Here is a 56,620-nt window from a genome sequence, read left to right on the forward strand (position 1 = left end):
CGCGCCTTCGCGCAAGCCGACCGGGTCATCGAGGCGGAATACGCGTTTCCGTATGTCGCGCACGCGCCAATGGAACCGCTCTGCGGTTATCTGTTCTGGGACGGCCGCCGTGTCAGGGCGCGTTACGGCTGCCAGATGACGACCTTCGACCAGCAGCAGCTCGCACGGCTATTCGGGCTGCCGCCCGAGTGCATCGAGATCGAGACGACATACGCGGGCGGCAGCTTCGGCCGGCGCATCGATCTGGGCAACGACGTGCTCGGCCCTGACTTCGCAGCCGACATGGCCGCGGCTGCGAAGGCCATCGGACCGGGCCGCGGCGTCAAGGTCGTATCGACGCGCGAGGACGATATCCGCGGCGGCTGGTATCGCCCGATGATCCTCCACCGGATGAGGGCGGCGCTCGTGAACGGCCGTGTCGCCGCGTGGCACAACACGATCGCCGGCCACTCGTTCGGCGTCGATAGTGTGCTGAATTCAAGAATGCCCGGTGGCGCAGACGCGTTGATGGTGGAGGGTGCGGCGAACATGCTCTACGACGTTTCCCACTTTCTCTGCGACGCGCACATCGTGCAGGACCGCATCCCGACGTCGTCGCTGCGTTCGGTCGGCAGCACGCACACCGCCTTTGCGGTCGAACGGTTTATCGATGAGATCCTCGACAGCCTTGGACAGGATGCGGTGCAAGGACGTCTTGCGCTGCTTCGGAACGCTCCGAAGGAAGCCGCGGTGCTGCGCGAGGTTGCGCGTGCCGCGAACTGGCGCGGCGGCGCGCGCAACCAGGACGGCCGGGCGATGGGCGTCGCCGTGGGCCGCGCATTCCACACGAGCGTCGCGCAGATCGCAGAAGTATCGATCGGTCAAGACGCCGTGCCGCGTGTGCACAAGGTCTGGTGCGCCATCGACTGCGGGATGGCCGTCAACCCCGACGTGATCCGCGCGCAGATCGAAGGCGGTACCGGCTACGGTCTCGGCGTCGCGCTCTTCGGACAGATCGCGCTGCGCGACGGCCGTGTCGTGCAGTCGAACTTCCACGACTACCGCGTACTGAGGCACGACGAGATGCCGGAAGTCGAGGTGATCGTGATGCCGTCGCAGGAGCGGCCAACCGGGGTCGGCGAACTCGGCGTGCCGATGATTGCTCCCGCCGTCGCGGGCGCGCTCGCGCGCCTTGGGCGACCGCGCCCGACGCTCCGGCTTCCGCTCGGCATCGCGCCGCCGGCACCGGTTTCGACGACTTGATGGTCAAAGACACGCCATGGAACCCGTCAACGCAATCACCGATACGCTCGAGTTCGAGGTCAACCGGACGCCCACACGTTTCACCGGCGACTCGCAGATGCCGCTGCTCTGGTTTCTGCGGGACGACCTCGGCCTGAGCGGAACGAAGTTCGGCTGCGGCATGGCGATGTGCGGCGCGTGCACCGTTCATCTCGACGGCATCGCGGTGCGCTCGTGCCAGTTGCCGCTCGCGCGCGTGGCCGGAAAATCGGTGACGACGATCGAAGGCGTCGCCGGCACACGCACCGGTCAGGCCGTGCAGCAGGCGTGGGTGCAATTGAACGTCGCGCAATGCGGCTACTGCCAGTCCGGCCAGATCATGACGGCGACCGCCCTGCTGCACGAGAACCCCGCTCCCACCGACACCGATATCGACGCGGCGATGAACGGCAATATCTGCCGCTGCGCGACATACCGGAGAATCAAGGCGGCAATTCATCATGCGGCGCATGCGCTGCTCGCTGCGCAGCCACGCGAATGACGAGGCGGATCAGACGGCCTTCGCGCACCGTCGCCCGCGTGGCGCTCGCATGCATGGCGCTCGTGCTTGCGTGGGGCGCCGCGCTCGCGCTGTGGCCGCCCGGCAACGAACCGGCGGCGCCGGTGTCGGGCGCGCCGGCGGCGATGCGCGACCTGGTCGCGCGCGGCGCGTATCTCGCGCGCGCGGCCAACTGCATTGCCTGCCACAGTGCGCCCTCCGGGAAGCCGCTCGCCGGCGGCGTGCCATTCAGGCTTCCGTTCGGCACCTTGTACTCGGCGAACATCACGCCCGACAAACAAACGGGTATCGGCAACTGGTCCGATGACGACTTTGTTCGCGCGGTGCGAGAAGGCGTATCGCCGCAGCACACGCTCTATCCCGCGATGCCATACACGTCGTTCACGGCGCTCGGCCGCGACGATGTGCTTGCCATCAAGGCCTATCTGTTCAGCCGGCAACCGGTGCGCCAACCGAATACGCCAAACGCGCTCGCGTTTCCGTTCAACCAGCGCTGGACGCTGCCGCTCTGGAAGCTCGCGCTTTTCCGCAACCGGCGCATGGAAATCGACGATGCGGCCAGTGTCGAGCACAATCGCGGCGCTTATCTCGCCACCGCGCTCGGTCATTGTGGCGAGTGCCATACGCCGAGGAATGCAGGCTACGGACTGCAACATGCACGGGCGCTGAGCGGCGAGACGCTGCAGGGATGGCGGGCCGGCAACATCACGTCCGACCCGCAGACGGGCATTGGCCGCTGGACCGACGCGCAGCTCACCGCTTATCTCTCGGCTGGACACGCGCCGGGTCGCAGTTCGGCTTCGGGCCCGATGGCCGAAGTCGTCGAACACAGCCTGCAATATTTGAGCGCAGGCGATATTCACGCGCTCGTCGTGTATCTGCGCAGCGTCGCACCCGTGCAGACCGATCCTCGCGCAACGGTGGAATTCAATCCGCACGGCGCGCGGAATTCCACTAACCTCGTGCCGGTTCGTGGCACCGACCTGCGCACCGATCCCGGCGCGAAACTTTTTTCCAGCGATTGCGCGGGCTGCCACACATGGAACGGCAATGGACGGCAAACGCCCTATGCGTCGCTGACCGGCGGCTCGGCCGTCAACGATATCGATGGCCGCAACGTCGTGCAGGTCATCCTGCACGGCACCCGCATTCGCGTCGGCGAAGCGGGCGCGACCATGCCCGGTTTTGCCAACCGTTACTCCGACGCGGAGGTCGTCGCGCTTACCCGTTTCGTGCTCGAGCATTTTGGCGGCAAGCAGGGCGTAGTCAGCGAAAACGATGTTCGACGCCAACGCCACGACGAGTGAAAAAACCACGCGCGTCGCCGGATGGCCCTCGTGCGGGCCGATCGGAGATACGCTCGTGGAGTCGGCGCAATAGCGGGTTGTCCCCTTGACCGGTGCGCGAAGCGATACCGACGCCGGTCAGTCGGAGCCCGCTTTTGGCCTTGAATACGCGGGCTGTCGGGTGTCCTGCCATTTGCCGTCTTGCATCGACGCGTCGGTCGTGAGCAACGCCGCGATACTGGCGATACAACCCGCGGTCGAAACGAAAAGCCCGACCCACGGCAGTCCGCCACGCGCGAGCAATAGCTCCGCGGCGTACGGCGTAAGCGACGCGCCCAGCACGCCGCCCAGGTGGTAGGCCGCGGATGCGCCGGTATACCGGACGTCGACAGGGAACAACCCCGCGAGCACCGCCCCCATCGGACCGAACGTCATCCCCATCGTGCCGAATGCGATGACTAGAAAGAGCAGCGCGCGCGCCGTCGTGCCCGCGCCGAGCAGCGGCGCGAGCACGAGGCCGCACACGATACACAGCATGGAGCCGGCGAACAGAATGCGCCGGCTGCCGAAGCGCTGCGCCAGCGCGGCGGACAGTATCGTCGTTGCGGCCGCCGCGAAGATTGCGATGCACAAAAGCTCGACGAACCGCATCCGCGGGATGTGGCTGACGCGCACGCCGAAGTCGAGCGCGAACACCGACGCAATCGAGAAGCATGCGTAGCTGGGCACGATCGCGAGCGCGCCGACGATCAGTTGCCTGCCATGCCGCTGCACGAGTTCGGCGAACGGGATACGCCGCTGCGCGCCGGACAGGCTCAAGCGCACGAATGCGGGCGTTTCGGCGAGTTTGAGTCGCACGTACAACCCCATCAGCAACAAGACCGCGCTCGCGATAAACGGGACGCGCCAGCCCCAGTCGTGGAATTGCGCATCGGACAGTACGCTGAAAAGCAGAAAGAACATGCCGTTCGCGAGCAGGAAGCCGATGGACGGCCCGAGCTGCGGAAACATGCCGAACCATACGCGTCGATGCCGCGGCGCGTATTCGGTGGCAAAGAGCGCCGCGCCGCCCCACTCCCCACCGATACCCAGCCCCTGCCCGAAGCGCACGAGGCACAACAGCAGCGGTGCAATCATGCCGGCTCTTTGATAACCGGGCAGCACGCCGATTGCGATGGTCGACAGGCCCATCGTCAGCAGCGTTGCGGTCAGCGTCGATTTGCGCCCGACGCGGTCGCCGAAGTGGCCGAACAGCACTGCGCCCAACGGCCTCGCAAAGAATGCGAGCGCGAACGTCGATGCAGCCGCCAACGATTGCACCGACGATGCGCCCGGCGGAAAGAACAGCTGGCCGAAAACGAGCGCCGTTGCCGTGCCGTAGATAAAGAAGTCGTAGTACTCGATCGAGGTGCCGATGACAGTCGCGATAAACAAATGAAACATGGTGGCGAAATCCTCTGTTGACGTTCGTTGCACGCGTTCACTGCGGTGGCGCTGCATCACGCAGGCTCGCGTGACCTTGCCGCCGGCAGCCCGGCCCGCGCCCGGCGGGCTTGCCTCGCCCAGGGTCGTCAGACCGACGCGTTCAATATCGATCCCGGGCTGCGCCACAAGCTGCATTGCTGACGCACGACTTCTTCGAGCGACTGGCTTTCGCTGTGAATTTCTCGCATCCATGCGACCGCGCTCGTGCGCGCAAGTCCATCCATCAGATACGCGAGCGCGGGCTGTGCGCCCAACGACACCGCGTGCGGCATGAGACTTTCCAGGGTCATGAGAATCTCATCGCGAATCGTGCTGCGCCGGCCGGTCCGCAAGTCGATCGCCATCCCGTCGAGGCCGTGGCGGCACGCCGAAAAGCGATTTACCGCGTAAATCTCGTAGTTCGATTCCGCAAGCGGCACGGCGGCCTCGTTGAAGAAAAGCGACGCGAGACATTGGATATACGCGCCGATGCTGGCAGCCAGCTCAATGGTGAGCGGCGTGTCCATCACGCGTACTTCGACCGTGCCGTAGCCAGGGCTTGGACGAATATCCCAGTAGAAGTCTTTCAGCGTCGCGGCCATGCCCGTCGCCTTCATGCGCTTCATGTAATCGCAGAACTCGCGCCATGTGAGACAAAACGGCGCATGCCCCGAGAGCGGAAACGGCGCGACGTTATTCAGACGCGAACATGCATAGCCCGTGTCGTGCTCCTGCGAAAACGGCGAACTCGCGGCCAGCGCGATAAAGTGGTGCACATAGGCCGACAGCGAATGCAGCAGCCGCAATGCCGTATCGCCGTCCGGGCACCCGATATGCACGTGCTGCCCGAAGATCGTGAATTGCTGGTAGAGGTACTCATAAACGCCCATCAGGTAGGCGGAACGTTCGCTGCCATTCGGGCGTTCGTCGAACCAGTAGTGGAACGGGTTGGTCCCCCCACCGCAGACCGCTATCCCGAGGAAATCGGCCGCATCGACCAGTTCGTCGCGCAAGTCCATCAGTTGGGCGGACGCCTGCGCGTAGTTGCCGCAAACGCCCGTACACAGCTCGATCATGCTGCGTCCCGTCTCGGGCTTGATTGCGCCGACCCTGCGGCTCCCATCCGTCTGCCGCAGCAGATCCTGCGCTTGCGGAGACAACGCGAAGTTGTGCGTGCTGACGACCTGCACCTCGAGTTCGATGCCGATCGTCAGCGGCGTTGAAGAAATAAAGTCTTCTTGCATAGGGCAATTGCATCCGACAAACCGCATCGACGACGCGGCGGGTTGAGCAACGGCGAAACGCGACTACGAAGAAACGGCCCGCACGATCGCTGCATCGCGCCTTGCGTCATCGATACGATCGGGCATCGCTTCGACCACCGCCGTCATGCGGCGCATCGCACCGCCGCGATGACTCGCCTGTATTTGCCGTCCAGCACACCTGTCATTCATATCCGGCTCAATGATTGAACTATTTCGAATCTTCGGCACGTTTAGCACGATTATTCGTTCATCGAACTGTGTGCGCCACTTCATTTAATACAAATTCTAAAGACGATTCTTTTTTCATGTATTAAACATTGCCTCGATCAATCAAAAAAATCGCTTTAAAGCGGCAAAAAAATAATTACTTGCAAGGAAGCCGATTAAAAGATGCCGCGATCTTCGCCAGGCGCGCTGATTCTTCTGAATTCCCGTTACCGAACGGGTCGGCGCCCTCAATATCGACGGCGCAGTTGAATACACGAAACGAATCCAGTCGCGAATCACAATCGGCCAACGGCACGATCTGCCTTCGCACTGTGAAGCTTCACCGTCTTTTCAATTCGATGACCCGCCACCTGGAGATAGACATGAAAAAGCACATTGCCGATGCAGCATCGCAGGTGCCGTCCGTCGCGCGCGAACATCGCGACGGACGCGATGCAAAGCGCCTGAAGCTACACCGTACGCTGTCGTACGCCGTCTCCGTCGCCTTGCTCGCCAGCGCGGCGCAAGCGCGCGCGGTCCCTACCGATATCAGCGGCACCTATAGCTGCGTCGGTCACGATGAAAACCTCGGAGACTTTCGCGAGACCCACGAATTCAGACCGAACCGCCACCACGGCACGAATACGCGCGGCTTTAGCGAAGCGGCTTACCTCGGCGACCAGCTCGCGTATACGGGGGAAGCGATTGTCGACGGAGATACGATTGCGCTCAATTTCCAGTCCGCATCGGACAAGAACGACCATGGTGTGCTGCTCGGCAAGATCGATCAGAAGACGCCGATCCGCTTCAAAGGCGAGTACTTCGAGTCGAAATTCAAAGACGGCGATACCGGCACGGCAACCTGCACCCGTAGCGGCAACTGAACTGCGCGAACCGCGTACGGTCGGCCGCACAGCCCGTGCATGACGTGAGACGGGTTTGACTATCGCGTGCGAAAGCGCCAGATCGTCACCTCATGCAGCGGTGCTGCGGGCGTGAGCAGCGTATTCGGAAACGCCGGGCGGTGCGGCGAGTCGGGAAAATGCTCAGGCTCGAGCGCAAACCCATCCGTCTGCCTGTAAAGCACGCCACCCTTGCCCGGCACGCGTCCCTGCAGCGCATTGCCCGTATAGAACTGCAAGCCCGGCTGCGTGCTATCGATTTCAAGCACGCGGCCCGATTTCGGGTCGTACGCGCGCGCCGCAAACACAGGCGTTGGCCGGCCGCCGTTGTCTAGCACATAGTTGATGTCGTAACCGCGGCCGTATCCGAGTTGCTTCGCGGCAGAGCGAATACGCGCGCCGATCGCCACCGGCTGGCGCAGATCCATCACGGTGCCGGCCACGCTCGCGATCTCGCCGGTCGGAATCAGCTGAGCATCTATCGGCGTGTAATGCGACGCCGCGATCTCGACGGTTTGCGGCTCGACACTGCCGCTGCCTTGTCCATCGAGATTGAAGTACGTATGGTTGGTCAGATTCACGACGGTATCGCGATCCGTTTTCGCGCGATAGTCGATGCGCACCTCGTTGCGAGCCGTCAGCGTATAGGTCACATCGACTGTCAGCTCGCCCGGAAAGCCGTTCTCGCCGTCCTTGCTCACGTACTCGAACGTAACGCTTGCGCCATGCGCGTCGCTGCGGGTGTCCTTCGCCATCCATACCTTCGTATCGAAACCATGCGGGCCACCATGCACCGTGTTTTCGCCTTCGTTGGCGGGCAATCGATACTCGCGGCCGTCGATCGGCACACGGTCACCGCCGATCCGGTTCGCGTAGCGGCCAACCAGTGCGCCGAAATAGAGCTTGTCGTTGCGTTGCTCGTAATCGGCGAGCGAGTCGAAGCCCAATACGATGTCCCGCGATCTGCCGTTCCGGTCCGGTACATCGAGCGCGGTCACGATGCCGCCATAGGTCATCACCTTCAACACCATGCCATGGCGGTTCGCGAATGTGTATTGGTCGACGGCCTCGCCGCCTTTCGTCACACCGTATGCGGACTTTGTCACTGTCACCGGTACCGCCGCGTGACCGGGCCCACACGCTGCGCTCGCGCCGGTCGCGGCGGCTACGTAGGCGGCCAACATCCACACAAGCGCGCGAAGCGCCCGCCAATCTGCTCGAACCATGATTCACCTTTTGTCGAACCTGAGGCAATCCATCGCGGCGAACGAGCCGCGCCTGGCGCGCAGCGATTGCGCGCCCCCGTTCCGGAACGCTACTGCGCGACCTTCAGCACAGTCAGCGCGTGATCGCGGTTGAGCGTCACATTGACTGCGCGACCCGGCGCCGCGGACACGTAGTCCATGTTGGAAACGATCAGGCGGTCGCCGATCAGCAGCAGCGCGCACGGCATGTCGAGCTTGCCCGTGGTGCTGTCGGCGTCGCCGTTCCTTTGCAGTGTCGTCACGTTGCCGTCCATATCGACTGCATGCACCGCGTTGCCGAGAAAGTCGGCGACATACAGCCGTTGCCGGCTCGCGTCGAATGCCATGCCGTCCGTCGATAGCAGATCGGGCGCGCGCGCGAACAGAACGGGCTTGCCTGCGGGCCGCCCGTTCGCATCCAGGGTGATCCGGAAAATCGTCCCCTCTTCATTGACACCGATGTAAAGGTTGCCCGCATCGTCGAACACGATACCGTCCGCGCCGGTCTTCGCTTTGCCGTTCGAGACGAAAGTCGCGATCAGATGCGGGTCATGCGCGCCCTCCCGGGCCGGGTCCCGCTTGATTCGCACAGGACCATGCTGCAGTTCGTCGAGCGTGAACATGAACACGCCGCTCACCGTGTTCCTCGTGTCGGAGCCCGGCCGGATGGCCGCATCGGTCACGTAGAGACGGTTGCGCTGCCACGCAAGGTCGTTGGTGCCGATACCGCCCTCGACAACGACCTCGTTGCGCACGGGCATGCCATCGTGCACGACGATGCGGCCGATACGGCTATAGGCGCCGCTTCGGTACGGTGTTTGGCGGTCCACGTAGTACAGGTTGCCGTCCGGACCGAATGCGACGCCCATCGGCGCGACCTTGCCGGTGGCAGGGCTCAGGTCTTCGGGCCGGAATCGATACCAGTCCTGCACGGTCTTGCGTATCGGGTCGACGATAGCGAGCCGCGCCGGCGCTTCTTCCGACGCACGGCCCTGCTCGCGCAACGTCAGATTGTTATAGTTCGGCACCGCGAGGATGATCCGGCCGTCGGGCATACGCGCCATGCTGTCGGAGGTGTTGTACGCACGCGGCAACGTGAGGAAAGGCTCGCCGCTGCCGGCGAGCGAAGCGGTCTGCTCCGCCCTCGCCGTCTGAGCGGCCGCTACCGCATGAACGCCCGCAACAATGAACAGCGCGAATGAAGATCGAAGGAAAAAGCGCATGATTCGTGCACTCACTAATCAAAATTGAAGAGGACCGCGACAGGCCGCGCGGCCGACGCAAACAGGCAAGCACTGCCGCGCGGCCGGCACGGCGGCGGTTCGCGCGGCGATCGTCCGATCTCGCCTGTTACGACGCACGCGTCCGGCGCGCCGCATGGTCCGTTACGCGGGGAGCCGTTCAGGCCGGCGTGGTGGCGGATGACTCGATCAGTCCGGAGGACCTCAATTCCTGCCAGAACTCGGCCGGCACTTTCGCCTGCATCGAGTTGTAGTCTTCGAGTATCTGCTGGTGGCTGCTCGCGCCCACCACCAAGGCGACCGCCACATCGGCCGCCGACGAGAACTGCAGCGCCGCCGTGCGCAGGTCGACGCCGTGCTTCGCCGCAACCGCGCGCAGACGTTCCCGCTTGTCGATGTACGCGGGCGGAATTCTGTAATTGTCATGGCCGTAGTTGTACCGCGGACTGCCCGAGATAAACCCCGCGTTCAACGACGAACCGATCACGAGCGAAACGTTGTGCTCACGCACCGCCGGGAAAACCTGTCGCACCGCGTTCGAGTGATCGATGAGCGAATACTGCGATGCGCACAGGCAAACGTCCGGGTCCGCAACACGAAGCACGCGCAGAATGGGCTCCGGTCGGTTCACGCCGATGCCCCACGCCTTGATGATGCCCTCCTCGCGCATGCGCGACAAAGCCGGGAACGCACCGCGCTGCGCGATCGCGAACTGCTCTTCCCATGACGTGGGGAAGTACGGGAAATCGGGCGAAATGTCGTGCACAAACACCACGTCGATACTGTCCACGCCAAGCCGCTGCAAGCTGTCTTCGATCGAACGGCGCACGCCATCGGCCGAGTAGTCATAGACCACGTCGTTCGGCGAGTCCGATAGCGGAAACAGCTTCTGATGCTGGTTGTGCTTCGACGCTTTGAGCAGCTTGCCCACCTTCGTCGACAGCAGATACTCGTTGCGGTTCCTGTTATGCAGGAAATGGCCGAACCGTCGCTCGGCGAGGCCGAGCCCGTACCACGGCGCCATGTCGAAGTAACGCACTCCCGCATTCCACGCGGCCTCTATCGTGGCCTGTGCGTCGTCGTCGGTTACTTTGTTGAATTCGTTGCCAAGCGGTACGCCACCGAGGCCGAAACGAAATTCGGGCTTATAGATCTGGCGTGCACGGTTGCTTTGACTCATCGACGTTTCTCCTTGCGAATTAGCGGGGGATGCCGCGCTTGCCAGCGCGGGAGCCGCGAGCACGCTTGCAGCGGCCGTGGCCTTGACAAGAAATTCCCTGCGTTGATGGTTTGCCAGGTCTGGCATCGGCTTGCTCCTTTTCATGCGTTGAAGGTTCGACGGCAGGCATTCGGACTTCAGCGGCGCTGAAAGGCTCTTCACTAGCGACGCGTGCTGGCCTGTGACGATCGTCCCAAGTGCATGCGTCGTGCCTGTCGCAAGCCAATCGAGGCACGCATACCGTAAAGCGGAGATTTGAACGATCGATAGAAAAAGCTGAACGATGGCGCATTCAACGCAACCTCCTTGCGCGCTAAAATGCATAGGGACGCTTTCTACGCAGCCGATTGGCTCAATCGGAAACCACCGTATCAGGCAAAAAAATTTCCACTGCTAACGACTTCCGATAATGATCAAGCAGTCGGTCTTTAACCCGATGCGAAGCGAGCGTGTCGTCTCGCGAAGCGAATTGTGTGATCTACTTGCTTTTCGTTTACCTGGTTGAGATAGTCTCGCCCGTTAAAGTTCGAATTACGTATTACCTTTCCATTCATGGAATTCGATCCGCTTTCCGATTTTCTCAAGTTGATTGAAGCAAGGCTTACCGTATCGGGTGGATTCTCCGCAGGCGGAGCATGGGCCATTCGATTTCCGAAGCCCGATCATCTGAAGTTCTTCGCCCTGACGAAAGGCACTTGCTGGCTTCACATCGACGGCGACGAGAAGCCGCTCGAAGTGCTGGAAGGCGACGTGTTCCTGATTTCCAGACCGCGTTCTTTCATGTTGGGCAATGATTCGCGCGCAACGCCGATCGATGCCAGCACTGCATTCTCGGGCAGCCCCGGTAACCGGACTGCAGTAATAGGCAAAGGCGGCGAGTGCGTTCAGGTGGGTGGCCACGTGCGTGTGGACCGCACCTGTAGCGACCTGATCTGCCACCTGCTGCCGCCATTGATTCACATCCGTGCGGACTCCCGATACGCGGCGAAGCTTCGTTGGCTGCTCGATCAGATCGTGCAGGAGCGCACCGACTGGCGACCAGGCGTCACGCTGATCTCCAATCAGCTCGCGCAGTTGCTGTTCATGCAGACGTTGCGAACGTGGCTGGAAGCAACCGACCCGGCACCCTGCGGATGGCTGCGCGCCGCAGGCGACAAGCGCCTCGCGGCCGCGGTTGCACTGATGCACGGCACCCCCGGCAGACAATGGAAGCTGCACGAACTCGCGAAGGCGGCGGGCATGTCGAGGACGGGCTTTGCACTCCATTTCAAAGCCGTCTCCGGTGTACCCGTTCTGGCCTATCTGACGCAGTGGCGCATGCTGCTCGCGCAGCACGCGCTGCGAAACAGCGACGCGACCTTGTCGGCACTCGCTGGCCAGCTCGGCTACGGCTCCGAAAGTGCATTCAGCAATGCATTCAAGCGGGTGATCGGCATATCGCCCGCGCATTACCGCGTCTCTGCCCGTTAGCTGACGCTTCGCCGCTCCGGCGACACGTCAAAACAGTTGCGCGTTCTTTCATGGCTTTGAAAAAAGCACATGACGTTCAATTCATAAAGCCACGCTCCCCGATTGAATCGCGATGACTGACCGCCTCAATCAGTATAGTTTGTGCCTTTCTGAAGATATTTTATATCGACCGCTAATTGTCATTCAGCGGCGTGCTCGATATCCATGGCGTCTTTTTGAGATACTGGACAGTCATTTTCATACCGCCTGTTCTGGATAAAGCGCTGCCGCCGTATTGCTCGCACGAGTCATTGCACGATTCGCTCTGTGACTTGCCTTTTAGTCCAGCGAAGACGCCGTGGCACACCTGCGACCGCTTATCCGGGCCGCCAACCGGTTCTCGTGGCCGCGGCATGGTTGCGCTTCTTGAAGGGCGACCTTCCCGGCCGGTTGCCGCATGCGGCAGTAGATGCGCGGAGCAATCGGAGGCATGGCGCAGGTTGCCGGTGAATTCCACGTTCGCCCGGTTCCGCACAGAGCGATCGGCCGACGACGCTTATCACTCGGCGACTCGGGCATACAAGCTCCAGCCAGAACTCACGTGATAGGCAAGGAAGCGCCCTTCGTGGCGGTGCACCGAGCCTTAGGGCCGGTCATCCTTGATGAGGCCGGCCAGTCTCGCCCGTTCGCGAGCGATGTCCAGAACGCCTCCGTTCGACCAGTCGAGTACCACTCCATCATCGAGCGACTCACGGACAAGCGAGGCATAGTCCGACTTGCTAATCTTCCCCGATTTCATTGCGTCTGCGACATCACGCCTGAGGTTCGGTGGAAAACTCGTATAGGAGGCCGAGAACGACGCGTACTGTCGTGCGTCGATTTCCGCCGCCGTATGGGACTTCATCCAGACAACAACGGCCACGATTGCAACCAGCGGGACGGCGGTGTAACTGAGAACAAATCTAACTGGCGTCATAGCAAAGTTCAAAGAAATCATTCAAAACAGACCCGGATGGCCGACTCCGCACATGGTTCGCTCGACCTTGCCCACCTAACCTTCCGTGTCGCCTGCCAGCGCCCGGATCGCAGTGGTAACGAGCAAGATGATGCAAGAGCCCCAGCCTTCGCTGGTCAAGGCACCGATGTCGTCCGCCTGCTTCGCAGCGCTGTCAGAATGCCTCTGAGCAGGTCGACCGGCGCAGGCGGGCAGCCAGGCACGTAGACGTCGACCGGAAGCAGCTTCGACAGCGATCCGCCTACCGCGTAGCTGTCCCGGAAGAAGCCGCCCGTGCAAGCACAATCGCCTGCGGCCACGACAAGCTTCGGGTCAGGAGTGGCTTCCCAGGCCCGCCAGACGGCTTCCCTCATGTTCAGCGTCAGGGGCCCGGTTACCAGCAGCATGTCCGCATGGCGGGGACTGGCGACAAAACGGATGCCGAGACCTTCGATGTTGTAGTACGGGTTGTTCAGCGCATGGATTTCCAGTTCGCATCCATTGCACGAACCGGCGTCGATCTCGCGTATGCACAGCGCGCGGCCGAGTACGTCGAGGATTTCCTGCTCGATGTGGCGGCGCTCGGCCTGCCATGCGTCATCGGGTTCCGGAATAGCCTCGGCCGGTACGGGCGTTCGGACGTACTGTTTGAGAAGTTGCCACATCAGAGGTCGTGTCCCGCGTAATTGAGGTTGAACGACTTGTTGATCAGCGGGAAATCGGGAACGATGTTGCCGATGATCGCGTGCTCGAGCGCAGGCCAGTTCTGCCACGAAGGATCGTGACAGTGACACCGCCTGATCGCCCCGTCCTCGCCGGTCTCGAGCGCGACGAACACTTCCCCGCGCCAGCCCTCGATCCAGCCGATGCCACGAGCGGGCGCGGCATCGATATCGACGGGCGCGAGAGGGTCGCCTCCCGGCAAGCGGACGAGCAATGCCTCGATCAGGCGCAGCGATTCGTAGACCTCGTTGAAACGCACCGCGACACGCCCCGCGACATCGCCTCGAACATCGCTGACGAGTTGCGCTCGCACGTCGTCGTATGGCGCATGAGGATGGTCGACACGTACGTCCGCGCGCACGCCGCTCGCTCGGGCGGCAAGCCCGCACACGCTGAAATGCGCAGCCACCTTCTCGGTCAGCTTGCCGGTGCCCGCAAAGCGGTCCTGCAGCCCGGACTGCTCATCGTAGACGCGCTGCATCACGCGAACCTCGGCTTCGATCCGCCTGCATTGTTCCCGTACCGCTCCGATCGCATCGCGGTCCACGTCTTGCGCGACGCCGCCCGGTACGATCCGGTCCATCAGATAGCGGTGGCCGAAAATCCGGCCGTTAAGACGCAACCAGTCCTCCTTGAGCCGGGAAAACTGCGCGAGGCCGATTGCGAATCCGGCATCGTTGCCGAGCGCGCCGAGGTCGCCAAGATGATTGGCAATGCGCTCGCGTTCGAGCATCAACGCTCTTAGCCACTGCGCGCGCCGCGGGACGCCGACGCCGAGCGCATTTTCCAGCGCCATGCAGTATGCCCACGCGAACGCGACCGACGTGTCGCCGGCGATGCGTCCGGCGAGGCGATGGCCGTCCAGCAGCGGCGTCGCTTCGAACAGCCGCTCGATGCCGCGGTGCGCGTAGCCCAGCCGCTCTTCGAGGCGCAACACCTTTTCGCCGACGACCGAGAAGCGAAAGTGCCCCGGCTCGATGATGCCTGCGTGAATCGGACCGACCGCGATCTCGTGCACACCGTCACCTGCAACCCGCACGAACGGGTAATCGGCCTCGTGAGACGCGAAGCGTTCATGTCCCGACGACTGCTTCTGCAGCGGGAAATAGTCGGCCGGCCAGTTGCCATGATTGAGCCACGGCCTTGCATCCGCGGCGCCGATCGCGCGCACGCCGAGCAGGTCGAAAACCGCCCGCTGCATCCGCGACGCACATGGGAAGATGACGGACAGATCGGGATAGCCGTCTGCGCCGCGAGACGCATCGGCGTCGGCATCGGCATCGGCAGCGGCAGCGGCATCGGCATCGGCATCGGCATCGGCATCGGCATCGGCATCGGCATCGGCAGCGGCAGCGGCCGGCAATTGCAGCCACAGCAAACCGTCCTCGAGCGCGTAGGCCGCGCGGATCGAGAACGTGCCTGCCGGCTCTTGCGCGCCCCACAGCGAAATCAGCCGTCCACCTTGCTCACGGATCGCGATGGCCGTGCGTACCCACGCCGTGGCATCGACATGCGCGAGAAACGCCGTCGCCGTCCCGGCAATGCGAGGCAGCCGTTCGATCGTGTCAAGCCCGAGTGCATCGATGCGCATGTGTCACCCCGCTATCAGCGCCGCCGCTTGCCGGTACCACGTGGCGAGATACGGCGGAATATAGAGTCCCAGCATCAGTCCAAGCGCCAGATGCACGAACACCGGCAGCAGCGCCGGCGAATGTTCGAGCACCGCCGCGGTGGTGCTGCCGAAAACCATATGCTGCACGCGCGAGAAGATCGTCGCGAACGCGACAGCCAGCGCGAGCAGCAGAAAAGGCGTCGTCCACGGCAGTTCCCTCATGGCATTCGTCACGATCAGAAACTCGCTGGCGAAAACGCCGAACGGCGGCATGCCGACAATGGCGAGCGCGCCGAGCATCATGCCCCATCCGACCGTCGGGCTCACCGCGAGCAGCCCTCGGATATCGTCGATCAGTTGCGTGCGAACCTTCTGTGCCGCATGGCCCACCGCAAAGAAAATGGCCGATTTCACAAGCGAATGAACGGTCATGTGCAGCAGGCCGGCGAAGGTTGCCGCGGGGCCGCCGATTCCGAACGCGAATGTCATGAGCCCCATGTGCTCGATCGACGAATACGAGAACAGACGCTTGACGTCTTTCTGCCGCAATAGCGAAAACGTCGCGACGATCACCGACACCAGCCCGAAGCCGACCAGCAGACGCCCGGGCAAGCCGTTTTGCAGCGCACCGTCGGCGAGCACCTTGCAACGCAGCACCGCATAGAGCGCGACGTTGAGCAGCAGGCCGGACAGCACGGCCGAAATCGGCGTCGGCCCTTCGGCATGCGCGTCGGGCAGCCAGTTGTGCATCGGCACAAGGCCGACCTTCGTGCCGTAGCCGATCAGCAGGAATACGAAGGCGAGCGATACGATGGTCGGATCAAGCGCGCCCTTCAGCGCGTTCAGATTGGTCCAGAGCAGCGCGTCGCCGCCGCCCAGTTCGCGGCTTGCCGCCAGATAGAGCAGGATCGTGCCGAACAGAGCCTGCGCGATGCCGACGCCGCAGAGGATGAAATACTTCCACGCGGCTTCGAGGCTCGCAGCGGTGCGATACACGCCCACGAGCAGCACGGTCGCGAGCGTCGCGGCCTCCATCGCGACCCACAGGATGCCCATGTTGTTCGTGAGCAGCGCAAGCAGCATCGCGAACACGAACAGTTGATACATGCTGTGATACAGGCGCATGCGCGCGCCGGTCATCTTGCCGCGGTCGCGTTCGATGCGCATGTAGGGCCGGGAGAAAACGGACGTGGTCCAGCCGACGAACGCAGTCAGCGCGACGAGGAACACGTTCAGCGGATCGACGAAGAAGAGCTTGCCAAACGCGAATGCTGGCCCGAGTTCGACCGTTCGCGCGGCCAGCAAGACGGCTGCAACGAGCGTCAGGAAACTGAACGCGATGTTCAGCTCCGGCGCGAGACGGTGCTGTCCGACGAGCGCGAGGCATCCGCCGGCCACGAGCGGAATGACGAAAACCAGCGGCAGCAGCCAGACCTCAGTCATCTTTGAGCTTCTCGAGGTGGTGAATGTCCAGGCTGTCGAATTGCTCGCGGATCTGGAACATGAAGATGCCGAGAATCAGGATGCCCACCAGCACGTCGAGCCCGATGCCGAGTTCGACGATCATCGGCATACCGTTGGTCGCCGTCGCGGCGGCAAAGAAAAGGCCGTTTTCCATCGACAGGAAGCCGATGACCTGTGGAATCGCCTTGGCCCGCGTAATCATCATCATGAACGACAGCAGCACGCATGCGAGCGCAATGCCGAGCGCGCCGCGCGCCACCGACGACGCAAGCTGGCTGATCGGCGTCGCGACGTTGAACGCGACGATGACGAGTCCGATGCCGATCAGCAGCGTCGTCGGAATGTTGATGAGCGGCTCAATATCCGTTTTGACGTTGAGCTGCCGCACGAGGCGGTAGAGAATCCATGGAATCACGCCCACCTTCAGCGCAAGCGTAAGCAAGGCCGACACGTACAGCTGCATATCAGCGGTCACGTAGCCAAGCACGAAGTTCGCAAGCACGAGCGTGACGCCTTGCAGCGTGTAGAGGTGAATCAGCGACAGGATCCGGCGCTGGCTGAGCATCGCGAACGAGAGCATCAGCAGAACCGCGGCGAGCAGGTTGATGATCTGCGTGGCGAGCCCGTGCATCATGCCCCCAGCAGAAAGTGGACGAGCATGCCCATGACGGCGAGCAGGAATGCCGTCGCGAGGAACTCCGGCACGCGGAAAATGCGCATCTTCGCGTTGAGCGCCTCGATGGCCGCGAGCACCGCGCCGCCGACCAGCAGCTTGACGCAAAGCGCCGGAATTGCGAACAGCAGCGCGCCGGGATTGCCTGCTTCGGCGATCCCCCAGGGCACGAACAGCGCCAGTCCGATGCACGAGTACGCAAACAGCTTGAGGCTCGAGGCCCATTCCATCAACGCGAGGTGGCGCCCTGAGTATTCGAGGATCAGCGCCTCGTGAATCATCGTCAGTTCGAGGTGCGTGGCAGGGTTATCGACCGGCAACCGGGCGTTTTCGGCCAGCGATACCATCGTGAACGCAATGCCGGCGAACGCGAGGCTCGGATAGATCGCGAGCTGCTCGTGGCTCAGCTTGCTGACGATTTGCGTGAGCAAGGTCGAATGCGTAATCAGCGATGCGGAAAACAGCACCATCAGCAGCGCCGGCTCGGCGAGAAAACCGACCAGCATTTCCCGGCGCGCGCCCAGCGTGCCGAACGCGGTGCCGATGTCCATCGCGGCAAGCGACAGCGCGACGCGCGCGAGCGCAAACAGGCCGACGAGCGCGATCGCGTCGGCTGCCGGCGACAGCGGCAGATCGGTCGACAAGGTCGGCACGATGGCGGCCGCGAGCGTCATGCAGGCCCACACCACATAGGGCGCGCCGCGGAAGATCGGGCTCGCGTGAACGGCAATGACCGATTCCTTGTTGAACAGCTTATGCAGCGTGCGATACGGCTGCCAGATCGACGGCGCGCGGCGGCTTTGCAGCCACGCACGGCACATGTTGATCCAGCCTGTCAGCAAGGGTGCGGCCGACAGCGCAAGGATGACTTCGAGCGCCTGGGAGAGCAGTCCGGATAGCGTCATCATCGCGTCACCAGCACCAGCAGGACGATGAGCACCAGAAAGCTGTACATCAGGTAAATCGCGATGCGTCCCGTCTGCAGCAGCCCGGCGACCGCGGCGGCACGCCTGACTGCACGCTCGATCGGCGCGTACAGAAGCGTCCAGGTCCGGTCGGTCGCGGCGACGCGATAGCGCGGCTGCGTATCGAACGGCGACGGCAACTCTCGTTCGATTCTGAACAGCGGCGCGAAGATCTCGCGGATCGGCTGGCCGAACCCCTCCGCCGTATCCTGCATCCGCGCGTTGACGAACGGATACCCGCACGCCCATGGAATCGCTCTTCGCAAGCGGCCGTGATAGAAGCGCCGTACCAGTCCCCAGGCGAGCGCACAGCAGCCGAGGAAGAAAAGCAGGAACACGACCGGCATGTAGCTCGCACGCTCGATATTGACAGGCGCGAGCAGCAGCCAGCCGTTGCGCGCGACTGACTGGCCGATTCCCGCGCCGATCAGTGCTTGCGTCACGCGATCGAGCACCGCCGCGAACTGCACCGGTAACAGGCCGAGCAGCACGCACATCGTCGCGAGCCATGCAAAGCCCGCGCGTTCCCACGGACTCGCATCGTGCGCGGCAGCAAGCTTCGCTTCGCGCGGCTGGCCGAGAAAGATGATGCCGAAGAACTTCACCATCGTATAACCGGCGAGCGCGGCAACCAGCGCGATCAGCGCCGCGACCACGGGCACGATCATGTTCAGGAAAGAATCGGGCAACCCGGGCGTGAACAGGAAGCTTTGCAGCAGTAGCCATTCGGACACGAAGCCGGAGAGCGGCGGCAGGCCCGCGCTCGACAGCGCGCCGAGCAGCGCCGCCCACGCGGTCCACGGCATGAACCGGATGAGGCCGCCAAGGCGCCCGAGATTGCGCTCGCCGGTAGCATGCAACACCGTGCCGGTCGCGACGAAAAGCAGGCTCTTGAAGGCGGCGTGGCTCGCGATCTGATACAGCAGCGCGGTCAGCGACAGCGCGGCAAGCGCCGGCATGCCATACGCACGAAAGAGGATCGCGAGCCCCATGCTCACGAACATCAGGCCGATGTTGTCGATCGACGAATACGCGAGCAGCCGTTTCATGTCTGTCTGGATCGCGCTGAACACCGCGCCTGACAGTGCGGTAAAGAGGCCGAGCACGAGCATGACGACGCCCCACCACGCAATCTGCAGGTGCAGCAGGTCGAATACGGTGCGCAGCATGCCGTAGAGCCCGGCCTTCAGCACGAATCCGCTCATCAGCGCCGACACCGGCGACGGCGCCGCAGGATGCGCCTGCGGCAACCACACGTGCAACGGGAAAATCCCCGCTTTTGCGCCGAAGCCGAACAGCGCGAGCAGAAAAGCGAGCGATGCCCAGAACGCGTCCAGGTGCTGCGCACGCATCCCGGAGAACGTGTAGTCGCCGCTTTTCGCCTGCAACAGCCCGAAACACAGCAGCAACGCTAGCGCACCGACGTGCGATATCAGGAAGTACAGATAGGCGGCATGCCGCGTCTCCACGGCGCGATGGTTGCTCATGACGAGGAACGCAGCGGTGAGCGACACCGTTTCCCAGGCAACCATGAACAGATAGGCATCGTCTGCGACGAGAACGGTCGCAAGGCTCGCCATGCATACGTGATATCCGAAGCACAACAGCCCCGGCGGGGTGCCCTCGCCCTTGCGGAAATAGCCCGCCGAAAACGCGCTGACACCGGCGGTGACCATGCCGAGCACCGCAAGGAAATAGGCCGATAACCCGTCGAGCCTGACGTGGAACGGCAACCCGGGAAGCCCGAGCGGCAACACGGCTTGCTCGGGACCGCGGAACACGCCCGCCACACCGAGCAGACAGAGAAGCAGTCCGCACGCCGCGCCTGCCGGAAACAGGATCCTTGCAACGAACCCTGTGCGTCGCAAGACCGCAAGCCCGAGGACTGCAAGCGCAAGCCAGCCTGCAATGACCAGCAAGATCCCCTGGAGTATGGATAGATGTTCCATCGCACCCTGCTCTCTTTCCGACGTCTACCGGTTGCCGGCGCGGCACGCGCTATCGAATGGGGCCGCCATTCATGCGCTGCCGATCCGGAACAGCACTAGCGGATTCATGTTCCGCTGCCAGGCGAGGCCCACGCAGACGAGTTCCCAATTGAGTGCACGTCGCATCCGATGCCTCTTCCGGTCGCCTCGTGGTCGCGAAATCGCCGGGGTCTGCCCGGCAGGATCATAAAATTATCAGATCATGATAATGACGTTATCATCCTAGCAGCTTTATTCGCGGCAATCCATCAAGGGATGACACAGGTCCGGCGGTCGCGAAAGTATCTACCAACCCGAGCGCGAGGCACCCTATGACCGCAATCCCTGCCCGCCTCGCGCCGGTATTCGCGACGCACATATTATGATAATGTCGTTATCATTTCCTACGTTTTAATGGTAACCGGTCGGGAGAACCCGGATGAGGGTAGCGCCGCCACTTGAAAACGGGCATGCCATGCCTCGCCAGAGGGGCGAACATGATTGATATCTCTGTTCCCCTGATGTCGCACAACCACCTGTATCGCCATGTTCGCGACCTGACAGGCGTCCGTGGCCTGGTTGTCGTTGGCATCGGAAAGGCTGGCGAACGCGGTTTCCAGATGCTGTACCGGTTCGCGGATATGTGTGATCGCCTCGAGGCGTGCGGCATCAACGTCATCTTCGTCTACCCGAAGGAATCGGTACGCCATGTTTTCGACGCCACATCGATACGCAGCACGCGATATCGGCAGAAAGAGTGCCTGTTCCTCGACGAGGGCGGCCGCTTCTTCCGCAGACCGCTCCACGCAAAATCGCTGCGTGCGGTGTACCTTGACAATGGGATGCAGCCGACCGCGACGGCCGACGTGGCGTTGCTCGACGAGACGTGGGACGAGCGGTTACGCGCCTTCCTTGTGAAGATTATCGGACGATGCCTGCATTGATCCACGTAGAAGCCTGCCTATGGGACCCACGATGCGGTTGAAGAGCGCGGGTTGCGACCGCGCTGCATGTCACATTCTTTGATGCCAGGGCTGCCAGTCCGTGGCGCCCCGGACCGCCGTGGCAAGTGTGTTTCAGACAGTGTATTATCATTCGATTAACATATCGGGAAGCTGCTGCTGACATGGAAACGAAAACTGCCCGGCTGACGGTGCTGATCGATCCGGTGAAGAAGGAGGCGTTCGAGAAACTGTGTGCGTCACAGGATCTGACACCGTCGCAGGTGGTACGTCAACTGATCCGCGAGTACCTCGAACAACACGGCGTGACTTACCGTACCCGGAGCGCAGTCGGGCCTCACCCTCGCCGTAAGAGCACCTGATAGTTCACGCTGTCTCACATCGGACAAGAATCAGATTAGCTTGAAAAAATCCGGCTTCAAACGGTCGGCAACATCAAACTGGCAACCTGCGATCTCGCACCACGAAGCACAGTTGCTGACGCGCAATGAAGTTCATCCGGACACGTTTGCTTCTCGCTGGGTGAACTCCTCCTCGTGCGATCGGTTTCCCTCCGCTTGACAATGCGATCATATGGCTTCGCCTTCAATCGTCGGCGCTTCCTTTTTCGCGGATTCGCGATGAAGCGAATATTCGCGAGGCGCCGTACCATATCGCGCCTCGAACGTCCGGCTGACATGCGAATGGTTGCTGAAGCCACAGCGTGCAGCAACGTCGTGAATAGGTATCCCCGGTTGACCTTCGGGCATCCGGCAAGCGCGTTCGAGTCGAACTGAATACAGATAGCTGATCGGCATAGACCGTGCCGCCTGCAGGCACGCGCCAGTACACTGTTTGAGGCATGCAACTCGTCGGCGATGCTGCGCCCCGAGCGGCGAATACTGCTTTCTTCCGCGCCGCACCGGTGGTGTGTCCGTGTGTCCATTAATCACTGCACTCCGCGCGCGGAGAAGCGCTCGATACAGGCGGTCGTTCTCGATTGACGGGGTGCATGCGCCCTGCCTTTACTGGCATCATCGCCATATAACCTTCGGGCATGCTCCGTGCAACGTCATTAGCGTTGGCCCGCAGGGCCATGCTTGTTCGCCACTCATCGATATGGACGCCATCGACAACCAAGCACGCTCGACGCCGCCGCCGACCGAGAAGCCCGTCTTTACCGGCTTCGTGCGGGTGCGCGGCGCTCGCGAACATAATCTGAAAAACATCGATGTGCAGATTCCGCGCGATGCGCTGGTCGTTTTCACCGGCGTGTCCGGATCGGGCAAATCGTCGCTGGCATTCGGCACGTTGTACGCCGAAGCGCAGCGGCGCTATTTCGAATCTGTCGCGCCGTATGCCAGGCGCCTGATTGAGCAGGTCGGCGTGCCCAAAGTGGACGCCATCGAAGGCCTGCCGCCCGCGGTCGCGTTGCAGCAGCAGCGCGGCACGCCGAGCGCGCGCTCGTCGGTGGGCAGCGTGACCACGCTGTCGAGTCTCGTGCGCATGCTCTATTCGCGCACGGGCGACTACCCGCCGAAGCAGCCCATGCTGTTCGCCGAGGATTTCTCGCCGAACACGGTGCAAGGCGCCTGTCCGACTTGCCATGGACTTGGCCGCGTGTACGAGGTCACCGAAAAGTCGATGGTGCCTGACGACTCGCTGACCATTCGCGAGCGCGCAATCGCCGCATGGCCGCCCGCGTGGCACGGACAAAACCTGCGCGACATTCTGGTGACCCTCGGCTACGACGTCGATAAACCGTGGCGCGATTTGCCAAAAAAAGACCGCGACTGGATTCTTTTCACCGACGAACAGCCGACCGTGCCCGTCTACGCCGGACTCACGCCGAAAGAAACACGCGCCGCGCTCAAGCGCAAGGACGAACCCAGCTATCAAGGGACATTCACCGGCGCACGCCGCTATGTACTGCACACGTTCGCGAACACGCAAAGCGCGTTGATGAAAAAACGCGTGTCGCAATTCATGATTGGCAGCGTCTGTCCGACCTGTCATGGCAAGCGGCTCAAGAAGGAAGCGCTGTCGGTGAAATTCGCCGGGCTCGATATCGGCGCGTTCGCTCAGTTGCCGCTAGCCAGACTCGCCGAGATGCTCGAACCGATCGCGCGCGGCGAATGGCCCGAGCCGGATGCCGCGCATTCGGGCAAAAACGCCGGCAAAGGCGGCGTGCTCAGCAGGAGCGCCATGCGCGATGCCGTCGATAAACGGATCGCCGCAGGCGGGTCCGCGCATAAAGCCTCGCCCGACGTACGGCGCACACCCAATCTGTCCGAAGAAAAACGCGTCGCCGCGCAGCGCATTGCAGCCGAGTTGCTCGAACGCCTGACAACCCTGGTCGATCTGGGTCTGGGCTACCTCGCGCTGGAGCGCAGTACGCCCACACTGTCATCCGGCGAACTGCAGCGCTTGCGACTCGCCACGCAGTTGTCGTCGCAGTTGTTCGGCGTCGTGTATGTGCTCGACGAGCCATCGGCCGGCCTGCACCCCGCGGATGGCGAAGCGCTCTTCAGCGCGCTGCAGAGCCTGAAGGCCGCCGGCAATTCGCTGTTTGTCGTCGAACACGATCTGCAGATGATGCGGCGCGCCGACTGGCTCGTCGATGTCGGTCCTGCGGCCGGCGAAGCCGGCGGCCATGTCGTCTATAGTGGGCCGCCCGCCGGTCTCGCCAATGTCGAAGCGTCATATACCCGCCGACATCTGTTTGCGCCGCCCACGCCCGTCGCACGCGCGGCGCGCGAACCAGTCGGCTGGCTGCGGCTCGCCGGCATCACGCGCAATAATCTGCATGGTCTGGACGCCGCGTTTCCGCTCGGCTGCCTGACTGCCGTCACGGGCGTGTCGGGCTCGGGCAAATCGAGCCTCGTGAGCCAGGCGTTGCCGGAGCTGGTCGCTAGCCACCTTGGACGCGCCTTTGAAAACCCCGACGACGACGAGCAGGATCCGTTGCTCGCGAGCGCAAGCGCGCCGACCGGCGGCCGCATTGCCGAAGGCATGGACGCGCTGCGCCGCCTCGTGCGCGTCGATCAGAAACCGATCGGCCGCACGCCGCGCTCCAATCTCGCCACCTACACGGGCCTCTTCGACCACGTGCGCAAGCTGTTCGCCGACACGCCACTGGCTCGCAAGCGTCGCTACGGCGCGGGCCGCTTCTCCTTCAACGTGGCGCAAGGCCGTTGCCCGACGTGTGAAGGCGAAGGCTTCGTCAGCGTCGAACTCCTGTTCCTGCCAAGCGTCTATGCGCCCTGCTCGACCTGTGACGGCACGCGCTACAACGCGCAAACGCTGGAAGTCACATGGCGCGATAAGAACATCGCCGAGGTGCTTGGCCTGACCGTCGACGCCGCCTGCGATTTCTTCGCCGATGAAGCCAGCGTGATGCGCGCGCTGAAAGTGCTGCATGACATCGGCCTCGGCTATCTGCGTCTCGGTCAACCCGCCACCGAATTGTCCGGTGGCGAAGCTCAGCGCATCAAGCTCGCCACGGAACTGCAACGCGCACAACGCGGCGACACGCTGTATATCCTCGACGAACCGACCACCGGCCTGCATCCCGCCGACGTCGATCGGCTGATGGTGCAACTCCAGGGACTCGTGGATGCCGGCAACACCGTCGTCATGGTCGAGCACGACATGCGGGTAGCCGCGCAAAGCGACTGGGTTGTCGACGTCGGCCCGGGCGCCGGCGACGCCGGCGGCAAGATCGTGGCGAGCGGCACACCGGCCCAGGTCGTGCGCGCGAAGGAAAGCCTCACCGCCGAGTATCTACGGCAACAGCTCGTAGCGTGAAAGAAGGAGCGTGTCCGCTCGCGAGCGGCGCGCTTTTGGGACCGGCGCCCAGGCAAAGCGCGAGCGGTCCGGATAGCTTCCCGATAGCTTCCCGATAGCTAAGCCCCGAGCAGATTCAGCCGGACGAGGCTCTCGGCAGTCGCAACGATTGCGTCCTCCGCCGAACGCGGCTTCCAGCCAAGACGCTCTTCCGCCTTCGCGCTCGTCGCGTTCATGTTGACTCCTAGCATCGGTGCAATGGCCTTCATCTGAGGGTTCTTCCGTGCGCCGAGTCGAACGAGCCAGTTGGGCAAGACGCGCGTCGAAACCTTGCTGGCCGTCGGCCCCATGCGCCTGCGCAGGATCCTGGCGACGTCGGCCATCCACAGGCTTTCGCCGGCGGACGCGAGAAAGCGCTCCCCATCGGCGCTCCGCGCCAACATGGCACGCACATGCAAGTCGGCAACATCGCGTACATCGACAAAACACGAGTTGAGCTTGGGTACCCCGGGCTGGCCCTCCATCATGTTCTTGATCATTCGAATCGAATGCGAGTAGTCAGCGCCGAGGGCGGGTCCTAAAACCGTTGTGGGATTGACGGCAGCCATCTCCAGGCCGTTGCCCTCCTTCCTCACGAAATCCCAGGCAGCCTGTTCTGCAAGTGTTTTTGACCTTTGATAGGGCGCGAGGTCGCTCTGCAGATTACTCCAATCGTTATCATTGAAAGGCCGGTTAAGCGGTCCGTGACCGCAGCCAACCGCGCCAAACGCAGAGGTCAGAACGAGACGCTTCACACCGGCGTCGCGCGCTGCCCGCAAGACTCGCAGATTGCCTTCGACAGCGGGCTCATTCCAGTCGCCCTGCGTGACGTAGTTGCCCGACGGAGTCGAGGAAGCGCTGTGAATGACATATGTACAGCCGCGGCTTGCCTCGGCCCATCCCATGTCGGAACCGAGGTCTGCCGAGACGAACGACAGAAGATCACCCGGTTCTGCACCGCCCGTCCTCAGGTTCTCCCGGACTTCTGCTTCCCGCGACAAGTTGCGCAGCGTAGTGCGGATCCGATAGCCCTGACCCAGCAAAGCCAGGATGCAATGTTGAGCGATAAACCCCGTTCCGCCCGTGACGAGCACCAGTTCCTGGCCCATTTTTGATCCTTATCTTAGACAAGCAGACGATAAGCCACGCCGACCGTACTGAGAATGCTTGAAAGTACGTTTTGCATGTGCAAGAGTACGAAGATGACGACCGATCCGTTCTCCGACATCCTCAAACTGACGCGGGCTCAGAGTCTCGTCACCGGCGGCTTTACGGCTGGTGGACCATGGGCAGTGCGATTCCCTGCGCCGGACAAGATCAAGTTTTTTGCCGTTGTGAAGGGGAACTGCTGGGTACGGCTCGAGGGCCAACCCGAGCCGGCGCGTTTCGAGACCGGCGATGTCGGCTTGCTCTCTGCCCTGCGCTGGTCGATCCTGTCGAGTGATCTGGAGACCGAGCCGATCGAAGCGATGGATATCTTCTCTCGCGCAGGACGCTCAACTGCGCAGCTAGGAAACGGGAACGAGTTCGCCCACCTCGGAGGACACGTGTTGCTTGACCCCGTCAGCGGCCCCCTGCTGCTGAACGTCTTGCCTCCCTGGATCCATATCAAGGCCGCGTCGCCGCAAGCGGCGGTATTCAGTTGGCTTCTCGACAGACTGGTGGAGGAGCGAGCGGCAGGGCAACCCGGGTCGCAACTCGCTTCGGCGCAACTGTCGCAGTTGCTGTTCATCGAGATTCTGCGCGCGCACCTGGCGACGTCGGGGCCGCTCAACGCTGGATGGCTGCGTGCGTTGAGCGACGCACGCATCGCCCCGGCGCTCCGCTTGATGCACGAGAGCCCCGCAAGGTCGTGGCATCTCGAGGATCTGGCCCAGGCTTGCGCCATGTCGCGAACAACATTCGCTTCCCACTTCAAAGCCGTCGCCGGCGTGGCGCCACTGACTTATCTGACCCATTGGCGCATGCGATTGGCGGAACGCGCACTGGGAGACGATGCCACGCCGGTTTCGGTCGTGGCTCAGACGCTGGGGTATGCGTCTGAGAGCGCGTTCAGCCACGCTTTCAAGCGCATCACGGGGAGATCGCCCAAGGGCTATCGGACTGCATTACGCTCGACGGATCAGCCCACCATTGGCCACGCTCCTGGCCGCGCCCGACCATCCGCGATGGGGGGCTCTATTGATCTCACGCTTCCAGTCGAAACGCTTCCGCCAGGTTGATGCAAGCAAATTCGCGTCTCGTGGTCTACCGATTCAACCAGCGTTAAACGGGTGGTCGAACACGATATTGCCCGTGGCGTCCGTCTATGCGGCTAGCAGACCGCCACGATTCACGGTGGCGCCCGATCGCACGTCAAGTGCGCCATTTCGTTGCGACCGTCCCCCGCATTGTCGAGTGGATCGGCGGCATCGTCGGTCATGACACCAATCGCGACATGGCATGACAACGCATCGGCCCTGCGCACCTCGTCATTTTTTTGTAATGACCGGGTAACCGCGAGGTTCGGACCACGCCCGTAGACTTTCCTCACGATGTTTCAACCACCTGGTTTCCATGAAAATCCTCGTTATCGACGACGAAGCGAAAACTGGCGATTACCTGCGTAACGGATTGACCGACGCAGGCTACCTGGTTGACGTCGCCCTCAATGGCATTGACGGGCTGCGTCTCGCACAGGAAATGCGCTATGACCTCATCGTCCTGGACGTGATGATGCCTCAGATGGATGGCTGGACTGTCATGCAGAAGCTCGACACACGGTTGGATTCACGGGTGCTATTCCTGAGCGCGCGCGGCACGCGCGAAGATCGCCTCAAGGGCCTCGAACTCGGCGCGGACGATTACCTCGTCAAGCCATTCTCGTTTGCCGAACTGCTCGCGCGGGTTCGCCTGATTCTGCGGCGCGATGAGCCCGTCAGGCGACAGCCGGATTTACTCGAGGCAGGCGACCTTCGCGTTGATATCGTCAAGCGGCGCGTGGCACGCGGCGATGCGCGTATCACGCTAACAAACAGGGAATTCACGCTGCTCCGTTTCCTGATGCAGCATCAGGCTCAAGTGCTTCCGCGCGCCCTGATCGCGTCGCGCGTTTGGGACATGAACTTTGACAGCGATAGCAATGTGGTCGACGTGGCCGTGCGCCGGCTCCGTCAAAAAATTGACGACCCGTTTCCACGGCGCCTCATTCATACGATATACGGCGTGGGCTATCGATTCGAGTACGAAGCATGACGTGCCCTTCGCTCACCAGGCGCCGCGCCGCGACGTCTTCAGTCAGCAACGCATGACGTTTTACCCCTGTGACTGCCGCGCCCCGGTCGAGCCAGTCACGCCAGCAGCTCACTTTTACGCTTCAACACCACCGCAGCAACATCAACCAAAAGGAAATCGGCATGAAACGCAGCATGATCGGCGCTACCCTCACCGCGCTCTCTTTGACCTTCGCAGCTCACTCGGCGCTGGCCGAGACGAATGCACCCGCCACCCCCGTTCACAATATCGTGCTTGTGCACGGCTTGTTTGCCGACGGATCCAGTTGGGAAAAGGTCATTCCCCTGTTGCAGGCAAAGGGTTTCCATGTAACCTCGGTTCAGAACCCGACGACCTCGCTGGACGCGGACGTCGATGCGGTCAAGCGCGCACTCGCTCAGCAAGACGGGCCGACACTGCTGGTTGCCCACTCGTATGGGGGCATGGTCATCAGTCAAGCGGGCGACGATCCGAAGGTCACAGGCCTGGTTTATATCGCCGCACGCGCGCCCGAAGCCGGCGAAGACTATCCTGCGCTGACGCGCAAGTTCCCGGCTGCCCCGGCATCGGCGGGACTGCAGTGGTCCGCGGACGGCTATGGCAAGCTCTCCGAAAATGCATTCGTCAAGGACTTCGCAGGCGACTTGCCGACTGCGGAGGCCGAAAAGTACTACGCGGTGCAGCAACCCATCGGCAAGGCCATCACCATGGCCAAAACGACCGTCGCGGCATGGCACGACAAACCGACGTGGTATGCCGTCTCAACCGAAGACCGCACGATCAATTCCGATCTCCAACGTTTTATGGCGAATCGGATGAAGGCGCACACGATCGAGATTCCCTCGTCGCACGTATCGCTGATTTCGCATCCGCAGGAAGTCGCGAATCTTATTCTGGAAGCGGCGGGGCAGCAGGCGAAGTGACGACTGACTGAAGGGCGGCTTTCGCAATGAGGGTGGATATGCTCTTGTTGCGAGGCGCCCTGTTTGGGTACAGGAGCCTCAATTTTCAACGATCTCCTTTCGCCATCCTTCGCGCCTGATGACAGTAGCAGGCGGTGCTACGATGCGTCGCCATCCTCTTTTTGAGGAATCAACGGCTGAGGTTGCACACCGGACACGGCGCAGTAACACGCGAAGTAACACGCGAAGTAACACGCGACGAACGCCGAGAGCATTTCACGCAAATCCTTGCTATGCACCCCGCAGGAACCCGAACGTCTCAGCGTCCCGTCGGGCGCGGGGTCAGGTCCTGGCGAGATAACCGAAGACGGCCGCGCGCAGGCGTTTTTCGAGACCGTCGAAGTCGGTTTCGCCGCGCTCGCCCGCGGAATCGACCATTCCGCGAATAATGGCGATGACGTCCGCCGCGGCGACATCGAGACGTTTATGTTCCGGTGCGGCGCGCCGCAGCACTTCGAGGAACAAGTCCTCAAGCTCGTCTTTTTCCACTTCGCCGCGTAACGTCGGCCGCGCTTCCTCAATATCGAGCAGACGCGCAAGCGTCGGACGCTGCAATTGCTGACGCACCGCCGCGGCAAGCAAATATTCCAGCGCCGCTTTGCCGCTGCGCTTCGTGAGCGCGACAACCGCGTCGTCATAAAACCGCCTGTTCTCGCGATTGATGAGCGCGACCGTCAGCGCGTCCTTGCCCGGAAAATACTGATACAGCGATCCGATGCTCACGCCCGCACGACGTGCGACGGCGTTCGTGTTGAAGCCTGCAAAACCTTCCTTTTCGAGAATTTGCGCCGCTGCTTCGATAATCGATGCAACCGTTTCCTCGGCGCGCCCCTGCAGCGGCACTCTGCGAGGGCGCGTGGGCTTGTGCGTTGGACGGTTTTTCAAGCTTGCCCCGCCGATGCTGCATCGATCATTGGCGTCCCTCCGCGATCAAGCCGGTTGTGCGAACGAACCGCACTCAGTCCTCGAACGTCGTGCGATATTCGGGCGCTGCATCAGCGCGCGTGTTGAGTTCGAACATCACGCCACCTGGTGCCCGGCAGAAGAAACGTGAGCCGCGTCCGTTATTGAAAATGCCTGTTTCCATGTCAACACCTTCCGTGACGAATCGCTCATAAAGGGCGTTGAGATCTTCTGGCGTCGGCAATTCAAAGCCTGCGTGAAACGCGCGCGGATAGGTGGGCACGTGATCGGTAACACTGTCGATCACCACGTCAAAGCCTGGTCGCTTCAGAATGACCGAGCCCTCCCATGTGCTGGACACGGTGAACCCGAGATAGCGTTCAAAAAATCCGGCGGTCGCAGGAACGTCGGCGGAAGGAAAGCTCAGGTGGTTGAGCCTCATGCTTTTAATTGTTTCAGTCATCGAGAATATCTCCGTCATTCAGGCCGGGCAGCGGGATGCAAGGCCAGTGACGGTAATAATATAAGCAAAAGCTCACATCCTGAACTCGCTTTAGCGAAGTGCGAGACCTGCCACACGGCATGGGCTTTTGCGCCCCGCCGGGTTCTTCTCCGAGCCATGCCTGCTCACATTCGCGCCGTCAATCGATGGCTGGAAGGCCTCTTTGCGCCGGCGCCGCGCGACATCACGGAACTGCGATGCCCGTGCAAGGGCGCATGAAAGGCGAGCGCCTGGCAGTACGATTGTCGACCATTGACGGTGTGAACTGGCTGTCAGTTTATGGCCGATCCGCGCCTCGCTATGCCTGCCCGACAACAGCTTCCGTGTTTTGCGTAAGCAGTGTTGCTCGATCTTCTCGCCCTAACCTCATCCCGCTCCAGGCATTCCTAACGGAAATAACGGGACGTCCTGTCGCTGTCCGGCTAAAGACTTCCGTCGCTCCTGTGCAAGAGTTCGACGATTACGACATCGGTATCGTCACGCGCCGTCAACGCAACACACGTTTCATCGCGGATGGCGGCTCCATCGCGTGGTGCCAGCATGACATGTCCCACATCGAGCCGCCCCTGATCCGCGACCAGATACGCCGAACCCGGCATCGGCAAAACGTGCTGCACCGTCGTGCCTTCGCGCAAGGTCGCGATACGCACGCGCGCGTCGGCATGAATGGGCAGCGCGCCCGCGCGCACGTCGTCCGGGTCGCCGCTCGCCAGCGTGACGAAGCGGTTCTCGCGACATTCGCGCGAGCAGCCGCGCGTCGCCCAGCGCGGCGTGCCTCCAGGCGTGCGCGGCCGCAGCCGGATATGGAATAGCCGCGCGGGCACATTTTCCAGGTTGCGCTCGGCCTGATGGAGCGCGGCGCCCGCGCTCATGACCTGCACGGAATCGGCGACGAGCCGTGCGCGATTGCCCGCATCGTCTTCATGCGTGATCGCGCCCGAGCGCACCCACGTGACGATTTCGACGTCGCGGTGGGCATGCAGACCGAAGCCCGCGTGCGGCGCGCATTCGTCGTCGTTCCACACGTGGAGCGCGCCCAGCGGCGTATGCTCCGCGCGCCCGGATGCGCCGACGCGAAAATGCAGTCGAGCATGGAGCCAGTCCCGCCGGATAGCGCCGAGCGAAACAAAAGGACGATGTTCGATCATGACGAAGGTCCGTTCCATCGTGCCGGGCGGGCGAAGCGCGATCGTATCCAGCGCGCTGCGCATGCGCCGGAACCACGCTCAGATCTGCTGTTGACCGCCGTCGACGAACAGTTCGATGCCGTTCACGAAGCTCGCATCGTCGGAGGCGAGAAACAGCGCGGCGCTGGCGATTTCGTTGGGGTCGCCGAGACGCCCCATCGGGATTTGCGCGGCCAGGTAGTCGGCAAGACCCTGGCGCTGGGCGGCGTCGTTACCGGCGAGGTCGAGCAGGCCGGGCGTGCGCGTCGCGCCGGGGCTGATCGTGTTCACGCGGATCTGGCGATCCTTGAGGTCGAGAATCCAGTTGCGTGCGAACGAGCGCACCGCGGCCTTCGAAGCCGAATACGCGCTGAATGCCGCCGTGCCCGCGCTGCCTGCCGTCGAACCCGTGAGAATCACTGACGCCCCGCTGGCGAGCAGCGGCAGCGCCTTTTGCACCGTGAACAGCACGCCCTTCACGTTGCGATTGAAGGTGTCGTCGAAGTGCGCTTCAGTGATGCTGCCGAACGGCAGCATCCAACCGCCACCGGCGTTGGCTAACAGCACGTCAAGACGGCCCTGTTCTTCCTGGATCTGCGCATACAGCGCGTCGAGTTCGTTCAGTTTCGTGGAATCGACGCGCACGCCGGTTGCCTTGCCGCCCGCTTCGCGAATGCTCTTCACGGCAGCGTCGAGTTCGGCCTGACGGCGGCCCGTCAGGTAGACATGCGCACCTTCGGCGGCGAAACGTTGGGCGGTGGCGAGACCGATGCCGCTGGTTGCGCCGGTGACGAGTGCGATCTTGTTGTCGAGTTTGCGTGCCATGGTACGGGCTCCTCTCGTTTGATTCAGTGGATGTTGGGTTCGGTGTGGCGTGCTGCGATGTGAGGAGAATATCGACGGCCCCGTCTTTTCGAAATAGAATTGATTGCAATCAAACGTTGCAAAAATGAAAAGATTCGAGGGTAAATGGCGAGGCTGCCTGATTTCGAAGGACTCGCGATGTTCGCGAAGGTCGCCGAGGAAGGATCGTTCGCGGCTGCGGCGCGCGCGATGGGCGTGTCGGTGGCGACGGTTTCGCGCGGCGTGGCCCGCCTGGAGGACCGGCTGGGCGCCCGGCTTTTCAACCGCACGTCGCGCCAGCTGGCGCTCACCGAATTCGGCCGCACCATCTGCGAGAAGGCCGGCGAGATCTACCGGCAGGCTGAGGAGGCGGAAAGCGCCGCGCGCGAGATGTCGGTGCAGCCGCGCGGATTAGTGCGTCTGGCCGTGCCGATGTCGTTCGGGCTGCGCTGGGTCGCGCCGTTGCTGCCGGGATTCTTCCGCGCGTATCCGGAAGTGTCGATCGACCTGCATCTGTCGGATGCGTCGGTCGATCTGGTCGGCGATGGCTTCGACGCCGCGCTGCGTATCGCCGCGCTGCCCGATTCGTCGCTGGTGGCGCGGCGGTTGTGCGCGGTCACGCAATTCGTCGTGGCGTCGCCGGCCTATCTGGCGCGTGAGGGGCGGCCTGAGCATCCGCGCGAGCTGGTGGATCGCCCGTGCCTCTCGTACGCGTATCGCGCGCGTAGCGATGTGTGGCGCTTCATAAACGACGCCGGCGAAGAGGAGCCGGTCATGCCCACCGAGCCGCTGCGCGTGACGAATGCCGATGCGCTGTTGCCCACCTTGCTCGATGGCCTCGCGATTGCTGAGTTGCCCGAATTCATCGCCGGCGAATATTTGGCCGATGGCCGTCTCGAGGCGATCCTGACCGACTGGTCGCTAACGAAGGGCGGTCTTTACTTCGTCACGCCATCGGCACGCGCGCGGCCCGCGAAGGTGGCGGCGCTGTCCGATTACTTCGCCGAGCACCTCTCCGATCCGACCTGGCGATGGCCGAAGTGACATACAGGGCGATCGACGGGCTAGCGTCCAATCATGATGCTGCCCAGCCACGGCGGCAGCGCGGCGCGGCAATTGACAGGCTTCACGAGATGCGAAAGAACGCCCGTCAACGCGTGCTCACTGCCGTGGCAAGCGCGCCGCCGTCGCCGCCATCAGCGCATGCAGCATGGCGAGCAGCAGAAACGTTGCCTCCCACGCGTTCAGCCCAACAAGCGTGAGGTGCGCGCCGAGCAACTCCGCCAGCACCAGCGCGCAGAGCGTCGTCAAGGTCGGGCCACCGAGCCGCTGCAGGATGTTGAGCGTCGTGGTCGCCATTGGCAGATTACGTTGCCCGACCGACGCGTAGGCCGCTGACACCGCCGGCAGCGCCGTCGCGCCGAGCCCGGCGCCGCGCACGAACAACGTCGGCGCGAGCATGGCGACCTGCAGCGGACGCGAGGCCAGCCACGCCAGCATCAACGTCGCGGCAAAAGACAGTAACGCGCCACCGGTCGCGACCGCCCGGCCGCCGAAGCGCCCCGTCAGAAGACCGAGCGACGGAAACGCGACCATCATCCCCAGACCGAGCGGCGCGAGCAGCCAGCCCATCGCCGCGGGCGAACGGCCGCACGCCTGGATGAGAAAGAGCGGAATCAACATCTGCCCCGCGAACATCACACCGTTCGACAGGAACTGCACAACGGCCGCCACCGCGAACGTGCGGTTGCGAAACTGGCCCAGATCGATCAGAGCCCGCCCGGCCTTGCGCGCTTCCACCCGCAAAAACACGACAAGCAACACGACGCCCGCAACCATCGCAACGATGCCCACATGTTCCCGGATCCGCTCCGCGCCGAACAATATCAATGCGAGTCCAGGCGACAGCAGGACCAGACCAAGCCAATCCAGCTTGCGCGGCTCGCGCGCTTCAGGATCGTCGGGCAGGAACAGCACCGACAGCACCAGCGCCAGCACGCCGATCGGCAGGTTGACGAAAAACAGCCAACGCCACGACGCATGGCGAAGAATGACGCCGGCAATCACCGGACCGAGCAACGGCCCGAGCAGAATCGGCACGGTCGCGTAGCCGGCCACGCGTGTGAACTGATTGCCCGCCGCGCGCCTCATCATTAGCTGCGCCATCGGTGCGAGCAGACCGCCGCTCGCGCCCTGCAACAGGCGCAAGCCGATCAGCGCATCGGCCGACCATGCGAGGCCGCACAGCAGCGAACTGAGCGTGAATGACGAGAAGCACCACAAGTAGAGCGCCTTGCCGCCGACCCGTCCGATCAGCCAGCCATTGAGCGGCAGCACCAGCGCGAGCGCGAGCAGATACCCGCTCGTCACCCATTGAATGGCTGGCAACGTGGCGTGGAGGTCCTGTGCGAGATTCGACAGCGACACGTTGACGATAGTCGCGTCGAGCTGCGCGAGCAGCGAGCCGAGTACGGCGACCGTGGTGATTTTCCAGACCAGCGGATCGAGCTTATCGGGTCGCGCCGCGCTCAAAACAGACCTTCGCGACGCACACGGCCAAAATGAACCGATGTGAAAACACCCATGACCAGCACACCGACGAGCAGCGCGGCGCTATTGACGTTCACGCCGGGCGTGAACGGATGGTGAACCAGCAGCGCAAGACCGATCAGTGCGTTCAGCAGGCCCCACAGGAAATTGACCAGCGGCGACGACGGGCCCTTGCCATGCGGCGTCGAGAACGGGGAAGGAAACACTTCGCCGCGCAGACCCGCGGCGAGATGCGGCATCGCGTTGCACAGGAAGGCACCCGCGAAAAAGATCGCAACGAAGCTCATGATTCGTCCTTTCAAGGAAAGCCGGAGAAGCTGGAAAGCTTAGGGAAGCGTGGAATCGCCGAGCCGCCTGATGAGTGGAATGGCCGCCGCAAGCGTCGCGACGTCCTGCGGGTCGAACTGTTCGAGCTTCGCCAGCAGCCACTCGCGTTTGGCGGCCGTGCGTCGCTTGCGTTCGTTCAGCCCTTTGCGCGTAATCGCGAACAGGATCTGGCGACCGTCAGTGGGATGCGGCTCACGCTCGACGCACGCTTCTTCTTCGAGGCCCGCGAGAATGGTTTTCATAGACTGCGGCTTCATCAATTCAGCGCGCGCGAGATCTGCGGTAGTCATCGGGCCTTCACGTTCCAGCCGGGCGAGCACGCTGGATTGCGACAGGTTCAGGTCGCCGGGATTGGCGCTGCGCAGCCGACGCAATAGCTGGCCGACAGCCAGTGTCAGATCGGAGACGACGCATTCCAGCGGCGGAGTGGATTCACGGGAGCGGGCCATGCGTGAAGCGTAAATCAAGACAGTTTAACTTGCAAGTTAAACTGTCTAGTTGTGGGCGCGCGCTACAACACGTGTATCCACTCGGAAGGTATCCCCGGCTCGTCGGAGCCCGATGCAATTTTCTTGCAGCGCGTGCATTTCGCAGAGCGACAACGGGAGCACGACGACCCGTTCGGGACCTTTCCATTTGCCGATAACGGCCGTTCAAAATCACCGATTGGCGATGTTCATACGTCTCCCTAAAAGCGCAGCTTTTAGCAGGGGTGGCGTTGGCTACAACGGACCTCCGGCCGGACACAGCCTGTCAAGGCTGCTTCCGGACGTGTCGAAATACAGCGCGCCCGCGTCGCGAATATCGTCACCTCGCACGTGGCGCATGCATGCGCCGCCGGTTTATTTTCCTGGCTAGAATCATCGCCGCCGAAGCCGCCGTCACGCCTTCCGAAATGCACTCTGCTTTCATGACGAGTCACTTTCTATTAAAAGGACGATTCGATGCTGAATAAATCGAGCGAACTGGATTTGGGTGATTTCGATGCTTATATGGGAACGCTCGTGCGTGACTGGCATGTGCCGGGCATCGGTGTGAGCATCGTCAAAAATAATGACGTGGTGCTAACGCGTGGATACGGTCATCGCGACGTTGCAAACGCACTTCCGTTTACCTCCAGAACGCTGTTTCCGATTGCGTCGAACACGAAACTGTTCGTCGCAATCGCCGCAGGTTTGCTGGTCGAACGCGGCCTGCTAAGTTTCGATGAACCGATTCGTGACGCAGTACCCAGCCTGCGATTTCACGACCGGTCACTTGATGCGGCGGTTACGTTACGCGACATGCTCGGACATAAAACCGGCGTGCCGCGCTATGACATGATCTGGTACGAGTCGGGGTATTCCACGAAAGAGCTCTTCGAGCGAATCCGCTTCATGAAGCCGATCGCTCCGCTCCGTTCACGAATCATCTACAACAACATGATGTACGAAGCGGTTGGCCATATCATCGAATTGATGAGTGGTAAGCCGTGGCATCAATTCGTTCGCGACGAGATGTTGGAGCCGCTTGGGATGCATCGAACCGCCTTCACGTACGGCGACGCTAAAGCCGATGACCAGGCGGACTACGCGTTACCGTTCTCCGAACGACGCGACAGCGATGAGTTCTGGCAGCCGCCCGCGCCGAATGATGACGAGTGCAGTCCGGCGGGCAGCATCGTCGCGAGCCTCGAAGACATGGCGCGCTGGTCCATCATGTTGATGAATGGCGGGCTGATCGACGGCAGGAAGCTGATTCCTGCGAGCGTCCTTGAAGCGACGCTCGCTCCAGGCTTGCCTTGGCCGAACGGAATGAGCGACGTGCTCGGCTTCGAAGCCGACCTCAATGGCATCTATGGCATGGGGCGCATGACGGCGGCGTTTCGCGGTCATCTGTTGACGAGTCATGGCGGTACTCTGCGCGGGTTTCATTCGCAGGTGTCGTACCTGGTGAAAGAGAAGATCGGCGTCTCGGTGTTCGTGATTGGCGACCATTGCGCGCCGCTAAGCAATGCAATCGGCTTCGACATCTATGGTCGAGCGCTTGGTCTCGAAGCAACGGACTGGACGGCGCGCTTGCGCGACTTTTGCCTGAAGGCGAAAACCACGATGCGCGAAGCGCGTGAACGCTCCGTATCGCGTGGAGTTCCGAACACGCGCCCGTCACATGACCTCGCGGACTACGCCGGCTCATATGAGCATCCGGCGTACGGACGGTTGAATGTCACAATGGACGGGACGCAACTTCAGTTCCGTTTCCGTCATATCAACCTGCCTCTTCACCACTTCCACTACGACCGCTTCGATACCCCTGATGACGAGCAAGACGGCGCATGGTCGGTTTCTTTCCTGACCAGCACGCTCGGCGACATAGACCGCGCAGCGATGTTGCTTGATCAGGTCGAAGCCGTGTTCGTTCGTTTGCCGATAGTCCCCGATTTGAACCTGGTTGCAAAACTGGTTGGCACATACGAGACGCCTCTCGGCAGGAAGATCGGCGTCAAACTGACTCGGGACAACGATGTCGTACTGTCGGATCCGGGCGGGCCCGCCGATGTCCTCAAACCCTTGAAAAATCTGCAATTTCGTAGCACCGAGCTTCCGGATGTCACATTCGAATTTGTCCTCGAGGACGGTCGCGTAACCGCGCTTCGTCACTGGGACGCACATGCGGAGTTCGAGTGGCCGCGTATCGCCGACACCGATGAGGCGGAGCGGGCCGACGACCGCCGGACGCCAACCTCCGAACCCGCGTCATCGGGCACCAACTAGGCCATTGACCCGGTGACGATTGGTTGATAGTAACCGGTAGCTTTCGGGGAGAGAATGCGAACGTCTTCAAATCCGGCGTTCGAGATATGGGCCGCTATCTCGTCAGTCGTGATAGCTCGATAGTGACCGACAAAATGATGCGACTTCCAGTCAGCATCGCCTGTCTGGAGAGTGATGTAGAGGTGAACCGAGTAACGTCGATCATCGTGCCAGTCCCAGACCTGATGGACGATGCGCCGAAGACCGCTGTCCATGAACATTGCAGGTGGTGTCGCCGCGGGTCGTTGAGCCATTAGCGCACCGTAGTCACGCAAACTCACGAAGATGTGCCCGCCCGATCGCAGGGTCTTGCGCATTGCTGCAAACGCTCGAGCCACGTCGTCGTCGCTGTCGAGATGCGGGATTGCGTTGTCGAAAGCGATTACCACCCCATACTTGCCGGCTTCGCAAGTGGCAAGCAGCCGCATATCATCGATACGAAACTGGATGTCGAGCTTTCGCGTTAGCGACTCGCGGGATGCCCGTTCGATCTCCCGTATCGATATATCCGTCCCTTCGATGTCATAGCCCGCGCGTGCAAGGCCTATGGCTTGAGTCCCAATCCCGCAGGCGCAATCAAGAACCACGCCGGCAGTAGAGGGCGGCGGAAGAAGTCGCGCAAGGATTGCCTGTTGACGCTCTATCGCCTGCTCCCAATCACCAAAAATCAAATGATAGAAAGAAGCCATATTGTCGTAAAAGCTATCTGCTGGTGAGTTCATCCGATCCCCGTGCAAGTGAGAGAGAAGTACTTGCGAGAAAATGCTGCGCGGCTGCATCCGCCTTAATGCCTCATAACCGACCAAGCCTCGATAACTATGCCTCGCCTGGATTCGCTCGTGGGGCCCGCTCCCTAACGAATTTGTGCAGGAAGTATCTGCTCATGTCTACCGCCGAAGCCGAACAGGCAAGCCCCAAGAGGTCACGAGTAACATGCGATGCAGCTCGCATGTTTTGCTCCCTGAGATTCTAGCGGTCGGAGCCGACTCAATGGCCGAGCAAACATCCGCATACCGGAATCTTCTGTAATACTTGAAAACACTCATCGAATATATTCGAACTAGAATCGCGTCTGCTTGCGTTGCTTGTGCCGGTCTGGAGCACAAGTCGTCAATTGAGCGGACAGCGCTATATGACAAGAATTCACCCCACAGCCGTTGTCGAGAAAGGCGCCGAACTGGATGACTCCGTCGAAGTCGGTCCCTATTCCGTAATAGGCGCAGATGTCTCGATTGGCTCCGGCACCGTCGTCGGGTCGCATACCGTGATTGAAGGATTGACCACGATCGGACAGGAGAATCGCCTTGGGCACCACGCGGCTATTGGTGGTCGTCCTCAGGACATGAAATACGCGGGCGAAAAAACGCGGCTTGTCATCGGCAATCGAAACACCATTCGTGAATTCACAACCGTACATACAGGAACTGTTCAAGACGCAGGCATCACCACAATCGGTGACGACAACTGGATTATGGCCTACGTACATATCGCTCACGATTGCCGGATTGGTAGCAAAGTGATCATGGCCAACGGCGCACAATTGGCTGGGCATGTGGCGGTCGAGGACAACGCAATTCTCATGGGTGTGTCTGCTGTACACCAGTTCGTGAGGATCGGGGCTCACTGTGTTGTCGGAGGTGCCTCGGCCGTCGTTCAAGACGTGCCGCCGTTTGTCATGGCTGCCGGCAATCGGGCAGAACCTCATGGTATCAATCTCGAAGGATTGCGTCGCCGCGGCTTTTCCGCCAGCACTATCTCGGCGTTGCGGAACACCTATAGGATTCTCTATCGGCAGGGCTTATCTCTTGAGGAAGCGGCTGCGGCGCTAGACGAACTCGAGATTGAAGGCAAGGAAGGTCGCGCCGCAGTAAGCTCAGTCGCTGATTTTATCCGTCGCTCGGACCGAGGTATCATCCGTCCTCGGTCAGGTGAGACAGCATCGCCTGCACTATAGGCCGACGACAGACCGCCCTTAAGGGATCAATCAACGTGTTGGTCGCCTTGTCACGGCGAGATATTTCGAAGTGCGTAGCGCGGCAGTCGTCTCACTTGCAGTCTCAGTGTCCCCTCTCGGTCACTGTCTCTTCCGCCCTGTCGACGATTCACGTTGTGTGTCGACTGTCTGCTCATGGCCCGAGCGTGGCCGTCCGGATTGTATCTTCGGCACTCACCGTGCCGATTGATCAGGTATTCGATACATGACGGACAGGTACTTTGGCGTCTCCTGGCGACCTTCTATAACACCGCCGAGACCTTCGGCAATGCGACGGCTTGGATAGTTTTGCTCGGCCACTGGGTATGCGAAATTCCTGATGCCGAGTGCCGTGCTAGCCCATTTCGCCACCAAGCTCACAGCCTCACGGCCGAAACCTCGCGCGTGTAGATCTTCCCGAATCCAGACGCCCAATTCCGCGCTTGCGATCCGGACATTGTGCACGCCAGTCAATCCAACAAAGCTGCCGTTGTCCCGTTGACGGATCGCAAACGTGAAATCCGTTCCGTCGGCGATCGTCGAGAGCCAACGCCGCCAGATTTGATCAAATACCGATCGATCGGCGGGTGGCTCCCATGACATGAAACGCGTGAGTGAAGGGGTAATGCAGCCAAACGTGTCCTGAGCATCGCCAGCGGCGAACGGCCGAATTAAGAGTCGCGGCGATTCAATATGTATTTCGTCCGAGCGCGGTAGCATGTTTTCCCTCCTGGCGTGCCGTTGTATGTAGGATCGTCGGCGATTTACGTATCTCTGTGTCGAAGGTCCCATGTTGGCCGCGCAGAGTTCGACAGGCTCTTCAGGCCAGTAACGCGATACGGTAGCGAAGCGTCTCGGCGGATCCGTATTCCGCCGTCTTTCTAAAGCGTTCGATCAAGACCCCGTTGCACGTAGAGATAACCTTTTGCGACGCTATATTTCCCGGATCAACCGTTAGCTTGACGTAGGGCATGCCTTGTCGCCGCGCTTCACAAAGCATCAGATTCAGCGCTTGTCTGGCGTAGCCCTTGTCCCGCTTCCAGGGCACGACAGCAAAGCCGATATGTCCGAGTACATAGGGCGGCAATTCGGCAGTTCCGACCTGCCAGCGAAATCCGATCGATCCGCTAAACTCGCCGTCCCAGATCCACCGTACAATGCTTGGCAGGCGAGCGACCGTAGAGCCGTCGGGCAAAGGAATCGGACTGCCTGATGCCGTAGGATCATCCAGCCCGTTGACAAACTCCTCCGCGTTCAGCGCGATCGCGTGCAACTGTTCGCGCGCAGCGACTTCCTTGCGAACATTGTCAGGTGACCATCCCGCCTCAAGGGCCGACGTATAGCTGGGTAGCAAAGCTGTTGTGGGTCTCAACAGTTCGATTGTACTCATCGGTTCGGTATGCGTATGGGAGCGATAATCGTCAACTGTCTAAGGGGTATTGCCGACCGTCTCAAAGTTGCCGTTATGGTCTACCACTTGGTCCCGGTCCCGCACCGACAGTCAATCTCTGTCGATTGTCTCAGGCCAAAATTGAGCCAACCAATGTAACGCCCACGGACAGGACGAGAGGGGTCATGCACCACGCATGCGAGTTGCCTTCTTCCGTATCCCCGGAGGAATGTGTCTGTTCTTGGAGGGGCTCCTGGGTTGAGAAAATCCATCGGATACCGTACCAGGCTGGGGAGATCAAAACAAAAGATTGAAAGACCGAAAGCACCAGCATTACTGCAGGATTCATCTAGAGGAGCAGCAATGCGCGTTTTATTCCCAGGTCTCCCGCCGGCTGAATAAGCGCGGCGAACAGGCGCGCCGACGAGAAACTGCAGCAATGCTTAACGCAACAGCCGGCAGCCGCCGCTGCCGGTCGTGCCCCTTCTCTAGCGGTCCCTCTTAGCCGTTCATTTGCTGAATCCCGGCCAGTCGCCACGTCTGATCGCCGTGCGTGCCCTTCACCAAATTCCAGATCTCCTGGAATGGCTCTGCGGTCTGATTGTCATCCTCCCGGATTTGACCGTGAAAGCGCACGCTTACCAGCGTCTCGTCCACATTGCGTTCGGTGGACAGCACCTCGGCGTCGAGTCGCGTGACGTCCGTTACGCTTCGCTCGCGGCCGCGCGCTTCAAGGTCCTGCTTGAGCCGCATGAACATCTCCGGCGTCGTCAACTCGAACATGTCACCCTGCTCGTTCCGGTCCCATGCGCTCTGAAGACGCATAAACATGTCTTTCGCCGAAACCAGAAACGCGGCCTGATCAGCCTTTGACGAGAGGTCCGCTGCTGTCACCGCTCCCGCAGCTGCAGCCGCCCCTACTGCCGGGCATCCCCAGCCACCAGGATTCGCTTCGGGACGCTGTTGCCCGATCCGATTCAGGAATGGCGAGCCGTTCGTCTGCTGGCGGCCCGCCGCCCCCTGTCCATAAGCGAAATCCGGACGACGCCGGTTGGCGATGAAGCGATACAGCAGCATGCCGCCAAAGATCACCAACCCGATGAGCAGCGCGTTCGACAGCATTTGCGCGAGCTCGTCACCGAGACCAAACGACGACAGCAACGCCGCAATGCCGAGACCGGCGGCAAGACCTGCGAGCGGACCCATCCAGCGGTTGCCCGCCGCTGCGGCAGGCGACTGCGCGGCCTGCTGCGCAGGCTGGGCTTGCTGGCTTCGTTGCGCCTGCCCGGACTGCGGCGCCGCTTGCGTCTGACGCCCGATACTTTGGCTACCGCCTACCCGCTTCGCTTCGGCATCGTTCGAGGCGATCGCGCCGAGAGCAAGCAGGCCTGCCAGACCGAACGCCGCGGTTCCGCGCGCTATCGCACCGGCCGCATGCCGAACCTGATTGATGAATTGCTTGAACATAAGAAGCCTCCTCAGTTGATTCAAGATACTTTCGTCATCACGCGCGTTGCACAGCCACGCGACAACAATTCGGATCGCAAACTTATTGACTGATCGAACGTGACGCCGATCGCGTCTTCCATTCGCTGTGGCCGCCCTGAGAGCCGTCGCCGTGAATGTAGCGCACCAGTTGCTGGATCGTGTGCTCCTGCTCGGCGATCTGGTTCTTGACGAGGTCGCCGATCGACACCATCCCGATCACCTCCCCTGCCATGATCACGGGCAGATAACGTATCCGGTGCTCGGTCATCAGCGCCATGCATTCGTCGGTTGTCTGCTGCGGGCTGACGTAGCGGACCGTCGGCGACATGATTTCGCATACCCGCGTATTCCGCGACGAACGGTCCATCAGGACGATTTTCCGGGCGTAATCGCGCTCGGTGACGATGCCGGCCAGGCGCCCTTCATGCACGACGATCAGCGCTCCGACGTGCCGGTGCGCCATGGTCGCAATCGCGTCGTAAACCGATGTGGATGCCTGCGTAGACCACACTGTCTGCGAAAGTTTTGAACGAAGGAATTGCCCAACGGATGCCATATGTCACCTCCCTGCTGTCGTTAGCGCCCGCTGGCGTCCGGACGCGATATCTGAATCTAACTGAACCCGACAGAACATAAAATTCGTATTTTTGTTGTCAATCGTCCGGAAAAACCGTAGCTTTAGTTCATCAAGGGAGGTCGCGTGAACTTTAAGCATTTGCATTACTTCTGGGTGGCCGCGCACGCAGGAGGAATCGCCCGCGCCGGCGAGCAGTTGCACATCTCGCCCCAGACGCTCAGTGGCCAGATCAAGCTGCTCGAGGAAGCGCTGGACAAGAAGCTGTTCAGGAAAAATGGGCGCACGCTCGAACTGACCGATGTGGGCCGCCTGACGCTCGGCTACGCAGACGAGATCTTCTCGTTGGGCTCAGAACTCGAAAGTGCGGTGCGCCGCGAAAGTGAATCCGGCGCTCAGACGCGATTTCGCGTGGGGATTGCGGATTCGGTGCCGAAGGCCATTGCTTACCGGCTCCTCGAACCGGCGCTGGGCGCCTCGGTGTCGCTGCGCATGATCTGTCACGAGGGCAAGCTGCATGCGCTGCTCGCGCAACTGGCGGTGCACCGGCTCGATCTGATCATCGCCGATGCGCCGATTCCCGCCGACGTGAACATCAAGGCGTTCAATCACCGGCTCGGCCGCTCGTCGCTAGGCTGTTTTGGCGCACACGCGCTGATGCAAGGCAACCAACCAGGCTTCCCAAAACTGCTCGGTCAGGTGCCGGTATTGTTACCCGGTACCGACTCCGCTGTGCGTCGCAAGCTGGACCACTGGTTGGCCTTGCATGCCATTGCGCCGCATATCGTCGGCGAATTCGACGATGGCGCGATGACCATGGCGTTCGGTCGCGAAGGGCGCGGCGTGCTGTTTGCACCCACCGTGCTGGACAGCCAGTTGCAGGCGGAGCACAAACTGACAATGGTTGGACAGATCAGCACCATTGTCGAAGAATTCTTCGCGATCTCGATTGAGCGTCGCATCAGTCATCCCGCTGTCGCGATGATCATGGACGCGGCGCGCAGCGAGTTATTCAACGCATAGACGGATGTACTGCTGCAGACGCCGCCCTTACTCAACTTCCCTTTGACAACCCGAAAGCCGAAAGGCTATGGTAATAACGCGGTTTCGGGAAAATTTCGCCTGCTACCTCTCTGCGCACGACGCTTATTGCTGCCCCGCGCGCCTGCCTCACATCCTGTCTTCATGAATTTGATGCAACTGATACGAGGGGCGCAATCATGGAGTTGAACTATCGAGTTCTCGAGAAGGTGGCGTTTTCTGCCGTCGTGTTGTCCGCGTTGGGCTGCCTCGGACTCATCATTCGCGAGAAGTTTCCAGGGATTCTGGATATGCTGCCGCGAGGTCACGGCGTAGTTGTCAGTGAGTACGCGTTGGCCTGCCTGTTTCCGAGCGACTGCGAGCAAGTACTCGATCACCTGAAGGCGGCTGATGAGCGCACCGCCGCGCTCGCCTCGGAGCGGCCGGAATAGACCCGCCGGCGCCGTTTGCTCGCCAGCCTGTCCGCTGGTTCTGGCCACATCGACGCGACGGTATCCGTCCGCGCCGCGTCGACACGGTGACATACAGTGCGTACATCGAAAGCGGCAATAGGACCCAAATGATCTTTGAAACCCTTTGAGACCCTTTGAAATCATGCCCTGGCACGCCTTGATGGAATACGGGAACGCGACGGAGCCGAAACGCTACCGCCGCCGCACGCAACTCGCACGACGCATTCACGCCCGTCATCCCTCTATCGCTTCTCGTCCCGCATGAAATACCAGTGATACAACATGCGCTGCCCGACACGCCTGAACGGCGCGAACAGATGCGGCGGCAGCGGTGACGTGAAAATCGGCAGGGTCTGCTGCGCGCCCTTGCCTGCTATTCGCTCCGCAAGACGCCGCCCGGCCTGCGACGAATACGACACCCCGTTGCCGCCATAACCGAGCGCGTAATACACCGACTGCCGCGGATCGGGCTGAAACACGCGCGGCATCATGTCGTGACTGACATCGACCCAGCCCCACCACGAATAGTCGACGCCGATGCCCTGCAGCGCCGGAAACTTGCGCTGCAACCCGTGCATCAGCAGTTCGAAGTGCCGCGGATGCGGCGCGTCGCGGCCCGTAATCGCGCTGCGGCTGCCGATCTGCACGCGGTTGTCCGGCAGCTTGCGGTAATAGAAACGCAGCGTGCGCGTATCGGTCAGCACCTGGGTCGTGCGAAAGCTGCACGCGTCCAGTTCGGACGCCGTAAGAGGCCGCGTGACCATCGAGTTCGACAGGATCGGCATCACCTTGTTGTGCAGCGAAGGATGCAGACCCGGTGCCGTGTAAGCGCCCGTCGCAATACCGACCGCACGCGCGCGCACGATGCCGCCCGGCGTGCGCAGATGATGCACATTGCCCACCGTCTCCCACCCGATGACGGGACTCGCCGTATGCACCTTCGCCCCCGCTTCGCGCGCCAGCCGCAAATAACCATAGGCGAGCTTGAGCGGATGAATGCCGATGCCTTCGGGCTCGTGCAGCGCGCCCGCCGCCTCGGCATCGTTCACATGGTCACGGCGAAACGCATCGGCGCCAAGCAATTCGGACGGGTAGCCGAACACATCCTTCCAGACCTTCGCTTCGGCCGCGAGCTTTTCCATGATGCGCGGCCGGTGCGCGATCAGAAAATGGCCGCCCGGCTGCGGATCGCAATCGATCGACGCCACAAGCGACTTGAAGGTCTCGAAGCCCTCGCGAATCTCGTCGTGCATTTTGAGCGCGACATCCTTGCCCCAGCGTTCGATCCACTGCGAACGCGAGAGTCGCCCCGACGCGTTCTGCCCCTGCCCGCCGTTGCGGCTGCTGCAGCCCCAGCTGATACGGTTCGCCTCGAGCACGACGGCGCGTATGCCGTGTTCGCGAGCCAGAAAAAGCGCCGTGCACAGCCCCGTATAACCGCCGCCGATAATCGCCACGTCCACATCCATATCGCGCGCGACCGGCCCATCGTCGGGCGGCGCAGCGCCGGCCGTCGCGGCCCAATACGTCGGTGCATACTGCTTGCCCTGCCCCGGCCCCGGCGAAACGAGCGGGTCGTAGGTCGGATCGTATTGCGAGTAGCCGTCACCGCTGCCGCCGCCATCGCGAACGATCGGCGACGGCTGCCCGAGATGAATCACACCGTGTTTCATGCGAATCTCCCAGTGCGCGTCAGACGGGTTGTTGCGGACGGTCCTTGCGGAAGGCCCGTTTCACCGCGATCAGACCGTCGCGGAATTCGAACAGATCGCAGCCTTCCGCTTCGATGCGAAAACCCTGCGCGTGCGTGCCGCTGAACACCCATTCGGAAACACCGCGATCGCCCGCCACAAAATGCCGGCCGTGCCCCCAATGTGCGTCGGGAAATGCTTTGAAAACCGCTTCGAAGGCCGCACGCACGGCTTTTTTGCCGACATACCGGGTGCCGTGCACGTCGCTTCCGCCGGCTGCATCGAAGACGCAGTCGTCGGTCATGAAGTCCATCAACGCATCGGCGTCGTGGCGGTTGAAGGCAGCGGAAAAAGCGGCGAGCGTGTCGGCCGTGACGGCCGGCTCATTGAGTGTGTCGGGCATACCGTGTCTCCAGTGGAATGACTGCACCGCAACACAGGTTCACGCTGCGCGCGGTGGCACTGTCGACACGTTAGGTAAGGCGCGCGCGCGGCGGTAGTTCCAGTTGGACGGATTCGCCTGGGCCAGCGACGAAATGCGTCAGTGCTCCTGCGATGCGCAGGTCTCGCGCATCACTTCCGCGAGCACCTGCACGCCGGCCTCGATCTTTTCAGGCTTGATCGCGGAAAAGCCCATACGAAAGCACTGTTGCTGCTCGAGCCCCGCCATAAAGAACACATTGCCGCGTTCGATCAGCACGCTGCGCGCTTCCGCGTCGGCCGCGAGGCGCGCCGCATCGAGCCCGGGCGGCCCTTCGACCCAGCACGACGCGCCACCCGTCACCGGCACGTAGCGCGCTTCGGGCATATGCGCATCGAGCGCCGCCATCAGCCGTTGCGCGCGTTCGCGGTACGCATGCGCGAGCTTGCGCAACAAGGTATCGTGATGGCCGAGCGCGAGGAAATTGGCGAACGCGCGCTGGATCAGCGCCGCCGGATGCCGCACCATCAGTCGCCGCAACGCGCGCAACTCGCGGATCAGATCGCGCGGGCCCACCACATACCCAAGACGCAGCCCCGGCGCAAAAGTCTTCGACAAACTGCCGATGTAGATCACACGATCGGCCGTATCGAGGCTCTTCAACGCCGGGTGCGGCGCGCCGGTGAAATTGTTCTCGCTTTCGTAGTCGTCCTCGATCACGACGAAGTCATGCAACCGCGCGAGCTTCAGCAACGCGCGGCGCCGCTCGATCGGCATCGTCACCGAAGTCGGGCATTGGTGGCTCGGCGTCACGCACACGTAATCGCATTGCGCGAGCACGTCATGGTCTTCGACCGTGCGCACGCCGCCGCCGTCCACCGCGAGCGGCAACAGCCGCGCATTGCGCGTCAGAAAGATATTGCGTGCGTCGGGATAACCCGGGTTTTCGAAACCGACCGTCGTGCTTTCGTTCGCGAGCAAATCCGCCACGAGGTAAAGCGCCTGCTGCGCGCCGATCGTCACAACGATCTCATCGGGCTTCGCGAACACGCCACGCCGCGGCAACACGCGGGTGCAGATCTGCTGGATCAGCCCCTCGTCGTCGCGCTCGATCAGATCGGGCGCCCAGTTGCGGATTTCCATGACCGATAGCGCCTTGATACAGCACTCGCGCCAGTCGTTGGTCGGAAAAAGCGTCTGGTCGAATTGACCGTAGATAAACGGATACTCGTAGTTCTGCCAGTTACGCGGCTTGACGATATTGCGCTGCATCGAAGGCGGCCGCGCGATGCGCCGGTTCCAGTCCGGGCGCGCGTGGGCATCGCCATGGTCCGGCGCCGGTGCGCCGGCCGCATCGGCATCGGCGTCACGCCACCGCGCGAAGTCGTGCTGCCCTTCGAGCATCGACGGATTCACGAAATGGCCGCTGCGCTCGCGCGAGATCAGATAGCCCTCTTCGACAAGCTGCTGATACGCGAGCACCACCGTATTGCGCGCCACGCCAAGCTGGTCGGCCAGCTCGCGGCTCGACGGCAATGCGTGCCCGGGCATCAGCTGACCGTCGAGGATCGAGGCGACCAGCATTTGCCGGATTTGCGCCTGCAGGCTCAGGTTCGGCTCGGGCGAACGCTCGAACCGCTGGGTCCAGAGAACCGACGAAGCCCGGCTAGGCATGTTTTCTCCTGAAGGCGGCCGCACCAAATGCGGGAAAAAGGGAAAAGTGCGGGAAAACCCGCCCATATGCGGGGCCGGCTGGCCGAATGTGGACTCAACGATCGTCGCCGTCTGGCACTAACTTGAGCCGATCACTAATGACGATACTCGAAACAATCCGTTTCGAACGATTGGGGCAACCCCGGTCGATGCGGGCCCAATCCGCGAGCCCCATCCGCGAGCCTGGTCCGCGAGCCTCATCCGCAAGCCTCATCCGATATAGCGCGACCTACCCATCAGGAGACCTGCCCATGAATGCCCTACTCACCCGGCTTTTGCGCAGTGGTTTGCGCGGCGGTTTGCCCGGTAGTCCAAAGCGTCCGCGTCCGGGCCGGCCGCGCCTGGTCCAGTTCGTGCGCTGCATGGTCGTCGCGACGCTCGCCGGATTTGCCGCGCACGCGTCGTACGCCGAAGACAAGGAAGTGACGATCGCGTACCAGCAGATCGTGGACCCGTGGATCGTCGCGATTGCCAACGGCTCGATCGAGAAAGCGACCGGCTACAAGATCAACTGGCGGCAGTTCGAATCGGGCGCGAAAGTGGCCACCGCGATGGCCTCGGGCGATGTGAAAGTCGGCGTGATCGGCTCGAGCCCCCTTGCCGCGGCCGTGAGCCAGGGCGTCGATCTGCAGCTGTTCTGGATTCTCGACGGCATCAACGAAGCCGAAGCGCTGGTCGTGCGCAACGGCGCGAATATCACGAAGCCCGCGGATCTGAAAGGCAAGACAGTCGGCGTGCCGTTCGTCTCGACGACGCACTATCACATGATGTTCGCCCTGCAGCACTTCGGCATCAGCCCGTCGAGCATGAAGATTCTCAATATGCAGCCGAACCAGATCGTCGCGGCGTGGGAACGCGGCGATATCGATGCCGCCTATGTGTGGAATCCCGCACTCGCGGAGCTGAAGAAAAGCGGCAAGGTGCTGATTACGTCGGGCGAGCTGTCCAAACTTGGCAAACCCACGTTCGACGGGATTGCGGTAGACCGCAAATGGGGCGAGGATCATAAGGACTTCATGGCGAAGTTCGTCAAGGCGATCGCCGACGCGGACGAGCAGTACCGCAAGCACCCTTCCTCCTGGAACGCGCAATCGCCGCAGGCCGCGGCGATTGCGAAGACCATCGGCGGGTCGCCGGCCGACGTACCGGAAGCGCTGTCGCTCTACGCCTTCCCGACGCTCGCCGAACAGGCTTCGCCGCAATGGCTCGGCGGCGGCAACTCGAGCCGCGCCGCCTTCGCGTTGAAAGACACGGCGACATTTCTGAAGGACCAGCATCAGATCGGCACCGTGCAGCCCGACTACGCGAAATTTGTCACCCCGGCCTATGTCGAGGCCGCGATGAAGCTCAAGTAAACGCTGCGGATGACGAACGATCCGCCGCCGCACATCAGGAGGCACTATGGAAAGCATGAGAGTCAGGAACGTGAGCGTGGTTTTCCCGGGGCGCACCGCCGGGCAGACCGTGCAGGCGCTCGACGACATCAACCTGACGATCAACTCGGGAGACTTCGTCGTCGCGCTCGGCGCGTCGGGCTGCGGCAAGACGACCCTGCTCTCGCTGATGGCGGGCTTTATCTCGCCGACGCAAGGCGAGCTGCTGCTGGGCGGCGAAAAGATCTGCGGGCCCGGCGCCGATCGCGGTGTCGTGTTTCAGAAGCATGCGCTGCTGCCATGGCTCAACGTGATCGACAACGCGGAGTTCGGCCTCAAGCTGCAAGGCGTGCCAAAGGCGACGCGCCATGAAATCGCGGTGCGCAATCTCGCGCTGGTCGGCCTGCAGGACTTTCACAAGCACATGATCTATCAGCTCTCGGGCGGCATGCAACAGCGCGTGGGCATCGCCCGAGCACTGACCTGCGATCCCGCGATGCTGCTGATGGACGAGCCGATGGCCGCGCTCGACGCGCTCACGCGCGAGACGATCCAGGAACTGCTGCTCGACGTCTGGCGACAGACCAACAAGATGTTCTTCTTCATCACGCATAGCGTGGAAGAGGCGCTGTTTCTCGCGAGCCGCCTCGTCGTGATGTCGCCGCGGCCCGGCCGCGTCACGCACACGTACGACCTCGATTTCAATCGACGCTTTCTCGAAACGCGCGACGCGCGATCGATCAAATCGAGTCCCGACTTCATCGCGATGCGCGAGCGCGTGCTAGGCATCATCTACGGCGATGAGAAAACGCATCAGGCTGAAAACGAGGTGACGCATGTTTAGTTCGAAGTTGGGACAGACGCTGACGCACGAGCACGCCGAGCCGGACAGCCGCGACACCGCGGCACCGCCGCCGCGCAAACCGGTGCGCCGCTCGCGCGTGCTCGCAAAAAAGCCCGTCAAGCCCGGCGATACATTTGGCGTGCCCGGACAAGGCAGCAGCTTCGCGATCAGCCTCGTCACCGTCATTGCGTTCGTCGGCCTGTGGTTTATCGCCACCAATCTGCACTGGATCAAGCCGCTCTTCCTGCCGTCGCCGCAGGCCGTGTACCAGAAGTTCCTGTATGTCGCGACCGAAGGCTTTGCAAACTCGACGCTGGCGCAACACACGGGCATCAGTCTGTTGCGCGTGTTCGGCGCCTTTCTGCTGGCGTGCGTGACGGCAATTCCGATTGGCATCCTGATGGGCGTGACGCGTCTCGCGCGCGGCGTATTCGATCCGCCGATCGAGTTCTACCGGCCATTGCCGCCGCTCGCCTATTTGCCGCTCATCATCATCTGGTTCGGCATCGGCGAGTTTTCGAAGATCCTGCTGATCTACCTCGCGATCTTCGCGCCGCTCGCAATCGCCGCGCGCGCGGGCGTGCGCTCGGTATCGATCGAGCAGATTCATGCCGCGTACTCGATGGGCGCTTCGCGCACGCAGGTGGTGTTCCATGTGATCCTCAAGGCCGCGTTGCCCGAAATCTTTACAGGCATGCGCATCGGCATCGGCGTGGGATGGACCACCCTGGTGGCCGCCGAAATGGTCGCGTCGACGAGCGGTCTTGGCTTTATGGTGCTCAACGCCGCGGAGTTTCTGTCAAGCGACGTCGTGATCATGGGCATTATCGTGATCGGCTTCTTTGCGCTGTGCTTCGACCTGCTGATGCGCTATGTCGAGAAGGTGCTCGTGCCGTGGAAAGGCAAAGTCTGAAGCGCGCGTGAAGTCCATCTGACGCCCCGATATCGATGCACATCTATATGTTCAAGGACCGCAGCGCACGTGCGATCACGATCGAGTTCGACGAGCGCCGCGGCCGCGCCGTGGCGCGGCATCGCGATCAGCCCGTCGGCTGGGTCCATTTCGAACCGGCGACAAGCACGCCGGGCGGCGCGCGGGCCACACTCGTCGACCTGTTCGTCGAGCCCGCGTACCGGCGCTCGGGCATCGCGCATACGTTGCTCGCGCATCTTTCTCAGGAAATGGACGGACCGATCGAGGTCGATGTCGCGAGTAGCACCGGAGGCACGAGGGGCACGAGGGGCACGAGGGGCGCGCAGGGTGCCGAATTCAGCGCGTTATGCAGCCATCTCGCGTGCGAAGGGCTGATCGTTTCGGGGTCGAGCTAGCGCGTTATCGCGAGTGGGCGCGATCGCCGTCCTGCGCCGCAGCCTCGTGCGCCGGAACGGAAAACTCGAACACGGCGCCGTGCGGCAGATTTGCGCCGACGCGCAGCGCGCCGCCATGCGCTTCGATGATCGAGCGGCAAATCGACAATCCCATGCCAAGTCCGCTGGCCTTGGTCGTATAGAACGGCGCAAAAAGCCGGTTCGTATTCGCGGACGGCACGCCCGGCCCCGAATCGCCGACCGCGACCAGCACCGCGCCCGGCTCGCCGTTGCGCGTGCTGATCGTCAGTTCGCGCGGCCCGTCGTCGACGGTGCTCATCGCCTCGATTGCGTTGACGATCAGGTTCAGCATCACCTGCTGCAGTTGCACGCGGTCGCCCACGACGAGCGGCAAATCGACGGCAAGCCGCATCGCGACGCTTACGCCGTCCTTCTCGGCCTCGCCGCGCGTCAGCGCGACGACCTCGCGAATCGTGTCGTTGATCTGCAGCGTTTCCTTGCAGATCGGCGCGTTCTTGACGAGGCCATGAATCCGGTTCATCACGTCGCTCGCGCGCATCGCGTCGGCAATGATGCGCTCGAGCACCTGGCGCACTTCGCCCAGCTCGGGCGGCACACGATCGAGCCAGCGCAGACCGGCCGCCGCGTTGGTGGCCGTCGATGCAATCGGCTGCTTGATTTCATGGCTGATCGATGCCGCAAGCTGACCCATCGTCGTCACGCGGTTCGCATGCGCGAGTTCGCGCTGCATTTCGCGCGCATCTTCCTCGGCGCGCCGGCGCTCGCTCAGGTCGAGCACGAAGGCAACGCCGCGGCTGCCATCCTCTTCGAACAGCGCGACACCAATCATCACCGGCACGCGACTGCCGTCCTTGCGCAGGTACTCCTTCTCGATCGGCTGCAGCATGCCCGTCGCGCGCAGCATCGGCACCCACACGCGCCTGTCGCGTTCGAGCCAGTCGGGCGGCGTCAGATTCATCCAGCTCATGCGCCCCGAGACGAGATCGTCGCGGTCGTACTGAACAATCCGCAGGAACGCGTCGTTCGCTTCGAGAATCGTGCCTTCGAGCGCGAAGATCACGATACCGACAATATTCGCATCGACCAGGCGCCGGATCTTGCCCTCGCGTTCGGCCAGATCGGCGTAAAGGCGCGCATTTTCGAGCGCGATCGCCGATTGCGAAGCAAGCAGCTTCAGCACCGCGACGCGCGCGGGCGCGAAGACGCGAGGCGCGAGGTGGTTCTCCAGATACAGCACGCCGATCAGCGTCGCGCGCGCGAGCAGCGGCAGGCACAGAATCGAGCGCGACTGCCGCTCGCGAATATAAGGGTCCGCCGAAAAGAAATGGTCGGCCGACGCATCGTCGAGCATCACGGATTCGCGCGAATGCAGCGCGTAGTGCAGGACGGATTGCGGCAAGGCGGCCGCATCCGCAACGCGATCGCGTATCTCGACCACGATCGCGTGCTCGCCGATCGACGCCTCCGCGGCAATATGCGCGTCGGCGCCGCGCATCACCACGAGCAGCCCGCGCTCCGCGCCGGCCTGTTCGATCGCCGAGCGCATCAGCACATCGAGCATCTTTTCGAGCACGATTTCGCCCGATACCGCCTGCGAGACCCTGATTACGGTCGCGAGGTCCAGATAGTCGACCGGCGCACCGATCGTCCCCGACGCCGTGGCGCCCTCCGCGGCACCCTCCGCCGGGTCGCCCGTCAGCTCCGGGTACGACTCGTCCAGTTGCCGGACCTTGCCGTTGGCGCCCCAGCGAAAATAGCCATATCGCGCATCGCGCAGATAAAGCCGGCCGATTCTGTCGAATCCGCGCGCGAGATAAAAGCGCGCCGCGAGCTCGTTCGCGAGCGCCTCGTTCTGCACGAAACCCTGCTCGCGCGAGGAGCGGATCGCGCGTTCGTACAGGCGCATCGCGTCGCCTTCGCGGCCCTCTATGCGCGCCATTTCCGCTGCGATCAGCGCGGCGCGATTCTCGAAGTTAGCCGGACACTTCTCGGCCCATAGCGCAATCTGCCGGCTGTGGCCGCCGATCGCGTCCATTTCGCCGCGCCGTTCGTACGCGCTTGCGAAACCGCACGGCGCGGCATGCGCAAGCGCTGCATAAAAGTGATATTCGGCCTGCTCGAACGAAGCCGGCGAGGTCCACAGCAGCGGCGCCGCCTTCGCCGCAGCCGCGACGGCCCCGGCAAAATCGCCGGCGAAATACCGCGCCTGCAACTTGCGAATCCAGTAGATGCAGCCCGGGTTTGCCAACCCCGGGTCCGCTTCGAGATGCCGCTCGAATTGTGCTTCGTCGAACTGCGCGTCATCGAACGATCCGAAGCGCGGCGTCAGCCCGCGCATCGCGCGGATAAACAGCAGATGCGCGGTCATGACATCGACAATCAGCCCGAAGCGCGCCTTCGATGCAAAGTCGAAGCCGCGCTTGCCTTCTTCATGCACCTGATCGAGCGGATCGCCCGAGGCGATCAGGTCGGTCATCAACGAAAAGTGAATATACGCCGCGAAACTGAGGTCGCCGACCTCCTCGGCTGCGCTCAACGCTTGCTGCAACAGCTCGCGGCCGCTGCGGATCGGGTTCGTCCACGGATTGATGCTATAGGCGAAGTTGTTGTAGCAGCGCGCCTTGAAGCGGCTCAGCCCCGGCCGCGCGGCCAGCTCGAGCGCGAGCTTGCCGAAGCCGAACGCGGCTTCATGATCGTCGAAAAACGTGCGCAGGAAAAAGCCGAGCAACGAGTACGCATAGACCGACCCGTTGCTGTTGCCATGCTCGACGCTGATGTTCGCGATGCGGCACACCACGAGGCAGCACAGGTTCATGTCGGTAAAGTACGCCGCGGGCACGATCTCGGTCAGCACCTCGACCATGGCCTTCGCCGCGGGGTCCGACATCGGCGGCAGCGCAGCGATCCGCTCGAACGGCTGCCGGTCGAGGCGCTTGCGCATCGTGCCGTATTCCGCGAGCACATCGTTCCACGTCGCCTCTGCCGGCCACGGCGCGCCGACGCTGCGCATATAGTCCGACGCCACCCGCACGCTCTCGTCGAACTGGTTGTGCATCGTGTAAAGAATTTCGCGCAGGCTGGCTACCGCGGCGAGATCCGTGAGACTGTTCGCGCGGCCGGCGAGCATCAGCAGGCGCGCTTCCGCCGCGGCGTCGCCGGTCAGCAATTCGCATTCGGCGCGCTGCAGGTCGAGCGCGAACACGAGTTTGTAGTGCGTCTGCCAGCTTTGCGCGGGCAGCAGCGCGCGGCCGGCCGCGAAATAGCTGATCGCCGACACATAAGCCGTCGATGCCTTGGCCCGCTTGCCGGCCATCAGATCGAGGCCGGCCACGCGCTCGCGTTCCTCGTCGGACGTGATCAGCGGCGCGCCCTGATTCAGCTGGTTGACGATCTCGAAGATCGCATCGTCGCGCCGCGCGGCCGGCGTATGGGCAGCCAGCATTCTGCCGATCTGCAGATGCGCCGCGGCGCGCGACGCTTCGGGAATCAGCCGATACGCGGCTTCCTGGACGCGGTCGTGCGCAAAGCGGTAGACGCCCGAGAGCCGCTCGACGAGCTCGAGACGCAGCGCATCCGACAGATCGGCATGCACGCGTTCCTCCGGGCTGCCGAGCGCGACGGCCAGCAGCCGGATATCGGCGGCATTGCCGATACAGGCCAGCTGCTGCATCGCGCTCCTCGTGCGCATCGGCAAGCGTACGAGCTTGCCGACCATCAGATCGACCACGTTGTCGGTGTACCCCTTCGCATCGATCGAATCGAGATCCCAACACCAGCGCGACACATCGTGCGC

Annotated in this window: 51 protein-coding genes (1 of these 51 cut by a window edge); 20 read left to right on the forward strand and 31 right to left on the reverse strand. The window is 62.2% G+C overall.

Annotation, left to right across the window (positions count from 1 at the left end; genetic code table 11):
- The 3 genes from ACYPXD_RS16305 to ACYPXD_RS16315 form a co-directional block, all read left to right on the forward strand.
- On the forward strand, positions 1 to 1,242 hold a 1,242-nt coding region (locus ACYPXD_RS16305), incomplete at its 5' end, for a xanthine dehydrogenase family protein molybdopterin-binding subunit (RefSeq protein ID WP_459713113.1).
- 16 nt (positions 1,243 to 1,258) lie between these two features.
- Positions 1,259 to 1,762 (forward strand): (2Fe-2S)-binding protein, encoded by a 504-nt coding sequence (locus ACYPXD_RS16310; protein ID WP_459713115.1) that lies wholly within the window; start codon positions 1,259 to 1,261, stop codon positions 1,760 to 1,762.
- A complete protein-coding gene (locus ACYPXD_RS16315) occupies positions 1,759 to 3,087 on the forward strand; it encodes a c-type cytochrome (RefSeq protein ID WP_459713117.1) in 1,329 nt (442 codons plus the stop codon). Before ACYPXD_RS16310 ends, ACYPXD_RS16315 begins: the two co-directional genes overlap by 4 nt.
- 117 nt (positions 3,088 to 3,204) lie before the next feature.
- Here the strand turns inward: ACYPXD_RS16315 and ACYPXD_RS16320 are convergent, their stop codons facing one another.
- The 3 genes from ACYPXD_RS16320 to ACYPXD_RS16330 form a co-directional block, all read right to left on the reverse strand.
- Positions 3,205 to 4,566, reverse strand: coding sequence for an MFS transporter (locus tag ACYPXD_RS16320; protein ID WP_459713377.1), 1,362 nt, complete (start codon positions 4,564 to 4,566; stop codon positions 3,205 to 3,207).
- A gap of 71 nt (positions 4,567 to 4,637) precedes the next feature.
- A complete protein-coding gene (locus ACYPXD_RS16325) occupies positions 4,638 to 5,774 on the reverse strand; it encodes a YbdK family carboxylate-amine ligase (protein WP_459713119.1) in 1,137 nt (378 codons plus the stop codon).
- Between the two features lie 63 nt (positions 5,775 to 5,837).
- Entirely contained in the window at positions 5,838 to 6,068 is a 231-nt protein-coding gene (locus ACYPXD_RS16330; RefSeq protein ID WP_459713121.1) for a hypothetical protein, read from the reverse strand.
- 317 nt (positions 6,069 to 6,385) lie between these two features.
- Between ACYPXD_RS16330 and ACYPXD_RS16335 the strand changes: the two genes are divergently transcribed.
- Positions 6,386 to 6,886, forward strand: coding sequence for a hypothetical protein (locus ACYPXD_RS16335; protein ID WP_459713123.1), 501 nt, complete (start codon positions 6,386 to 6,388; stop codon positions 6,884 to 6,886).
- A gap of 59 nt (positions 6,887 to 6,945) precedes the next feature.
- Here the strand turns inward: ACYPXD_RS16335 and ACYPXD_RS16340 are convergent, their stop codons facing one another.
- The 3 genes from ACYPXD_RS16340 to ACYPXD_RS16350 all read right to left on the reverse strand — a co-directional run bounded on the left by ACYPXD_RS16340 (position 6,946) and on the right by ACYPXD_RS16350 (position 10,569).
- Positions 6,946 to 8,130 (reverse strand): aldose epimerase family protein, encoded by a 1,185-nt coding sequence (locus ACYPXD_RS16340; RefSeq protein ID WP_459713125.1) that lies wholly within the window; start codon positions 8,128 to 8,130, stop codon positions 6,946 to 6,948.
- 89 nt (positions 8,131 to 8,219) lie between these two features.
- On the reverse strand, positions 8,220 to 9,371 hold the full coding sequence (locus tag ACYPXD_RS16345) for an SMP-30/gluconolactonase/LRE family protein (RefSeq protein ID WP_459713127.1): 1,152 nt from the start codon (positions 9,369 to 9,371) through the stop codon (positions 8,220 to 8,222).
- Positions 9,372 to 9,549: 178 nt separating this feature from the next.
- Positions 9,550 to 10,569: an aldo/keto reductase gene (locus tag ACYPXD_RS16350; RefSeq protein ID WP_459713129.1), complete on the reverse strand. Its 1,020-nt coding sequence runs from the start codon at positions 10,567 to 10,569 to the stop codon at positions 9,550 to 9,552.
- A 591-nt stretch (positions 10,570 to 11,160) separates the two neighbouring features.
- On the opposite strand from ACYPXD_RS16350, the gene ACYPXD_RS16355 reads away from it, so the two are divergent.
- The gene (locus ACYPXD_RS16355; protein ID WP_459713131.1) at positions 11,161 to 12,078 is read left to right on the forward strand and encodes an AraC family transcriptional regulator; all 918 of its coding nucleotides are present in this window, start codon (positions 11,161 to 11,163) and stop codon (positions 12,076 to 12,078) included.
- Between the two features lie 622 nt (positions 12,079 to 12,700).
- On the opposite strand, the gene ACYPXD_RS16360 is transcribed toward ACYPXD_RS16355, so the two are convergent.
- From ACYPXD_RS16360 to hyfB, 7 genes are all read right to left on the reverse strand, one after another.
- Positions 12,701 to 13,033 carry a hypothetical protein gene (locus ACYPXD_RS16360; RefSeq protein WP_459713133.1) on the reverse strand — a complete coding sequence of 111 codons (333 nt, stop codon included), beginning with the start codon at positions 13,031 to 13,033 and terminating at the stop codon, positions 12,701 to 12,703.
- Between the two features lie 155 nt (positions 13,034 to 13,188).
- On the reverse strand, positions 13,189 to 13,716 hold the full coding sequence (locus tag ACYPXD_RS16365; protein WP_459713136.1) for an NADH-quinone oxidoreductase subunit B family protein: 528 nt from the start codon (positions 13,714 to 13,716) through the stop codon (positions 13,189 to 13,191).
- Positions 13,716 to 15,365: a hydrogenase large subunit gene (locus ACYPXD_RS16370; protein WP_459713138.1), complete on the reverse strand. Its 1,650-nt coding sequence runs from the start codon at positions 15,363 to 15,365 to the stop codon at positions 13,716 to 13,718. The genes ACYPXD_RS16365 and ACYPXD_RS16370 overlap by 1 nt, the downstream gene beginning before the upstream one ends.
- Before the next feature lie 3 nt (positions 15,366 to 15,368).
- Complete coding sequence (locus ACYPXD_RS16375; RefSeq protein ID WP_459713140.1) at positions 15,369 to 16,829, reverse strand: hydrogenase 4 subunit F; 1,461 nt, start codon at positions 16,827 to 16,829, stop codon at positions 15,369 to 15,371.
- Entirely contained in the window at positions 16,822 to 17,481 is a 660-nt protein-coding gene (locus ACYPXD_RS16380; RefSeq protein WP_459713379.1) for a formate hydrogenlyase, read from the reverse strand. The genes ACYPXD_RS16375 and ACYPXD_RS16380 overlap by 8 nt, the downstream gene beginning before the upstream one ends.
- Positions 17,481 to 18,431, reverse strand: a complete 951-nt coding sequence (locus tag ACYPXD_RS16385; protein WP_459713142.1) for a respiratory chain complex I subunit 1 family protein — start codon at positions 18,429 to 18,431, stop codon at positions 17,481 to 17,483. Before ACYPXD_RS16385 ends, ACYPXD_RS16380 begins: the two co-directional genes overlap by 1 nt.
- Entirely contained in the window at positions 18,428 to 20,437 is a 2,010-nt protein-coding gene (gene hyfB, locus ACYPXD_RS16390) for a hydrogenase 4 subunit B (RefSeq protein ID WP_459713144.1), read from the reverse strand. Before hyfB ends, ACYPXD_RS16385 begins: the two co-directional genes overlap by 4 nt.
- A gap of 515 nt (positions 20,438 to 20,952) precedes the next feature.
- Between hyfB and ACYPXD_RS16395 the strand changes: the two genes are divergently transcribed.
- Positions 20,953 to 21,399, forward strand: a complete 447-nt coding sequence (locus ACYPXD_RS16395; protein WP_459713146.1) for a hypothetical protein — start codon at positions 20,953 to 20,955, stop codon at positions 21,397 to 21,399.
- A 182-nt stretch (positions 21,400 to 21,581) separates the two neighbouring features.
- Positions 21,582 to 21,779 (forward strand): ribbon-helix-helix protein, CopG family, encoded by a 198-nt coding sequence (locus ACYPXD_RS16400; RefSeq protein WP_459713148.1) that lies wholly within the window; start codon positions 21,582 to 21,584, stop codon positions 21,777 to 21,779.
- A gap of 207 nt (positions 21,780 to 21,986) precedes the next feature.
- Here the strand turns inward: ACYPXD_RS16400 and ACYPXD_RS16405 are convergent, their stop codons facing one another.
- On the reverse strand, positions 21,987 to 22,349 hold the full coding sequence (locus ACYPXD_RS16405; protein ID WP_459713150.1) for a helix-turn-helix domain-containing protein: 363 nt from the start codon (positions 22,347 to 22,349) through the stop codon (positions 21,987 to 21,989).
- 166 nt (positions 22,350 to 22,515) lie between these two features.
- Between ACYPXD_RS16405 and ACYPXD_RS16410 the strand changes: the two genes are divergently transcribed.
- Positions 22,516 to 25,203, forward strand: a complete 2,688-nt coding sequence (locus ACYPXD_RS16410; RefSeq protein ID WP_459713153.1) for an excinuclease ABC subunit UvrA — start codon at positions 22,516 to 22,518, stop codon at positions 25,201 to 25,203.
- Between the two features lie 98 nt (positions 25,204 to 25,301).
- On the opposite strand, the gene ACYPXD_RS16415 is transcribed toward ACYPXD_RS16410, so the two are convergent.
- Complete coding sequence (locus ACYPXD_RS16415) at positions 25,302 to 26,330, reverse strand: SDR family oxidoreductase (RefSeq protein WP_459713155.1); 1,029 nt, start codon at positions 26,328 to 26,330, stop codon at positions 25,302 to 25,304.
- Between the two features lie 54 nt (positions 26,331 to 26,384).
- On the opposite strand from ACYPXD_RS16415, the gene ACYPXD_RS16420 reads away from it, so the two are divergent.
- The 3 genes from ACYPXD_RS16420 (at position 26,385) to ACYPXD_RS16430 (ending at position 29,396) form a co-directional block, all read left to right on the forward strand.
- Positions 26,385 to 27,443 (forward strand): AraC family transcriptional regulator, encoded by a 1,059-nt coding sequence (locus ACYPXD_RS16420; protein ID WP_459713158.1) that lies wholly within the window; start codon positions 26,385 to 26,387, stop codon positions 27,441 to 27,443.
- Positions 27,444 to 27,777: 334 nt separating this feature from the next.
- Positions 27,778 to 28,455, forward strand: coding sequence for a heavy metal response regulator transcription factor (locus tag ACYPXD_RS16425; protein WP_459713160.1), 678 nt, complete (start codon positions 27,778 to 27,780; stop codon positions 28,453 to 28,455).
- A 161-nt stretch (positions 28,456 to 28,616) separates the two neighbouring features.
- Positions 28,617 to 29,396, forward strand: a complete 780-nt coding sequence (locus tag ACYPXD_RS16430; protein WP_459713162.1) for an alpha/beta hydrolase — start codon at positions 28,617 to 28,619, stop codon at positions 29,394 to 29,396.
- Positions 29,397 to 29,717: 321 nt separating this feature from the next.
- Here ACYPXD_RS16430 and ACYPXD_RS16435 read toward each other — a convergent pair whose 3' ends face one another.
- The 4 genes from ACYPXD_RS16435 to ACYPXD_RS16450 form a co-directional block, all read right to left on the reverse strand.
- A complete protein-coding gene (locus ACYPXD_RS16435; protein WP_459713164.1) occupies positions 29,718 to 30,320 on the reverse strand; it encodes a TetR/AcrR family transcriptional regulator in 603 nt (200 codons plus the stop codon).
- 73 nt (positions 30,321 to 30,393) lie between these two features.
- On the reverse strand, positions 30,394 to 30,801 hold the full coding sequence (locus tag ACYPXD_RS16440) for a VOC family protein (protein ID WP_459713167.1): 408 nt from the start codon (positions 30,799 to 30,801) through the stop codon (positions 30,394 to 30,396).
- 461 nt (positions 30,802 to 31,262) lie between these two features.
- Positions 31,263 to 31,988: a pirin family protein gene (locus ACYPXD_RS16445; RefSeq protein ID WP_459713381.1), complete on the reverse strand. Its 726-nt coding sequence runs from the start codon at positions 31,986 to 31,988 to the stop codon at positions 31,263 to 31,265.
- Positions 31,989 to 32,066: 78 nt separating this feature from the next.
- Complete coding sequence (locus ACYPXD_RS16450) at positions 32,067 to 32,831, reverse strand: SDR family NAD(P)-dependent oxidoreductase (RefSeq protein WP_459713169.1); 765 nt, start codon at positions 32,829 to 32,831, stop codon at positions 32,067 to 32,069.
- A 144-nt stretch (positions 32,832 to 32,975) separates the two neighbouring features.
- Here ACYPXD_RS16450 and ACYPXD_RS16455 point away from each other — a divergent pair, with 144 nt between their 5' ends.
- Complete coding sequence (locus ACYPXD_RS16455; protein ID WP_459713171.1) at positions 32,976 to 33,893, forward strand: LysR family transcriptional regulator; 918 nt, start codon at positions 32,976 to 32,978, stop codon at positions 33,891 to 33,893.
- A gap of 117 nt (positions 33,894 to 34,010) precedes the next feature.
- Here the strand turns inward: ACYPXD_RS16455 and ACYPXD_RS16460 are convergent, their stop codons facing one another.
- The 3 genes from ACYPXD_RS16460 to ACYPXD_RS16470 are packed head-to-tail and all read right to left on the reverse strand — an operon-like array spanning position 34,011 to position 36,175.
- Positions 34,011 to 35,381: a DHA2 family efflux MFS transporter permease subunit gene (locus tag ACYPXD_RS16460; protein WP_459713173.1), complete on the reverse strand. Its 1,371-nt coding sequence runs from the start codon at positions 35,379 to 35,381 to the stop codon at positions 34,011 to 34,013.
- A complete protein-coding gene (locus ACYPXD_RS16465; RefSeq protein ID WP_459713175.1) occupies positions 35,378 to 35,686 on the reverse strand; it encodes a hypothetical protein in 309 nt (102 codons plus the stop codon). Before ACYPXD_RS16465 ends, ACYPXD_RS16460 begins: the two co-directional genes overlap by 4 nt.
- Positions 35,687 to 35,725: 39 nt before the next feature.
- Entirely contained in the window at positions 35,726 to 36,175 is a 450-nt protein-coding gene (locus ACYPXD_RS16470; RefSeq protein WP_459713178.1) for a MarR family winged helix-turn-helix transcriptional regulator, read from the reverse strand.
- A 495-nt stretch (positions 36,176 to 36,670) separates the two neighbouring features.
- Between ACYPXD_RS16470 and ACYPXD_RS16475 the strand changes: the two genes are divergently transcribed.
- Positions 36,671 to 38,479 carry a serine hydrolase gene (locus ACYPXD_RS16475; protein WP_459713181.1) on the forward strand — a complete coding sequence of 603 codons (1,809 nt, stop codon included), beginning with the start codon at positions 36,671 to 36,673 and terminating at the stop codon, positions 38,477 to 38,479.
- Here the strand turns inward: ACYPXD_RS16475 and ACYPXD_RS16480 are convergent.
- Positions 38,476 to 39,240, reverse strand: a complete 765-nt coding sequence (locus ACYPXD_RS16480; RefSeq protein ID WP_459713183.1) for a class I SAM-dependent methyltransferase — start codon at positions 39,238 to 39,240, stop codon at positions 38,476 to 38,478. The two genes, ACYPXD_RS16475 and ACYPXD_RS16480, sit on opposite strands and share 4 nt — an antisense overlap.
- 410 nt (positions 39,241 to 39,650) lie before the next feature.
- Here ACYPXD_RS16480 and lpxA point away from each other — a divergent pair, with 410 nt between their 5' ends.
- Entirely contained in the window at positions 39,651 to 40,472 is an 822-nt protein-coding gene (gene lpxA, locus ACYPXD_RS16485; protein ID WP_459713185.1) for an acyl-ACP--UDP-N-acetylglucosamine O-acyltransferase, read from the forward strand.
- Between the two features lie 213 nt (positions 40,473 to 40,685).
- Here the strand turns inward: lpxA and ACYPXD_RS16490 are convergent, their stop codons facing one another.
- The 4 genes from ACYPXD_RS16490 to ACYPXD_RS16505 all read right to left on the reverse strand — a co-directional run bounded on the left by ACYPXD_RS16490 (position 40,686) and on the right by ACYPXD_RS16505 (position 43,924).
- Positions 40,686 to 41,210 carry a GNAT family N-acetyltransferase gene (locus ACYPXD_RS16490; RefSeq protein WP_459713187.1) on the reverse strand — a complete coding sequence of 175 codons (525 nt, stop codon included), beginning with the start codon at positions 41,208 to 41,210 and terminating at the stop codon, positions 40,686 to 40,688.
- A 100-nt stretch (positions 41,211 to 41,310) separates the two neighbouring features.
- Complete coding sequence (locus ACYPXD_RS16495) at positions 41,311 to 41,880, reverse strand: GNAT family N-acetyltransferase (RefSeq protein WP_459713189.1); 570 nt, start codon at positions 41,878 to 41,880, stop codon at positions 41,311 to 41,313.
- A gap of 501 nt (positions 41,881 to 42,381) precedes the next feature.
- Positions 42,382 to 43,347 (reverse strand): Tim44 domain-containing protein, encoded by a 966-nt coding sequence (locus ACYPXD_RS16500; RefSeq protein WP_459713191.1) that lies wholly within the window; start codon positions 43,345 to 43,347, stop codon positions 42,382 to 42,384.
- 82 nt (positions 43,348 to 43,429) lie between these two features.
- Positions 43,430 to 43,924 carry a CBS domain-containing protein gene (locus tag ACYPXD_RS16505; protein ID WP_459713193.1) on the reverse strand — a complete coding sequence of 165 codons (495 nt, stop codon included), beginning with the start codon at positions 43,922 to 43,924 and terminating at the stop codon, positions 43,430 to 43,432.
- Between the two features lie 144 nt (positions 43,925 to 44,068).
- Between ACYPXD_RS16505 and nhaR the strand changes: the two genes are divergently transcribed.
- Positions 44,069 to 44,965, forward strand: a complete 897-nt coding sequence (nhaR, locus tag ACYPXD_RS16510) for a transcriptional activator NhaR (RefSeq protein WP_459713197.1) — start codon at positions 44,069 to 44,071, stop codon at positions 44,963 to 44,965.
- Positions 44,966 to 45,162: 197 nt separating this feature from the next.
- Complete coding sequence (locus ACYPXD_RS16515) at positions 45,163 to 45,414, forward strand: hypothetical protein (RefSeq protein WP_459713199.1); 252 nt, start codon at positions 45,163 to 45,165, stop codon at positions 45,412 to 45,414.
- A 263-nt stretch (positions 45,415 to 45,677) separates the two neighbouring features.
- On the opposite strand, the gene ACYPXD_RS16520 is transcribed toward ACYPXD_RS16515, so the two are convergent.
- The 3 genes from ACYPXD_RS16520 to pdxR all read right to left on the reverse strand — a co-directional run bounded on the left by ACYPXD_RS16520 (position 45,678) and on the right by pdxR (position 49,221).
- Positions 45,678 to 47,108, reverse strand: a complete 1,431-nt coding sequence (locus ACYPXD_RS16520) for an NAD(P)/FAD-dependent oxidoreductase (RefSeq protein WP_459713201.1) — start codon at positions 47,106 to 47,108, stop codon at positions 45,678 to 45,680.
- A gap of 19 nt (positions 47,109 to 47,127) precedes the next feature.
- The gene (locus ACYPXD_RS16525) at positions 47,128 to 47,529 is read right to left on the reverse strand and encodes a nuclear transport factor 2 family protein (protein WP_459713203.1); all 402 of its coding nucleotides are present in this window, start codon (positions 47,527 to 47,529) and stop codon (positions 47,128 to 47,130) included.
- Between the two features lie 138 nt (positions 47,530 to 47,667).
- Positions 47,668 to 49,221 (reverse strand): MocR-like pyridoxine biosynthesis transcription factor PdxR, encoded by a 1,554-nt coding sequence (gene pdxR, locus ACYPXD_RS16530; protein ID WP_459713205.1) that lies wholly within the window; start codon positions 49,219 to 49,221, stop codon positions 47,668 to 47,670.
- Positions 49,222 to 49,622: 401 nt separating this feature from the next.
- On the opposite strand from pdxR, the gene tauA reads away from it, so the two are divergent.
- Genes tauA through ACYPXD_RS16550 form a run of 4 tightly spaced genes read left to right on the forward strand, consistent with a single transcriptional unit; the run spans position 49,623 to position 52,806 of the window.
- A complete protein-coding gene (gene tauA / locus ACYPXD_RS16535) occupies positions 49,623 to 50,615 on the forward strand; it encodes a taurine ABC transporter substrate-binding protein (RefSeq protein ID WP_459713383.1) in 993 nt (330 codons plus the stop codon).
- A gap of 46 nt (positions 50,616 to 50,661) precedes the next feature.
- A complete protein-coding gene (locus ACYPXD_RS16540) occupies positions 50,662 to 51,477 on the forward strand; it encodes a taurine ABC transporter ATP-binding protein (protein ID WP_459713208.1) in 816 nt (271 codons plus the stop codon).
- A complete protein-coding gene (locus tag ACYPXD_RS16545) occupies positions 51,470 to 52,390 on the forward strand; it encodes an ABC transporter permease subunit (RefSeq protein ID WP_459713211.1) in 921 nt (306 codons plus the stop codon). The genes ACYPXD_RS16540 and ACYPXD_RS16545 overlap by 8 nt, the downstream gene beginning before the upstream one ends.
- A 35-nt stretch (positions 52,391 to 52,425) precedes the next feature.
- Complete coding sequence (locus ACYPXD_RS16550; RefSeq protein ID WP_459713213.1) at positions 52,426 to 52,806, forward strand: N-acetyltransferase family protein; 381 nt, start codon at positions 52,426 to 52,428, stop codon at positions 52,804 to 52,806.
- Between the two features lie 4 nt (positions 52,807 to 52,810).
- Here ACYPXD_RS16550 and ACYPXD_RS16555 read toward each other — a convergent pair whose 3' ends face one another.
- Positions 52,811 to 56,620, reverse strand: the 3' portion of a protein-coding gene (locus ACYPXD_RS16555; RefSeq protein ID WP_459713216.1) for a trifunctional serine/threonine-protein kinase/ATP-binding protein/sensor histidine kinase. 1,740 nt of this gene lie beyond the right edge of the window; the window shows 3,810 of its 5,550 coding nt (coding positions 1,741-5,550); its start codon lies off the right edge, out of view; it ends in the stop codon at positions 52,811 to 52,813.

The organism is Paraburkholderia sp. 2C, assembly GCF_054589215.1.

What these genes read in the sequence shown, in the direction of transcription:
- ACYPXD_RS16430 (WP_459713162.1), top strand. Translation starts at nt 28,617, where the DNA reads ATGAAACGCAGCATGATCGGCGCTACCCTCACCGCGCTCTCTTTGACC.
- ACYPXD_RS16525 (WP_459713203.1), bottom strand. Translation starts at nt 47,529, where the DNA reads ATGCCCGACACACTCAATGAGCCGGCCGTCACGGCCGACACGCTCGCC.
- ACYPXD_RS16500 (WP_459713191.1), bottom strand. Translation starts at nt 43,347, where the DNA reads ATGTTCAAGCAATTCATCAATCAGGTTCGGCATGCGGCCGGTGCGATA.
- ACYPXD_RS16355 (WP_459713131.1), top strand. Translation starts at nt 11,161, where the DNA reads ATGGAATTCGATCCGCTTTCCGATTTTCTCAAGTTGATTGAAGCAAGG.
- ACYPXD_RS16515 (WP_459713199.1), top strand. Translation starts at nt 45,163, where the DNA reads ATGGAGTTGAACTATCGAGTTCTCGAGAAGGTGGCGTTTTCTGCCGTC.
- tauA (WP_459713383.1), top strand. Translation starts at nt 49,623, where the DNA reads ATGGTCGTCGCGACGCTCGCCGGATTTGCCGCGCACGCGTCGTACGCC.
- ACYPXD_RS16545 (WP_459713211.1), top strand. Translation starts at nt 51,470, where the DNA reads ATGTTTAGTTCGAAGTTGGGACAGACGCTGACGCACGAGCACGCCGAG.
- ACYPXD_RS16335 (WP_459713123.1), top strand. Translation starts at nt 6,386, where the DNA reads ATGAAAAAGCACATTGCCGATGCAGCATCGCAGGTGCCGTCCGTCGCG.
- ACYPXD_RS16330 (WP_459713121.1), bottom strand. Translation starts at nt 6,068, where the DNA reads ATGAAGTGGCGCACACAGTTCGATGAACGAATAATCGTGCTAAACGTG.
- ACYPXD_RS16425 (WP_459713160.1), top strand. Translation starts at nt 27,778, where the DNA reads ATGAAAATCCTCGTTATCGACGACGAAGCGAAAACTGGCGATTACCTG.
- ACYPXD_RS16505 (WP_459713193.1), bottom strand. Translation starts at nt 43,924, where the DNA reads ATGGCATCCGTTGGGCAATTCCTTCGTTCAAAACTTTCGCAGACAGTG.
- ACYPXD_RS16550 (WP_459713213.1), top strand. Translation starts at nt 52,426, where the DNA reads ATGCACATCTATATGTTCAAGGACCGCAGCGCACGTGCGATCACGATC.
- ACYPXD_RS16320 (WP_459713377.1), bottom strand. Translation starts at nt 4,566, where the DNA reads ATGCAGCGCCACCGCAGTGAACGCGTGCAACGAACGTCAACAGAGGAT.
- ACYPXD_RS16370 (WP_459713138.1), bottom strand. Translation starts at nt 15,365, where the DNA reads ATGCGCATCGATGCACTCGGGCTTGACACGATCGAACGGCTGCCTCGC.
- ACYPXD_RS16475 (WP_459713181.1), top strand. Translation starts at nt 36,671, where the DNA reads ATGCTGAATAAATCGAGCGAACTGGATTTGGGTGATTTCGATGCTTAT.
- ACYPXD_RS16350 (WP_459713129.1), bottom strand. Translation starts at nt 10,569, where the DNA reads ATGAGTCAAAGCAACCGTGCACGCCAGATCTATAAGCCCGAATTTCGT.
- ACYPXD_RS16540 (WP_459713208.1), top strand. Translation starts at nt 50,662, where the DNA reads ATGGAAAGCATGAGAGTCAGGAACGTGAGCGTGGTTTTCCCGGGGCGC.
- ACYPXD_RS16340 (WP_459713125.1), bottom strand. Translation starts at nt 8,130, where the DNA reads ATGGTTCGAGCAGATTGGCGGGCGCTTCGCGCGCTTGTGTGGATGTTG.
- ACYPXD_RS16450 (WP_459713169.1), bottom strand. Translation starts at nt 32,831, where the DNA reads ATGGCACGCAAACTCGACAACAAGATCGCACTCGTCACCGGCGCAACC.
- ACYPXD_RS16440 (WP_459713167.1), bottom strand. Translation starts at nt 30,801, where the DNA reads ATGACTGAAACAATTAAAAGCATGAGGCTCAACCACCTGAGCTTTCCT.
- ACYPXD_RS16420 (WP_459713158.1), top strand. Translation starts at nt 26,385, where the DNA reads ATGCTTGAAAGTACGTTTTGCATGTGCAAGAGTACGAAGATGACGACC.
- ACYPXD_RS16480 (WP_459713183.1), bottom strand. Translation starts at nt 39,240, where the DNA reads ATGAACTCACCAGCAGATAGCTTTTACGACAATATGGCTTCTTTCTAT.
- ACYPXD_RS16315 (WP_459713117.1), top strand. Translation starts at nt 1,759, where the DNA reads ATGACGAGGCGGATCAGACGGCCTTCGCGCACCGTCGCCCGCGTGGCG.
- ACYPXD_RS16445 (WP_459713381.1), bottom strand. Translation starts at nt 31,988, where the DNA reads ATGATCGAACATCGTCCTTTTGTTTCGCTCGGCGCTATCCGGCGGGAC.
- ACYPXD_RS16310 (WP_459713115.1), top strand. Translation starts at nt 1,259, where the DNA reads ATGGAACCCGTCAACGCAATCACCGATACGCTCGAGTTCGAGGTCAAC.
- ACYPXD_RS16415 (WP_459713155.1), bottom strand. Translation starts at nt 26,330, where the DNA reads ATGGGCCAGGAACTGGTGCTCGTCACGGGCGGAACGGGGTTTATCGCT.
- ACYPXD_RS16490 (WP_459713187.1), bottom strand. Translation starts at nt 41,210, where the DNA reads ATGCTACCGCGCTCGGACGAAATACATATTGAATCGCCGCGACTCTTA.
- pdxR (WP_459713205.1), bottom strand. Translation starts at nt 49,221, where the DNA reads ATGCCTAGCCGGGCTTCGTCGGTTCTCTGGACCCAGCGGTTCGAGCGT.
- ACYPXD_RS16410 (WP_459713153.1), top strand. Translation starts at nt 22,516, where the DNA reads ATGGACGCCATCGACAACCAAGCACGCTCGACGCCGCCGCCGACCGAG.
- ACYPXD_RS16360 (WP_459713133.1), bottom strand. Translation starts at nt 13,033, where the DNA reads ATGACGCCAGTTAGATTTGTTCTCAGTTACACCGCCGTCCCGCTGGTT.
- ACYPXD_RS16365 (WP_459713136.1), bottom strand. Translation starts at nt 13,716, where the DNA reads ATGTGGCAACTTCTCAAACAGTACGTCCGAACGCCCGTACCGGCCGAG.
- hyfB (WP_459713144.1), bottom strand. Translation starts at nt 20,437, where the DNA reads ATGGAACATCTATCCATACTCCAGGGGATCTTGCTGGTCATTGCAGGC.
- ACYPXD_RS16375 (WP_459713140.1), bottom strand. Translation starts at nt 16,829, where the DNA reads ATGACTGAGGTCTGGCTGCTGCCGCTGGTTTTCGTCATTCCGCTCGTG.
- ACYPXD_RS16325 (WP_459713119.1), bottom strand. Translation starts at nt 5,774, where the DNA reads ATGCAAGAAGACTTTATTTCTTCAACGCCGCTGACGATCGGCATCGAA.
- ACYPXD_RS16345 (WP_459713127.1), bottom strand. Translation starts at nt 9,371, where the DNA reads ATGCGCTTTTTCCTTCGATCTTCATTCGCGCTGTTCATTGTTGCGGGC.
- ACYPXD_RS16495 (WP_459713189.1), bottom strand. Translation starts at nt 41,880, where the DNA reads ATGAGTACAATCGAACTGTTGAGACCCACAACAGCTTTGCTACCCAGC.
- ACYPXD_RS16395 (WP_459713146.1), top strand. Translation starts at nt 20,953, where the DNA reads ATGATTGATATCTCTGTTCCCCTGATGTCGCACAACCACCTGTATCGC.
- lpxA (WP_459713185.1), top strand. Translation starts at nt 39,651, where the DNA reads ATGACAAGAATTCACCCCACAGCCGTTGTCGAGAAAGGCGCCGAACTG.
- ACYPXD_RS16465 (WP_459713175.1), bottom strand. Translation starts at nt 35,686, where the DNA reads ATGAGCTTCGTTGCGATCTTTTTCGCGGGTGCCTTCCTGTGCAACGCG.
- ACYPXD_RS16400 (WP_459713148.1), top strand. Translation starts at nt 21,582, where the DNA reads ATGGAAACGAAAACTGCCCGGCTGACGGTGCTGATCGATCCGGTGAAG.
- ACYPXD_RS16385 (WP_459713142.1), bottom strand. Translation starts at nt 18,431, where the DNA reads ATGATGACGCTATCCGGACTGCTCTCCCAGGCGCTCGAAGTCATCCTT.
- ACYPXD_RS16470 (WP_459713178.1), bottom strand. Translation starts at nt 36,175, where the DNA reads ATGGCCCGCTCCCGTGAATCCACTCCGCCGCTGGAATGCGTCGTCTCC.
- ACYPXD_RS16455 (WP_459713171.1), top strand. Translation starts at nt 32,976, where the DNA reads ATGGCGAGGCTGCCTGATTTCGAAGGACTCGCGATGTTCGCGAAGGTC.
- ACYPXD_RS16380 (WP_459713379.1), bottom strand. Translation starts at nt 17,481, where the DNA reads ATGCACGGGCTCGCCACGCAGATCATCAACCTGCTCGCCGCGGTTCTG.
- ACYPXD_RS16520 (WP_459713201.1), bottom strand. Translation starts at nt 47,108, where the DNA reads ATGAAACACGGTGTGATTCATCTCGGGCAGCCGTCGCCGATCGTTCGC.